The sequence below is a fragment of the Streptomyces sp. AK010 genome (assembly GCF_014207295.1).
Classification (GTDB): domain Bacteria; phylum Actinomycetota; class Actinomycetes; order Streptomycetales; family Streptomycetaceae; genus Streptomyces; species Streptomyces massasporeus.
On the sequence record NZ_JACHCX010000025.1, the window covers coordinates 1 to 57671 of the forward strand.

47 protein-coding genes and 7 pseudogenes (1 of these 54 running past the window's edge) are annotated in these 57671 nt (G+C 69.4%); 26 read left to right on the forward strand and 28 right to left on the reverse strand.

Going from position 1 to position 57671, the window contains the following annotated elements:
* Window positions 1-513 (forward strand): DUF1349 domain-containing protein (locus tag HDC93_RS33140; protein WP_185014528.1); only part of this gene is annotated, 513 nt, incomplete at its 5' end.
* 345 nt (window positions 514-858) lie between these two features.
* Here HDC93_RS33140 and HDC93_RS33145 read toward each other — a convergent pair.
* The 3 genes and pseudogenes from HDC93_RS33145 to HDC93_RS33155 form a co-directional block, all read right to left on the reverse strand.
* Complete coding sequence (locus HDC93_RS33145) at window positions 859-2196, reverse strand: MFS transporter (protein ID WP_185014529.1); 1338 nt, start codon at window positions 2194-2196, stop codon at window positions 859-861.
* A 112-nt stretch (window positions 2197-2308) separates the two neighbouring features.
* Window positions 2309-3414 (reverse strand): annotated as a pseudogene (locus HDC93_RS33150) (LLM class flavin-dependent oxidoreductase).
* A 98-nt stretch (window positions 3415-3512) separates the two neighbouring features.
* Window positions 3513-4280, reverse strand: a complete 768-nt coding sequence (locus HDC93_RS33155; RefSeq protein ID WP_185014530.1) for an MBL fold metallo-hydrolase — start codon at window positions 4278-4280, stop codon at window positions 3513-3515.
* Between the two features lie 78 nt (window positions 4281-4358).
* Between HDC93_RS33155 and HDC93_RS33160 the strand changes: the two genes are divergently transcribed.
* From HDC93_RS33160 to HDC93_RS33175, 4 genes are all read left to right on the forward strand, one after another.
* Window positions 4359-4985 (forward strand): CGNR zinc finger domain-containing protein, encoded by a 627-nt coding sequence (locus tag HDC93_RS33160; RefSeq protein ID WP_398987347.1) that lies wholly within the window; start codon window positions 4359-4361, stop codon window positions 4983-4985.
* Window positions 4986-5129: 144 nt separating this feature from the next.
* Window positions 5130-5735 carry an MBL fold metallo-hydrolase gene (locus HDC93_RS33165; RefSeq protein ID WP_185014532.1) on the forward strand — a complete coding sequence of 202 codons (606 nt, stop codon included), beginning with the start codon at window positions 5130-5132 and terminating at the stop codon, window positions 5733-5735.
* A gap of 149 nt (window positions 5736-5884) precedes the next feature.
* Window positions 5885-7261 (forward strand): IS1380 family transposase, encoded by a 1377-nt coding sequence (locus tag HDC93_RS33170; protein ID WP_185014533.1) that lies wholly within the window; start codon window positions 5885-5887, stop codon window positions 7259-7261.
* 1108 nt (window positions 7262-8369) lie between these two features.
* On the forward strand, window positions 8370-8759 hold the full coding sequence (locus tag HDC93_RS33175; RefSeq protein ID WP_185014534.1) for a helix-turn-helix domain-containing protein: 390 nt from the start codon (window positions 8370-8372) through the stop codon (window positions 8757-8759).
* A gap of 173 nt (window positions 8760-8932) precedes the next feature.
* Here the strand turns inward: HDC93_RS33175 and HDC93_RS33180 are convergent, their stop codons facing one another.
* Both HDC93_RS33180 and HDC93_RS33185 read right to left on the reverse strand, forming a co-directional pair.
* Window positions 8933-9328 (reverse strand): nuclear transport factor 2 family protein, encoded by a 396-nt coding sequence (locus tag HDC93_RS33180; protein ID WP_185014535.1) that lies wholly within the window; start codon window positions 9326-9328, stop codon window positions 8933-8935.
* A gap of 123 nt (window positions 9329-9451) precedes the next feature.
* Complete coding sequence (locus HDC93_RS33185; RefSeq protein ID WP_185014536.1) at window positions 9452-9853, reverse strand: nuclear transport factor 2 family protein; 402 nt, start codon at window positions 9851-9853, stop codon at window positions 9452-9454.
* 1292 nt (window positions 9854-11145) lie between these two features.
* On the opposite strand from HDC93_RS33185, the gene HDC93_RS33190 reads away from it, so the two are divergent.
* Complete coding sequence (locus tag HDC93_RS33190) at window positions 11146-12252, forward strand: IS5 family transposase (RefSeq protein WP_398987354.1); 1107 nt, start codon at window positions 11146-11148, stop codon at window positions 12250-12252.
* A gap of 370 nt (window positions 12253-12622) precedes the next feature.
* Here the strand turns inward: HDC93_RS33190 and HDC93_RS33195 are convergent, their stop codons facing one another.
* From HDC93_RS33195 to HDC93_RS39470, 3 genes are all read right to left on the reverse strand, one after another.
* The gene (locus tag HDC93_RS33195) at window positions 12623-13597 is read right to left on the reverse strand and encodes a TerC family protein (protein ID WP_185014537.1); all 975 of its coding nucleotides are present in this window, start codon (window positions 13595-13597) and stop codon (window positions 12623-12625) included.
* Between the two features lie 597 nt (window positions 13598-14194).
* The gene (locus HDC93_RS39465) at window positions 14195-14449 is read right to left on the reverse strand and encodes a zinc-binding dehydrogenase (protein WP_311774694.1); all 255 of its coding nucleotides are present in this window, start codon (window positions 14447-14449) and stop codon (window positions 14195-14197) included.
* A 141-nt stretch (window positions 14450-14590) separates the two neighbouring features.
* Entirely contained in the window at window positions 14591-14836 is a 246-nt protein-coding gene (locus HDC93_RS39470) for a hypothetical protein (RefSeq protein ID WP_311774695.1), read from the reverse strand.
* Window positions 14837-15250: 414 nt separating this feature from the next.
* Between HDC93_RS39470 and HDC93_RS33205 the strand changes: the two genes are divergently transcribed.
* A complete protein-coding gene (locus HDC93_RS33205) occupies window positions 15251-15571 on the forward strand; it encodes a helix-turn-helix domain-containing protein (protein WP_311774696.1) in 321 nt (106 codons plus the stop codon).
* Window positions 15572-15647: 76 nt separating this feature from the next.
* Here HDC93_RS33205 and HDC93_RS33210 read toward each other — a convergent pair.
* Window positions 15648-16158, reverse strand: a pseudogene (locus HDC93_RS33210) (ABATE domain-containing protein).
* Window positions 16159-16330: 172 nt separating this feature from the next.
* Between HDC93_RS33210 and HDC93_RS33215 the strand changes: the two are divergent.
* Window positions 16331-17127, forward strand: a pseudogene (locus tag HDC93_RS33215) (MBL fold metallo-hydrolase).
* Between the two features lie 209 nt (window positions 17128-17336).
* On the opposite strand, the gene HDC93_RS33220 reads toward HDC93_RS33215, so the two are convergent.
* From HDC93_RS33220 to HDC93_RS33230, 3 genes and pseudogenes are all read right to left on the reverse strand, one after another.
* A complete protein-coding gene (locus HDC93_RS33220) occupies window positions 17337-17630 on the reverse strand; it encodes a Tn3 family transposase (protein ID WP_221517453.1) in 294 nt (97 codons plus the stop codon).
* A 298-nt stretch (window positions 17631-17928) separates the two neighbouring features.
* Window positions 17929-18250, reverse strand: a pseudogene (locus HDC93_RS38975) (aromatic amino acid lyase); the annotation flags it as partial.
* 503 nt (window positions 18251-18753) lie between these two features.
* Window positions 18754-19266, reverse strand: coding sequence for an Lrp/AsnC family transcriptional regulator (locus tag HDC93_RS33230; protein ID WP_185014538.1), 513 nt, complete (start codon window positions 19264-19266; stop codon window positions 18754-18756).
* Window positions 19267-19654: 388 nt separating this feature from the next.
* On the opposite strand from HDC93_RS33230, the gene HDC93_RS33235 reads away from it, so the two are divergent.
* From HDC93_RS33235 to HDC93_RS33265, 7 genes are all read left to right on the forward strand, one after another.
* A complete protein-coding gene (locus tag HDC93_RS33235) occupies window positions 19655-21085 on the forward strand; it encodes an aldehyde dehydrogenase family protein (RefSeq protein ID WP_311774697.1) in 1431 nt (476 codons plus the stop codon).
* A gap of 682 nt (window positions 21086-21767) precedes the next feature.
* Window positions 21768-22907, forward strand: coding sequence for an N-methyl-L-tryptophan oxidase (gene solA, locus HDC93_RS33240; protein ID WP_185014540.1), 1140 nt, complete (start codon window positions 21768-21770; stop codon window positions 22905-22907).
* Between the two features lie 275 nt (window positions 22908-23182).
* On the forward strand, window positions 23183-24280 hold the full coding sequence (locus HDC93_RS33245; protein ID WP_185014541.1) for an ABC transporter substrate-binding protein: 1098 nt from the start codon (window positions 23183-23185) through the stop codon (window positions 24278-24280).
* Window positions 24273-25412 carry an ABC transporter ATP-binding protein gene (locus HDC93_RS33250; protein WP_398987363.1) on the forward strand — a complete coding sequence of 380 codons (1140 nt, stop codon included), beginning with the start codon at window positions 24273-24275 and terminating at the stop codon, window positions 25410-25412. The genes HDC93_RS33245 and HDC93_RS33250 overlap by 8 nt, the downstream gene beginning before the upstream one ends.
* Window positions 25413-25415: 3 nt before the next feature.
* Window positions 25416-26312, forward strand: a complete 897-nt coding sequence (locus HDC93_RS33255) for an ABC transporter permease (protein ID WP_185014542.1) — start codon at window positions 25416-25418, stop codon at window positions 26310-26312.
* Window positions 26309-27175 carry an ABC transporter permease gene (locus tag HDC93_RS33260; protein WP_185014543.1) on the forward strand — a complete coding sequence of 289 codons (867 nt, stop codon included), beginning with the start codon at window positions 26309-26311 and terminating at the stop codon, window positions 27173-27175. Before HDC93_RS33255 ends, HDC93_RS33260 begins: the two co-directional genes overlap by 4 nt.
* A gap of 109 nt (window positions 27176-27284) precedes the next feature.
* Window positions 27285-27635, forward strand: coding sequence for a cupin domain-containing protein (locus HDC93_RS33265; RefSeq protein WP_185014544.1), 351 nt, complete (start codon window positions 27285-27287; stop codon window positions 27633-27635).
* Between the two features lie 52 nt (window positions 27636-27687).
* Here HDC93_RS33265 and HDC93_RS33270 read toward each other — a convergent pair.
* The 5 genes and pseudogenes from HDC93_RS33270 to HDC93_RS33290 form a co-directional block, all read right to left on the reverse strand.
* Window positions 27688-27819: pseudogene (locus HDC93_RS33270) on the reverse strand (L-rhamnose mutarotase); the annotation flags it as partial.
* Complete coding sequence (locus tag HDC93_RS33275; protein ID WP_185014545.1) at window positions 27816-28844, reverse strand: aldo/keto reductase; 1029 nt, start codon at window positions 28842-28844, stop codon at window positions 27816-27818. The pseudogene HDC93_RS33270 and the gene HDC93_RS33275, both read right to left, overlap by 4 nt.
* Window positions 28841-29614, reverse strand: a complete 774-nt coding sequence (locus tag HDC93_RS33280) for an SDR family NAD(P)-dependent oxidoreductase (protein ID WP_185014546.1) — start codon at window positions 29612-29614, stop codon at window positions 28841-28843. The genes HDC93_RS33275 and HDC93_RS33280 overlap by 4 nt, the downstream gene beginning before the upstream one ends.
* Window positions 29611-30948: an enolase C-terminal domain-like protein gene (locus HDC93_RS33285; RefSeq protein ID WP_185014547.1), complete on the reverse strand. Its 1338-nt coding sequence runs from the start codon at window positions 30946-30948 to the stop codon at window positions 29611-29613. Before HDC93_RS33285 ends, HDC93_RS33280 begins: the two co-directional genes overlap by 4 nt.
* A gap of 14 nt (window positions 30949-30962) precedes the next feature.
* Window positions 30963-31814 carry a fumarylacetoacetate hydrolase family protein gene (locus tag HDC93_RS33290; RefSeq protein ID WP_185014548.1) on the reverse strand — a complete coding sequence of 284 codons (852 nt, stop codon included), beginning with the start codon at window positions 31812-31814 and terminating at the stop codon, window positions 30963-30965.
* A gap of 861 nt (window positions 31815-32675) precedes the next feature.
* Here HDC93_RS33290 and HDC93_RS33295 point away from each other — a divergent pair.
* The 7 genes and pseudogenes from HDC93_RS33295 to HDC93_RS33325 all read left to right on the forward strand — a co-directional run.
* Complete coding sequence (locus tag HDC93_RS33295) at window positions 32676-33722, forward strand: sugar ABC transporter substrate-binding protein (protein WP_185014549.1); 1047 nt, start codon at window positions 32676-32678, stop codon at window positions 33720-33722.
* Between the two features lie 145 nt (window positions 33723-33867).
* Entirely contained in the window at window positions 33868-35472 is a 1605-nt protein-coding gene (locus tag HDC93_RS33300) for a sugar ABC transporter ATP-binding protein (RefSeq protein WP_185014550.1), read from the forward strand.
* A 2-nt stretch (window positions 35473-35474) separates the two neighbouring features.
* On the forward strand, window positions 35475-36518 hold the full coding sequence (locus tag HDC93_RS33305) for an ABC transporter permease (RefSeq protein ID WP_185014551.1): 1044 nt from the start codon (window positions 35475-35477) through the stop codon (window positions 36516-36518).
* A gap of 89 nt (window positions 36519-36607) precedes the next feature.
* Window positions 36608-37345 carry an FCD domain-containing protein gene (locus tag HDC93_RS33310; protein WP_185014552.1) on the forward strand — a complete coding sequence of 246 codons (738 nt, stop codon included), beginning with the start codon at window positions 36608-36610 and terminating at the stop codon, window positions 37343-37345.
* 414 nt (window positions 37346-37759) lie between these two features.
* Window positions 37760-39712, forward strand: a complete 1953-nt coding sequence (locus tag HDC93_RS33315; protein WP_185014553.1) for an RICIN domain-containing protein — start codon at window positions 37760-37762, stop codon at window positions 39710-39712.
* A gap of 432 nt (window positions 39713-40144) precedes the next feature.
* Complete coding sequence (locus HDC93_RS33320; protein WP_185014554.1) at window positions 40145-40699, forward strand: hypothetical protein; 555 nt, start codon at window positions 40145-40147, stop codon at window positions 40697-40699.
* 347 nt (window positions 40700-41046) lie between these two features.
* Window positions 41047-41592, forward strand: a pseudogene (locus HDC93_RS33325) (polysaccharide deacetylase family protein); the annotation flags it as partial.
* Between the two features lie 421 nt (window positions 41593-42013).
* Here the strand turns inward: HDC93_RS33325 and HDC93_RS33330 are convergent.
* Window positions 42014-42856, reverse strand: a complete 843-nt coding sequence (locus tag HDC93_RS33330) for an NmrA family NAD(P)-binding protein (protein WP_185014555.1) — start codon at window positions 42854-42856, stop codon at window positions 42014-42016.
* 64 nt (window positions 42857-42920) lie between these two features.
* Here HDC93_RS33330 and HDC93_RS33335 point away from each other — a divergent pair, with 64 nt between their 5' ends.
* On the forward strand, window positions 42921-43256 hold the full coding sequence (locus tag HDC93_RS33335; protein ID WP_086798912.1) for a helix-turn-helix domain-containing protein: 336 nt from the start codon (window positions 42921-42923) through the stop codon (window positions 43254-43256).
* A gap of 118 nt (window positions 43257-43374) precedes the next feature.
* Here the strand turns inward: HDC93_RS33335 and HDC93_RS33340 are convergent, their stop codons facing one another.
* From HDC93_RS33340 to HDC93_RS39830, 7 genes and pseudogenes are all read right to left on the reverse strand, one after another.
* Window positions 43375-44049 carry an adenylate kinase gene (locus tag HDC93_RS33340; RefSeq protein ID WP_185014556.1) on the reverse strand — a complete coding sequence of 225 codons (675 nt, stop codon included), beginning with the start codon at window positions 44047-44049 and terminating at the stop codon, window positions 43375-43377.
* Window positions 44049-45017, reverse strand: coding sequence for an electron transfer flavoprotein subunit alpha/FixB family protein (locus HDC93_RS33345; protein WP_185014557.1), 969 nt, complete (start codon window positions 45015-45017; stop codon window positions 44049-44051). Before HDC93_RS33345 ends, HDC93_RS33340 begins: the two co-directional genes overlap by 1 nt.
* Window positions 45018-45038: 21 nt before the next feature.
* On the reverse strand, window positions 45039-45827 hold the full coding sequence (locus HDC93_RS33350) for an electron transfer flavoprotein subunit beta/FixA family protein (RefSeq protein WP_185014558.1): 789 nt from the start codon (window positions 45825-45827) through the stop codon (window positions 45039-45041).
* 22 nt (window positions 45828-45849) lie between these two features.
* Window positions 45850-46671, reverse strand: coding sequence for a 3-hydroxybutyryl-CoA dehydrogenase (locus HDC93_RS33355; protein WP_185014559.1), 822 nt, complete (start codon window positions 46669-46671; stop codon window positions 45850-45852).
* Window positions 46672-46803: 132 nt separating this feature from the next.
* Window positions 46804-48336, reverse strand: a complete 1533-nt coding sequence (locus HDC93_RS33360; RefSeq protein ID WP_185014560.1) for a class I adenylate-forming enzyme family protein — start codon at window positions 48334-48336, stop codon at window positions 46804-46806.
* A gap of 28 nt (window positions 48337-48364) precedes the next feature.
* A complete protein-coding gene (locus HDC93_RS39825; RefSeq protein WP_398987401.1) occupies window positions 48365-49183 on the reverse strand; it encodes an MFS transporter in 819 nt (272 codons plus the stop codon).
* Between the two features lie 6 nt (window positions 49184-49189).
* Window positions 49190-49894, reverse strand: a pseudogene (locus HDC93_RS39830) (MFS transporter); the annotation flags it as partial.
* Between the two features lie 143 nt (window positions 49895-50037).
* Here HDC93_RS39830 and HDC93_RS33370 point away from each other — a divergent pair.
* Window positions 50038-50682, forward strand: a complete 645-nt coding sequence (locus HDC93_RS33370; RefSeq protein WP_185014561.1) for a VOC family protein — start codon at window positions 50038-50040, stop codon at window positions 50680-50682.
* Window positions 50679-52253, forward strand: a complete 1575-nt coding sequence (gene paaZ, locus HDC93_RS33375) for a phenylacetic acid degradation bifunctional protein PaaZ (protein WP_185014562.1) — start codon at window positions 50679-50681, stop codon at window positions 52251-52253. Before HDC93_RS33370 ends, paaZ begins: the two co-directional genes overlap by 4 nt.
* 168 nt (window positions 52254-52421) lie before the next feature.
* Here the strand turns inward: paaZ and HDC93_RS33380 are convergent, their stop codons facing one another.
* Both HDC93_RS33380 and HDC93_RS33385 read right to left on the reverse strand, forming a co-directional pair.
* Window positions 52422-54335, reverse strand: a complete 1914-nt coding sequence (locus HDC93_RS33380; protein WP_260419905.1) for a SpoIIE family protein phosphatase — start codon at window positions 54333-54335, stop codon at window positions 52422-52424.
* Between the two features lie 480 nt (window positions 54336-54815).
* Entirely contained in the window at window positions 54816-56123 is a 1308-nt protein-coding gene (locus HDC93_RS33385) for a multidrug effflux MFS transporter (protein ID WP_185014564.1), read from the reverse strand.
* Window positions 56124-56172: 49 nt separating this feature from the next.
* Between HDC93_RS33385 and HDC93_RS33390 the strand changes: the two genes are divergently transcribed.
* On the forward strand, window positions 56173-56679 hold the full coding sequence (locus HDC93_RS33390) for a MarR family winged helix-turn-helix transcriptional regulator (RefSeq protein WP_179202399.1): 507 nt from the start codon (window positions 56173-56175) through the stop codon (window positions 56677-56679).
* 101 nt (window positions 56680-56780) lie between these two features.
* Here the strand turns inward: HDC93_RS33390 and HDC93_RS33395 are convergent, their stop codons facing one another.
* A protein-coding gene (locus HDC93_RS33395; protein ID WP_185014565.1) for an iron-siderophore ABC transporter substrate-binding protein crosses the window boundary here: on the reverse strand, window positions 56781-57671 show its 3' portion. Its footprint extends 156 nt past the window's final position; only the last 891 of its 1047 coding nucleotides appear in the window; its start codon lies beyond the right edge, outside the window; its stop codon occupies window positions 56781-56783.

A 57671-nucleotide genomic window follows, 5' to 3' on the forward strand; every position in this document is an offset into this window, starting at 1 on the left:
GGAGTGACCTCCCTGACCGGCGCGGGCATCGATGTATGGCGCTCCGGCACGGCATACGACGACGAGTATTCCGCCGCCTACCGGACAGGGGCCGCCGGCACGTCCTCGACCGTCACCGTCCGCGTCGCCCGTCAGGACAAGACCAACAACTGGGCCAAAGCCGGCCTGATGCTGCGGAACAACATCGCCTCCGCCGGCCCGTCCACCGGGTACCTCGTCCTCGCCACCACCCCGGGCAACGGGATCGCCCTGTCGTCGGACTCCAACGGTGACGGCTACCTCGACACCAACACCCACAAGACCGGAAGCGCCACCGTCGCCCCGGTCTGGCTCCGCCTGGTCAGGAGCGGCACGTCGGTCACCGGCTCCTACTCCGCCGACGGCACCACCTGGACCACTGTCGGCACCGCGACACTGACCGGGGCGAACAGCACCCTGGACGCGGGGATGTTCTCCACGGCCCACGCCGGAAGCATCGGCACAGCGAGCTTCGGTCAGTTCTCCGTCAGCTGACGCAGCTGTTCGGGTCACGATCTCCGAAACGAGCTCCGCGTGCCGATGGGACCTCCGCACCGGCACGCGGAGCGCCGCCATGTCCGGGCCGACCTGCGTGCGGCATGGCACCGCCCACGCGCCATCGACGGGGCCGTACCCATCCCTGCAACATCAGCCGGGGCGTGCAGACCCCGCCTTTCCGGTGCCGGGCCACGCTTGGCGGATCGAGTTCCCCGTACCACTCGCCCTCGCCGCACCCGTCCGGGCCCTGCCGCGCGGCGCCGGCGCGGGCTGCGGCCGCGCTGCCCCCTCGGCGGGCCCGAGCATCCGTGGAAGGGTGCGGGCTGTCTGTTCGGCGCCGGTTTACCGGCGTTCCGAGGAAGGTGTGCGGGGTGAGCTTTTCTGGGCGGTGACGATCACTGCCGGGAGGAGAGCAAGTGCGAAGGCAGCGCCGGTGAGGGCGAGCAGGGGGTAGCTGGCTGCAGCGACGACGATTCCGGAGGTCATGCCGCCGGTGGCTCCGGCGATGGCGATGGCGACGTCGACCATGCCTTGGGTCTTGGCTCGCGTGGCCAGGGGGACGGCGTTGGTGATGATGGTGGTGCCGCTGACGAGGCCGAGGTTCCAGCCGATGCCGAGCAGGATGAGAGCGAGGGTGAGCAGAAGGACGGAGTCGGCCGGCACGGTGGCCGCGAGGGTGCCGGCGGCCAGCAGGGTCAGGCCGGATGCGGCGGCCGTTGCGGTGGGGCCGTAGCGGTCGGTGAGCGCTCCGGTCAGGGGGGGGGAGGGCAGGTACATCGCGCCGACGTGCAGGGCTATGACGAGGCCGGAGGCGGCGGTGCTGTGGCCGTGGTCGTGCATGTGCACGGGGGTCATCGTCATGATCGCGACCATGACGAGCTGGCTGAGGACCATCACCAATACCCCTAGCGGCAGGCCGGGGCGGGGGTGTGCGGTGCGATGCGGGGGGCCGGGCGCCGCTCCTGCGTCGGCGCGCTCTGGTGCCTCTGCTGCCTCTGGTTCGGTGGGGAGGGTGCGGGCGAGCAGGAGGGGGTCGGGGCGCAGCCAGATCAGCAGGGTCAGTGCGGCCAGGGCGAAGGCGGAGCTGGAGACGAGGAACAGGCCGCTCAGCGGGGGCAATGCGAGGGCGGTGGCGAGGCGTCCGGCGGGGGCAGTGAGGTTGGGGCCCACGACGCCGCCCACGGTGGTGGCGACCAGGACGGTGGACAGGGCGCGGGCGCGGTGACGTGGGGCGGCCAGGTCGGCTCCGGCGTAGCGGGCCTGGAGATTGGCGGCGGTGCCGGCGCCGTAGAGGAAGAGGGAGATGAACAGCAGGGCGGGGTCGTCGAGGGCGGCAGCGACGACGACTCCGGCGCCGCCGAGCGCGCCTGCCAGGTAGCCGGCGGCCAGGCCGGGGCGGCGCCCGCGGGTCTGCGAGACGCGGCCGATGATGACGGCGGCGAGGGCGGAGCCTGCGGTGAGCAGGGCGCTGGGCAGCCCGGCCAGGGTGGTGGAGTGGAGCATGTCCTGAGCCAGCAGGGCAGCAACGGTCACGCCGGCCGCGAGCCCCACGCCGCTGAGGACCTGGGACGCCAGCAGGATGACCAGGATGCGCCTTTGCGTCTCAGGTATAGAAGGCGCAGCAGTGGCCGATGGGTCGCCCGTCGGCCCGCTGGGGGGCGTCGTCGCAGTGTTGTGCATGGTCTCTCCGTTACAAGCCCAGCGGTGGTGGGCGTGGTGTTGCGGCGCCTGATGTGGCTGCCTGTCCGACTGCTCGTTGGGGTTTGCGCCCCCTGCCGGCAGTGAGGCCGGTTTAGCGCGCGGACGCGAGGACCGGTGTGGAGGGCAGGGTGTAGGCGTCGGCGATGAGTTCGGTCGAGTGCAGGAGCGCTTGAGGGGTGTGGCCCACGCTGGCGATCATGATCTCGTCGGGGCGGGCTGCCTCGTGCAGGCGGTTGAGGTGCGCGGTGACCTGGTCGGGGGTGCCGTGCAGGACGGTGTTGGTCCAGCGGTCGAGAACGTGCTGTTCGGAGGCGGTGTAGCGGTAGGAAGCCGCCTCGTCGGGGGTGGGTACGAGGTAGGACTTGCCGTGGAGCATGCGCATCATGCTGTGGGCGTAGCTGCGTGTCTGGCGCAGGGCCTCGTGCTCGTCGTCGGCGGCCATGACGGCGACGCTGGCCAGTGCGTACGGCTCGGCCTGGACTGCTGAGGGGGTGAACCGGTCGCGGTAGAGCTGGAGGGCGGCGGCGACGTGGTCGGGAGAGAAGTGCGCGGCGAAGGCGAAGGGCAGGCCCAGGCGGGCGGCGAGCTGGGCGGAGTATCCGGAGGATCCCAGCAGCAGACCGAGGGGCGGCCGGTCGTCTGCGAAAGACCGTTCTCCTTGTCCTGTCCCGGTCCGGGCACAGCGTAGACACGCTCGCGGTAGGGGTGCTCTTCGGGGAAGTCGTCGCCGAGGAAGCGCAGCAGCTCGACGAGCTGTTGCGGGAAGTCGTCGTCGTCCGAGCGGCCTCGCCGCAGGGCGGCGGCGGTGGCCTGGTTGGTGCCCGGGGCGCGGCCCAGGCCGAGGTCGATCCGGTCCGGGGCGAGGGCCTGCAGCAGGCCGTACTGCTCGGCGACGATCAGTGGGGGGTGGTTGGGCAGCATCACGCCGCCCGCCCCGAGCCGCAGCCGCGTGGTGTGGGCGGTCAGCCGGGCCAGCAGGACGGCGGGGCTGGAGGAGGAGACGCCGGGCATGGAATGGTGTTCGGTCACCCAGTAGCGGGTGAAGCCGCGCCTCTCGGCGAGTTCGGCCAGGGCGATGCTGCCGGACAGGGCGTCAGCGGCGCTGATGCCGCGGCCGGCCAGGACGGTGTCGAGGACGGACAGCGGCGCGGGAGCGCAGCCGCGGGCCGTGCCCTTGATCGGGTCGTTCACAGGGATTCCTTCTGCGATGTGCCGGCCTGGCGCGAGTGGGCGGGGCCGGTAAAGGGGCCGCCGCGGTGCGCTCCTGACGCACCGCAGCGGCCGGGCGTTCGGTGTCAGGCCAGTTCGACGCGGTCGATCAGTCCGGCGGCGGTGAAGGCGTCCACGAGCTGCTCGCGGCCCTCGGTGAAGTGGGCCCAGCTGTCGAAGTGGACCGGCACGATCCGGCGGGCGCCCAGGATGCGGGCGGCCTCGGCGGCTTGAGCACTGTCGAGCGTGAGCAGCGCGCGGTCCAGGACGGGAGTGCGGACCGCGCCGGCGAACAGTACAGCGGTGTCCACCGGGCCGAAGCGGTCGGCGATCTCACGGACCAGGGAGAGCTGGGCGTTGTCGCCGCTGACGTAGACGGTGGGCAGGCCGTCACCACTCAGGACGAAGCCGACGACCTCTCCGACAACGGGCTCGAGGTCCGCGCGTGCCCCGGGACCGTGCAGGGCCGGAACGCCGGTGACGGTGATCGTGCCACCACCGGGGCGGTCGAGCTCGATAAACTCCCAGTCCTTCAGGGGGCGTGCGGTGCCGCCCAGCCGGCCCGCGCCACTGGGCGTGGTCAGTGTCAGGGGGACATCGGCGAGCAGGGCCCGGCCCGAGGCGTCGAGGTTGTCGTCGTGCTCGTCGTGCGACAGCAGCACCACATCGATACGGCCCAGATCAGCGGGCGCGGCGGAGGCGGGCGCGGTCTTGGCCAGCCCGGAGGGGTAGGTGCCGGGGGCGTCGAAGGTCGGGTCGGTCAGGAACCGCAGCCCGCCGTACTCGATGAGCGCGGTCGGACCGCCGAAGACACGGATGGGGACCTGCTCGCTGGACACGCCGGTTGCTGCCATGACGAGAACCACCTCACGGATAGATTGGCTTACATCCGTGACCATAGGAGTTTGTCACGGATGAAGGCAAGCTGTAGCGTGAGGTGCGTGAGTGAGACCGATGCCGCCACCACCGTTGACTCTGTCGACCCCGGGTTGCCGCCGGCACCGGGCGCTGAGCACTACCCCGCGCTCGACCTCTCCAACAGCGCCATCGCCCTGCCGGGCGGCCAGTTCCTCGATGCGTTGGGCACCCCCTCCGGCGCCAACCAGTGGCTGGTGGACCACAACCTGGCCCCTGCGGACGCCGGTATGCAGGAGATCTGCGCGGCACGTCTGCGCTCCCTGCGCGAACAGGTACGAGCCTTGCTCGCCGCCCAGGTCGGCGGCCACCCTGCCCCCGCCACCGCGCTGGCGGCCGTCAACGACGCCCTCACACGGGTCCCCACCGCCTCCCCGCTCGGCTGGGATGCTGTCCGCGGCATGCACCGCACCGCCCCGCACCCCATCGACCAGATCGTCGACCAGGCCCTCGGCATCCTCGCCGCCGACGCCGCCGACCTGCTCACCGGACCTGATGCCGAACGCCTGACGGCCTGCCCCTCCACCCCCTGCAACCGCTACCTGCTCCGCGCCGGGCGCCGCCACTGGTGCTCGGTCCGCTGCGGCGACCGAGCCCGCGCCGCCCGCGCCTACGCCCGCCGCACCCAGACCACCGCCGACTGAGTTCGGCCACCCCCGCCCCGCCGCCGGTTCACCGGACCCGCTCCGGGGCGTGGCTTCGCACACCCTCAAGCCCCCGGCAAGGACGGCACACCTCGCCCTCCATGCCGGCCATTCCCCACGATCAACGAAGGACCATCACCTCTCATGACGGCCACATTCACCCTGCTGACCACCGGCTACGACAGCCTCGACGCACGCAATGCGGACCGCGACGGCCGCCAGAAGCCGTGGCACGTCGCCTCGACCGTCGGCCTCCTGTGCGACGGCGACACAATCGTCGTCGTCGACCCCGGCATGGTCGAGGACCGCAAACTCATCCTCGACCCGCTCGCCGCCGCCGGAATCAGCCCCGAGCAGGTGACCGACGTGGTCTTCAGCCACCACCACCCCGACCACACCCTCAATGCCGCCCTCTTCCCCCACGCGCGCGCCCACGACGTCTGGGCCGCCTACCACAACGACCTCTGGTACGACCGGCCCGCCGACGGATACCAGCTCTCCCCCTCGATCCGCCTGATCGAAACGCCCGGCCACACGCCCCAGGACATCTCCACCGTCGCGGAAACCGCCGAAGGGACCGTCATCCTCACCCACGCCTGGTGGAGCGTCCACGGCCCCGCCGAAGATCCCACCTCCGATGACCGCGAAGGCCTGCGCGCCTCCCGCCGCAAGATCCTCGCCCTCAAGCCCTCCCTGATCGTCCCCGGCCATGGAGAGCCCTTCGTCCCCGACGAGAACACCCCCATCTGACCGCAGAGGCCCCCGAGACGGCTCTAGCCTCGCGCTTTCATGAAGCGGGCTGTCCGGCAGGCGGTCAGGGAAGCAGAAAGTGCCTCTGACCAGCGAGAATGAGGATTGCTGAGGTCCTTGTTCTCGCCCCTGTCGGAGGCACTTTCCAGGTGAAGCAGTCTACCGGGTCCTATCCCCATGTCCTTGTCCGGGATGACGGCCGGGCCGTGGTCTCGCAAGCCGGTTCGGTCCTGTTGGTCGAAACGGTCCGCAAGATCGGCCTTGACCAGGCGATATCCGCAGCCCTGACCCCGTGGCGGAGACCGCGAGCCGTCCACGACCCCGGCAAGCTGCTCATGGACCTCGCGCTGGCGGTAGCACTCGGCGGCGACTGCCTGGCCGACGTCGCGATGCTGCGGGCCGAGCCGGGTGTGTTCGGCCCGGTCGCCTCCGATCCGACGGTCTCCCGTTTGATCGGCACCCTCGCCGCCTCCGGCGAGAAGGCGCTGACCGCGATGCGCACCGCACGTTCCGAAGTCCGCAAAAGAGTATGGGAGTTGGCCGGCGAGCGGGCTCCGGATGCCGGCGGGCAGGTGACCGTGGACCTGGACGGGGTCCTGGTCGTCGCGCACTCGGACAAGCAGGACGCAGCCCCGACCTGGAAGAAGACATACGGACACCATCCGCTCATGGGCTTCGTCGACCACGGCCCGGGAGGAACCGGCGAACCTGTCGCAGCCCGCCTCCGGCCCGGCAACGCTGGCTCGAACACGGCCGCCGACCACATCACCGTCGCTCGCCTCGCCCTCGCTCAACTGCCCAAGAAATACCAGCGGGGACGGCGGACACTGATCCGCTGTGATTCCGCGGGCGGCACCCACGAGTTCGTGGCCTGGCTCGCCCGGCGCGGACGCTGGCTGTCCTACTCGGTCGGCATGGTGATCACCGAGGCCATCCACGAGCACGTCCTGAAGATCCCCGCATCGGCCTGGACGCCTGCGGTCGAATCGGACGGTGAGGTCCGTGACGGGGCCTGGGTCGCCGAACTCGACGGTGACCTGCTCGACGGCTGGCCGCAGGGCATGCGGTTGATCGTCCGCAAGGAACGGCCCCATCCCGGGGCCCAGTTGAGGATCACGGACGCGGACGGCATGCGGATCACCTGCTTCGCCACCAACACGCTCAACCAGCCGATCGCCCAACTCGAACTCCGCCACCGGTTGCGAGCCCGCGCCGAGGACCGCATCCGGGCCGCGCGAGCGACCGGACTGCGCAACCTGCCCCTGCACGACACCGCGCAGAACCAGCTCTGGCTGGAGATCGTTCAGATCGCTCTCGACCTGCTGGCCTGGATGCCCATGCTCGCCCTGACCGGCAGAGCCCGGCTCTGGGAACCCCGCCGCCTGCGACTCCGCCTGTTCTCCGTGGCCGGCCAGCTCGTCACCACCGGCCGACGCCGCATCCTCCGCCTCGCCCGCCACTGGCCCTGGACCCGCGAGATCACAGACGCTCTCGAACGGCTCGCGCTTCTACCGAACCCCGGCTGACCAGCAAATTCGCCTGTCCCTACGAGAAGAGGACCCAGCCCGGAGCAGTGGAACCCGGCGCCCACCCGACGCGACACTCGGGCCGCCAGCATGCCCGCCATCAACCACAGAAAGCGAAACGGTCCACCGACTCCGTCGGCGGACCGTCATGCAAGATCGAGGCTAGTACGCAGTCGTCGTCCGATGCCTGCTCGCGGTACGCCTGCTGGATCCGGCCCGGCAACTGACGATCACCCCAGGTCCGACGGCCCCGGGCGAGCTGCCAGGCCGACGCTGTGCGACGGAGCGGGCGACGCGGCCGGCACCTGGGTTTGCGCAGCCCGTTGCCGACTTCACGGCTCCTGAAGACGCGTTCGAGGATCGGGAGAAGCCATGCGGTCCGGTTGCGCGACGCGCCACCGGCACATGACGTATGGCACCCAGCCCGTACATGGGCTGGGTGCCATACAAGACGCAGCGCCCCAAAGCCAGGAACGAAGAGCGCACTCAGTCGCGCCGCGGACGGCGGACGCCGTCGCCACCTGGAAGACCTACGGCTATCACCCACCGACGGGGTACTGCGACCAGGCCCGCAGCGGGCCGGGGGTAATCAACGCCGGCCGACACAGGCAGAACCGTTCCAGGTCGTACCAGAGGGGCAGGAAACCGAGGGGCGTACGTCGATCGCCTTGGCCTCCTCCGCCGGGAAGGCAACGGCTGCGAAGGCACCGCACACGATGGCAGCCAACACGGCGATGCTGCGGGACTTGCTGAGGACAGCACTCACAAGAACTCCTAGTAGGTTGGACCAACTGATAACTGACATCCGTGGCGGCAGCAGTGATCGACTCGCAATCAACTCGCCGTCTACACGGATGCGTTGAGCGTCGAGCGCTGAATTGCGCCCGTCGGCCGGCAAGTCTCACCGGCCGAAATCGAAGCGTAAAGTCGGGGCTCGCAGCCCTCCCCGACCCTCCGCACTCCCTCCTCAGCGCAGGAAAGTCCTGTCGCCGCGATGGCAGCCGGAAAAGGCGTGGGCACCGGGCTGGCGCCAGACGACTCCCTCGGTAAAAATGCTGCCTGCCGGGTCTTATACTTACCGCCGGTAATAGTCGCCTCGATACAACCAATGAGGACGTGTGACGTGCCAGAGTTTCCGGCCTTCGATGTCATGACGGCGACCTGCCCGTCCCGTACCTCACTCGCCCGCATTGCCAACAAGTGGACGGCCATGGTGGTCATCGCGCTCAGCGCAGGCCCCATGCGCTTCCGTGACCTGCGCACCGGCGTCGACGGCATCAGCGCCAAGGTCCTCACCGAGACGCTCCGGGACCTGGAACGCGACGGAATCGTCACCCGGCACGTCTACGCCGAGGTCCCGCCCCGGGTCGAGTACGAGTTGACCGCACTGGGGCGCACCTTGTATGTCCCGCTTCAGGCACTGGGCCGCTGGGCCGAGGAACACTACAGCGAGGTACTCGCGGCACGTGAGAGCTACGACTCCCGCCAGCGACCGTGACCGGTTACAAGAGGTAATGCGTGGCGAACGTCGTGAAGGTGGTGCTCGTCGACCTGTTCAAACAGGGCGGATCCTGATCGTCGGCAGCGAATTCGTCGGCGCCGAGACGGCCGCCACGGCTCGCGCGCCCGGAGTTCGCCGGACGACTTTCGCCTGGCCAGGATGCGGGCGGCCTACTCCCCCCAGAAGGCGTCCTCGGCCGCCTGGTCGCCGGAGAACAGCCACATCTCGACGATCTTGCCGTCCTTGATGCGCAGAACATCCACGCCGTCCATGCTCATGGACGCGTCCTCGCGCCGACCAGCGAAGTGGATGGAGGCGGCCACCGTGTCGCCGTTGCCCATGAGAGCGTGGATCGTGTCGATGACGAAGGAGCCCTGACTGGCCTCCATCATCCCGCCGAGCATCGCGAAGACGGCGCCGCGCCCCTTGTGCTCACCGGAGAACCGGTTAGCGCCCGGCTGATGCCAGACGACTTCCTCGTCCAGAAGCTCGCCCACCTTGGCCAGGTCACCCTTCTGTACGGCCTGGAAGTACTCACGCGCGATGTCGATGTTCTTGCTGGTCATAGCCACTTGCTCCTTACGCCCCCACAGAGAGGCAGCACGACACACAGTTACAGCGGATGCGAGGCGCGACGCGCGCGACTCGGGTGGATCAAAGACGGTGGTCAGATTTCGGCGGATCCGCCCTCAGGTATGGCCCCAAAAGCCGTCCTCGCCCTGTTGGCCCGCCGATAAGAGCCAGACCTCCGCGACGCGCTCGCCCTCGATCCGCAGCAGGTCGACGCCGTTCATCTCCATCTCCACGCCGTCACGCTTGGCCGAGAAGTGGACAGGTGCCGCGACCAGCGAGCCGTTCACCATAGGCTCCATGGTCGGCTCCAACGCGAACGTTCCGTCGGTGACCGTCATCATGCCGCTGAACATCTCGCCGATGGCAGCCGCCCCGCGATGCGTACCCGAGAAGCGGTTGTTGCCCGGCTGGTGCCACACGATCTCGTCGGCGAACAAGCCCGTGACGGTGGCGAAGTCCTTGACGGAGACCGCGTCGGCGTACTGCCGGGCGATCCGCAGCGCGGCGGTGGACGCCATGGCCGGCCCCTCTCCTTGGGTCAGTTCGTCCTGCTGCACCTCCATACTCACCCATCGGTAACCGGTCACCTCAACGTAACCAATGGGATGACGTGACGCACGCCACAATCCCTCTAGGGTATTGCCTGGGAGTAGAGGGCCCGGATGGCACCAGGTCGCCCCTTGCGAGCGCCTGCTTCGGCCTGCCGTCAAGTGCAGGAACCGCCCCACGTACGCCTTCAGCTCGGCCTTCTCCGGGATGAGTTGCCCAAGACAGAGGCAGTGACCGATCTCAGGAGTGCGGAGGGCGGCGGCCATTCGACGGCCTCTCGTCTCGGTGCTCGGTGTGGTGGCTTGAGGCATGGGCGCAGCCCACCCGCAGTCGGGCCCGCCGGACGCCTCGTCCGCCACGTCTACTGCGGATTCATCCATGGAGCCACAACGACCGTCATCTTGCGGCCCCTGCCGCCGCCTCCTCACCGCAGAGCACCACGCCGGACACCGGCCCCGGGCCGCCCGGACTCCGGCCCGCCGAACGGGAGGGTCCGGCGGGCTCGCTGGACCGGCAGGTCATCGTGTGGGGGCCTGTGACCGGCCTGGCCACCTGCACCCTGCTCGTGAGTAAGTCCCCGCGCTGCGGCGGATCTTCGACCGCAGGCATCCGCCGATACGGGCCACCTGCCCAGCGGCCGGCGTCAAGGGCCGCCGGGGCGCTGCTGCCGCCCGGGCACTCGGGGGATCGGACTCCGGGCGGCAGTTCAGGGGGCGGCGCCCATAATCAAGGTCGGTAGTCAGCAACCTCAAGGTAACCAATGAGGCAGCCCCCACCTGGCAGGCGAACGTCTGGATCCCGGACCGCCATCGACAGGGCGCGGGAGGCGACGAAGGCACGGTTGGCCTCGCCTACCGTCTCCAACTGACGACGCAGCAACTCGCGGCGCACCGCCCATACGGCGAAGACGAAGCGCAGCGAGAACCCCCCTACGATCAAGATCCGCACCATTCCCGGGTCAGCCCGATGCACCGGTCTGCGCGGGGCAGCCAGCCGGCTGAACGACGTGGCACCGGCTGCCTGCCTCGTGCACCGGTTGATCACCGAGGCGAATGCGGTGATGAGCGATCGATCCGCTCCGATGCCTCGGTGCGCGTCAAACCGCCTGCCCGGCCTCAGAAGCCATCCGCTTACCGCTCGGCAGGCTTGATCAGTCGAACACGGTTCCTGTTCGGGTGACCTCTCGGCGGTCGGGGCATAACGGCAGGGCCTCCTGGTAGCTCGGGGTTGCGATCCCAACCGAGCAGCACCAGGAGGCCCTGTGGCGCAGTCTTTCGTGCTCGCGTCTTTGGAGTCCAACGCGCCGTCTCCGGCGTGTGACTGTCTCGCGCACAGGTTCGGCAACGCGGCGGACGGGCCGGAGCGCGTGCGGTGTTACGGCTCCGACCTCACGGAGGCGGAGTGGCAGGTCATCCGACCGCTGCTGCCGGTCCCCGCGTGGCTTCAGGGGCGGGGCGGGCGGCCGGAGGGCTATTGCCACCGCGTGATGCTGGACGCAGTCCGCTACGTCGTCGACAACGGGGTGAAGTGGGTCAACCTGCCCTGTGACTTCCCTCCGTACCGGCGGGTGCACGCCTTCGCTCGCCGCTGGCAGGTGACGGGCTTGCTCGCCGAGCTCCACGACCGGTTGCGCGACAAGGTGCGCCAGAAGGAAGACCGTGAGGTGGACCCGACGGCCGCCATCGTGGACTCGCAGTCACTGCGGGCAGCGGCGAACATTCCGCGCTCGACGTCCGGGTGGGACGGTGGAAAGAAGGTGGGCGGCCGCAAGCGGCACCTGGTGGTGGACTGCCTCGGCCTGGTCCTGGCCGTCGTGGTGAGTGCGGCGAGCGTGCAGGACCGCGACGCCGCACTGCCCTTGCTGGAGCGGCTGCGCACCATGTACTTCTCCATCCGCCTCGTCTGGGCGGACGGCGGCTATGCGGGCCGGCTCGTCGACTCGGCGGCCGAGAAGCTCCAGCTCACCCTTGAGATCGTCAAACGCACCGACGACACCAGCGGGTTCGTGGTGCTGCCGCGCAGGTGGGTGGTGGAGAGAACACTGAGCTGGCTGATGCGCTCGCGCCGCCTGGTGCGCGACTACGAGACGCTGCCCGCCATGCACGAGGCCATGGTGCTGTGGTCCATGACCATGCTCATGAGCAGCCGCCTGGCCGGACGCCGCCCCGGCGCCTTCAGCCGGCCCGCGCCCCGAATGGGGAGAACACCCCCGGCCGCACCTGGAGCGCCCACCCCCGCTCGACCAGGCGTTTCGCCTTCGACCGCAGCCCCTCGACCTTCGCCGGAACCGCCTGGAGACCCAGGGCTGCGGCCAGCTGCTGGCACCGCATGCCCTCCCGGGCCGCATCCGACTCCAGCACGGACATGATCCGCTGGTAGTCCGCAGGCAGGACCGTCGCTGTCATGCCCTCGGCCCGTCTGGGAACCACCGACCCCGCCACCGCACTCACCACCGGCTCCGCGACCGCGACAGGCGGCTCCGCCAGCACCTCGGCCACCGTCACACGGGCATCCGCCAGACGCTGAAGTTCCCGCTCCGCCTCACCGAGCGCGGCCTGCACCCGCTCGGCCTCCTCCCGCAACCGTGCCACCACTTCCCGGACCCTCTTCTCCCGGGCCTCCAGCAGACCGAGCACCGACGGCACCAGCCACCTCCACAAGCGAGACGAACGGACGAACCACGCCCATCTCTCCCGCCGCCAACCGGAGTTCATGCCCACCCAGCCCGAACTAAACGATCACGTTCGGAAAGCGGATGGCGTCTCAGCCGCCGCCTGCTTCTTCGAGGCGCGCAGGCTGGTGATCGTGGTGACGGTCAGAACGAGCACGATGAAGCTCAGCGAGAAGGGGATGCTGATCTCGGGGACGTGCACGCCCGACTCGTGCAGGGCGTGCAGAACCAGCTTCACGCCGATGAAGCCCAGGATGATCGACAGGCCGTAGGAGAGGTGGACCAGCTTCTTCAGCAGGCCACCGATGAGGAAGTACAGCTGACGCAGGCCCATCAGCGCGAACGCGTTGGCCGTGAACACGATGTACGGGTCCTGCGTCAGACCGTAGATCGCGGGGATGGAGTCGAGGGCGAACAGCACATCGGTGGAGCCGATCGCGAGCATCACGACCAGCATCGGGGTCATGATCCGCTTGCCGTTCTCGGTGATGAACAGCTTCGTGCCGTGGTAGCGGTCGGCCACGCCGAAGCGCTCCTCCGCCATCTTCAGCAGCTTGTTCTCCTGGTACTCCTCCTCGTGCTGGTCCTTTCGCGCGTCCTGGACCAGCTTCCAGGCCGTCCAGATCAGGAAGGCGCCGAAGATGTAGAACACCCAGGAGAAGGCGGAGATGATCGCCGCGCCCGCCGCGATGAAGATCGCGCGCAGCACCAGGGCCATGATCACGCCGACCATCAGCACCCGCTGCTGGTACTGCGAGGGCACCGCGAACTTCGCCATGATCAGCACGAAGACGAAGAGGTTGTCGACACTCAGCGACTTCTCGGTGATGTACCCGGCGAAGAACTCACCCGTCGGCCCGCTCCCACCGAAGTACCAGAGCCCCAGCCCGAACAGCACGGCCAGGACGATCCACACCACCGTCCACGTTCCGGCTTCCCTGACCGACACGTCGTGCGGCTTGCGGCCGACGAAGAAGTCGACGGCGACGAGCACACACAGGGCTACGACTGTCAGCAGCCACACGCTAAGAGAGACGTTCACTGGTACTCCTGGTACAGGCGGGGATGGGACATTCGCTTTCCCTGTGGCTGCTATCCGCAATGGCACACCGGCGAGAAGCAGCGGGGGCGCGACGGTCAGGGCGAACGCTTGGAATGCGCGGCACGAGTAAGGGAATCAGCGGGGTTCGGCATGGTGGCTCCATCCTCGTGCGGCATGGAGAATGGTGACGGAAAGCGGTCAGGCACCTCAACGTAACTACTGCACAAGCGTGGCTCACATCACAACAAGACGTCGGTCCGCCTCTGTTGGAGAGCGCCGAACCGCCGTTGGCGGCACATCACCTCGTACGCGGAATCGCCCCACTCCTCCAGGACCCGTGGCTCGTCGGGGCGGAGATGGCCACGCCGCCGTCACCTGCTGGTGACGGCGGTACTGGTCCACCGGCGGGCGGCGGCGAGTTCCTTCGCCCGTTCGCGTACCTCCTCAACTGAGGCGGTCACGTTCGGGCCGGCCGCGTCTAGCAGCGCGTTGAGCCGGGAGGCGACGGGCGTGGGGCCGTCAAGCGCCTGGTGGGTTGCGGCGGCGCCCCGCTCCACCGTGCCCTTCCCGCCGCAGTGCCTGGACTGTTGGCCGGCTTCAGGGGATGAGCACGATGCGTCCGGGCAGGCCGCCCTCGGCCAGGCGCGTGTGGGCCTCGGCCGCGGCGTCGAGCGGGTAGGTCTCGGCGACGCGCGCGAACACCACGCCCAGGTCGGCCAGTCGGGACACCTCGGTGAGCAGAGCTGCGTCGGACTGCACGCTGACGGCCTCGACGCGGACGCCACGCTCGGCGGCCGGCTCGCTGCCGGGCCACAGGCCGGCGTAGGCGCCCCCCATCACGGACGGCGTCAAGGGCGGGCTTCCCCAGGTTCGCGGCATCCAGCACGCCGTCGAAGGCGGCCAGCTCCAGGGTCTCGCCGCGCGCCAGGAAGTTCTCGGCGCCGCGGGCGCGTGCGAAGTCCTCGACGACGGAGTTGTCTGCCCCGGTGACCTTCAGGCCCTGGCGGTGGGCCAGCTCCACCGCGTGCGCCCCGACGCACCGCCCGCGCCGACGACGAGCAGGCTCTGGCCCGGGGCCAGATCGAGCAGGCCGAGCAGCTGGGAAGCGGTCGTGGTGTTCAGCGGCAGCGTGTCGGCATGGGCGTCGTCGAGGGAGACGGGGGCCGGGGCGAGGATGTCGGCGTCCACGACGATGAACTCGGCGTGGGTGCCCAGCGGCTTGTGATGTCCGGTGACCACGGCCTTCACCTTGATCCGAACCTGCCCTTGGCCGGCTCGGGCACCGGGTGCTCGGTGATCTCGACGGCCTCGGGGCCGCCGAAACGGGACACGGTCACAGCGCGCATGGTCATGGTTCTTTCCTTCAGGTAAGGGCTTGGAGGCGGCCGGCACAGGAGGCGTGCGGGTCCGCGGGATGCAGGGCAGGGAACTGCCCGCTCACACGCCCAGGACGTTGTTTCTTACGTTTGGTGCGTAACCCCATCGTGCGTCACCATGGAGAGCGATACAAAAGGCACATGCATGTGCGGACGGGAAAGGCAGGTGCGTGGTGCAGGCTGACACCGAGGGCGGGCGGGGCGGGCCGATCGTCGTACCCGGCGGGGGCCGTGTGCCCGCTGGCCGGCCGAGCAGGGCGAGACGATCCGGCAGATTGTGGACCGGGTCGGCGACAAATGGACCGTCCTGATCATCGGAACCCTGAAGCACGGCCCCCTGCGCTACACCGACCTGCAAAACGCCGTCACCGGCATCTCCCAGCGCATGCTCACCCACACCCTGCGCCAGCTTCAGCGCGACGGCCTGGTCACCAGGACCGCCTACCCGGAAGTGCCTCCGCGCGTCGAGTACGCGCTGACCGGCCTGGGCGCCACCCTGCTCGACGCCGTCACCGCACTGATCGACTGGGCCGGCACCCATCACGACGAGATACAACACCATCGTGCCCGCTACGACGCGGCGACCGCCCAGGGCTGACGCAGGGCCGCAGCGGCCGACACGGCCGCCCGCGGGATGAGGGGCCTGATCGCAGGCGGGGACTCGCGTAGGTGCGTCAGTCCGTACCGGACCGGGCGCGGCGGGCATACGCGCGGGCGGCGCGGGCGCGGTCGCCGCAGCGGGTGGAGCACCAGTGGCGGCGACCGTGGTGCAGCAGATAGCGGTTACAGGGCGGGGAGCCGCAGGCGGTGAGGCGGTCGGCGTCGGGGCCGGTGAACAGATCGGCGGCGTCGGCAACCAGGCGGCCAGGGCATGGTCCACGGCGGCAGCGGTGGGGTGGGCGGTAACGCGGTAGTGGCCCTGTCGTCGTCCCATTGCAGCAGCGGGGCGGTGGGCACGCAGGTCATCGCGTCGTTGACGGCTGCGACGGCGGCAGGCCAGGCCGGCAGGCCCTCGGTGCGGGAGGCGAACAGCGACCTGAGCTGTTCACGCAGCGCACCCAACTGCGCCGCGCACATCTCGCGCATTCCGACGTCGACAGGGGCGAGGCCGCGTTGCGAGAGCCAGTGATTGGCCTGCGCAAGGGCGCCCAGAAGATCGGCCGTGCGCCCGCCGGGCAGCGCGATCGCACTGTTGGCGAGGGCGAGGGCGGGATGGTCTTCCTCGCCCGGGGCCGGGCGACAGGGCGGCTTCTTCGATCACAGACTCTCCACTTCTCATGGTACGACTTGCACTCATCCGTGAGAAGGGGCTACTTTGCTCTCACGTTTCACATTAATCCATCCGTGAGAGATCCTCTTGTCCCCCGTGTCCGCACCCGCTGGCCACTTCCCCGTCCGTACGTTCGGCGGCCCGACCGCCCTCCTCGAATACGGCGGCCTGCGCTTTCTGACCGATCCGACCCTCGACGGTCCCGGCGACCACCCCGCACCCCCCGGCGCTCCCGTCCTGACCAAGACCCCCCCCCGCCACCGGCGCCCCCGCCGACCTCGGCCCCGTCGACGTGGTCCTGCTCTCCCACGACGAGCACTTCGACAACCTCGACATATCCGGCAGGGCCCTGCTCGCCGGTATCCCGCTCACCCTCACCACCCCCGACGGCAGCAAGCGCCTCGGCCAGAAGGCCACGGGCCTGGCCGACTGGGAGTCGGTCGAACTGGAGCGCCCCGGCGGTGGCACGGTCACCGTCACCGGTGTCCCCGCCATCCACGGCCCCGGCCCGCGCGAAGAGGTCGAGTCGCTGTCCGGCCAGGTCGTCGGCTTCGTCCTTGACGGAGAGGGACTGCCCACGGTCTACGTGAGCGGCGACAACGCCTCCCTCGAGGTGGTCGGGCAGATCGCCGAACGTTTCGCCCCGGTAGACACCGCCCTGCTCTTTCGCCGGCGCCCCGCGCTTCTCGATGCTCTTCGGCGGAGAGCTCGCCGTCCTGGACAGCGCCCAGGCCGCCGAAGCGGCCCGAACCCTCGACGCCCGCCGCGTCGTCCCCGTCCACTACGACAGCTGGGCCCACTTCACTGAGGGCCGCGACGACCTGGAGGCCGCGTTCAAGGGCGCCGGTCTTGCAGACTGCCTGGACTGGGGACACCACGCCTGACGCATCGCTGTCGCGCCACGGAAGGCCTCAAGCGCGACGGGTTCGGGCAAGGCGGCGGGTCTTGCTGGTGATGAGCCAGGCGAGCTTCAGATCATCAGCGCAGCCGGACCCTGCCCAGGTCTTGATGGGGCCCGTACGCTCCAGGCGCTCGGGCGAGGAGAGCGATGTTCCCCGCCCAAGCGCCTGGCACGTCCCGGCCGACGGGCAGCTCAGGCGGCCTGGCCGAGGCCTTCGGCGGTCACGTTCTCGTCGCGGAGCTGGGTGAAGTCGACGTCCAGTTTCGTCTCGTACGCCTCGGGCTGGATGCCGAGTTCATGGGTGCTGTACTCGCCGAACCAGTTGATGTGCTCGGTCAGGTACGGCGAGATGCGGGCCAGGTCCTCCGGCTCGATCGTCCAGCCCTCGTCCAGCAGCTGCCGCACGATCTCGCGGGGCGCCCCGGGCTCGTGCAGGCCGCGACGCTCGCCCGTGATCTGGGCATCCCGCGATCGTCGCCTGACCACATCCTTCACCGTTCTGGCTGACCGCGGCTCCGTCACCTACGTTCCGGCGGAGCAGGCGTACGGGCTGGGGGGGCGCCTCCTTCGAGGTGGGTTCCGCCTGTCTGCGCCACGAGCCCCTGGAGCGGCTCGCCCGTCCCATCCTGCGCACCCTCGCAAGCCGCCTGGGCCAGACGGTGCACCTGGGCATCCTGCACGGTTCGGAGACGGTATATCTGTTCAAAGACAGGCCGCCCGCGGGCCGGGCCGGTGACATCAACATCGCCCTCGTCACCGACATCGGCGTAGAGCTCCACCGCGAGCACGCAGCCGAGTCCGTCGATGGCGCGGCACAGTTTGCGGGCGGCGAACCAGTCCATGGAGACGTGGTCCTCCTGCATGGCACTGGAGGGGATCGAGTCGGTGGAGGCCGGTACGGCGAGCCGCTTGAGCTCGGATACGATCGCGGCCTGCGTGTACTGCGCGATCATGTGACCGGAGTCCACACCGAGATCGTCGGCCAGGCAGGCGTTGAGGCCGCGGTTGCGGGCGGGGTCGAGGAGCCGGTCCGTGCGGCGCTCGGAGATCGAGGCGACATCGGCAACCGAGATGGCCAGGAAGTCGAGCACGGCGGCGACCGGGGCGAGAGCTGACCCGCAGGGTCTGAGGCGTCCCCACAGCGCGGCGCTGACAGGCCCCAGGCAGGGGCGCCATGTACGTGCGCCTTACCGGTGCCTGAGCCCCCGCCCGTCCACGCCGCAAGGTGTGCGTGTCGGGGCGCTGACGTCCCCATTACGGCCGCTTCGCCCAGCCCCTGGCTGGTGGCGAGGGAGGAGGGGTGGGATGGGCGGCGCGGACGCAGTCGGAAATCGGGGCGCCCCGTCCGAAAGCGCGTCGGCTGGGCCGTCGGACCAGTGGCGGGCTCGGTGGGTGGTGCTGCGGTGAAAGCCGGAGGCGCTGAGGTGGCGTTCGCCACGAGGCTGCACTGCCAGGGCATCGAGCAGTCGCTCTTGCCCGTACCGCTCGCCTTCACTTCCGAGCTGACGTTGCACGATGCCGTGGAGATGAAGGGGCACCGTCGCGGTCACTTCGACAGGCCAGGAAGGCTGTGGGAACGGCGATGGAGTGCACTCTCTCGCGCTGAAGGTCAGCCGAGGCCGGACGACCGGTGCGGGACGCCGGATGCCTGGGTCGGCAGGACCAACGATCGTTGGTGTACCTCGTGGAGTACCAGCAGTGTCCGGGTGGCGGCGACTCCTGGAATGCGGCGGATGTCGACGTCGATGAAGGACCGCAGGTGTTCGGTGTCGCGCAGCCGGGCCAGGATCAACAGGTCGAACTCGCCGGCGATGTCGGCGGCGTACTCGACTTCGGGGATGGCACTGATCTGCGCGCTGAACGAGGTCCATGCAGGTTTCAAGGGGTCGGGTGACGTCTTGAGCAGCAGGACCGCGGAGATGGTGAGCCCGACTTTCTGCGGGTCGACGCAGACGGTCAGGCTGTGGATCACGCCTGTCTCCCGCATCTGCGCGAGACGTGAGTACGCCGTGGCGCGGGAGACCCCTGCGGCCTGACTCAGTGTGCTGATGGGCGCCCTGGCGTCAGCCTGGAGCGTGCGCAGCAGGGTCAGATCGATGTCATCGACCGGACGATTCACCATGTTGGAACCCCTTCACCATCTCATCGTGCATCACCGTCGGCTGACGGGCCCGTTCTGTCCAGCCTTGTCGGCAAACTCTGGACCGCCCTCCCGGGGTGTTTTAGCTTAACGGCCACCCGCAGCTGGAGGTCGATCCCGCGAAGTCGGGGCCACGAGGGAAACTCCCTCCCCCCATGTCCCTGACATTCGATGCGCGCTGCGCTGGTGGCACGAAGGAGCAGCATGTCCAGTTCGAGGCTTCAACCACGGCCTGCCCGGATGGGTGCCGGCGCGGTGGACGGACGCGGAGACCTTTACGCCCTGGTGTCCGACATCGCCAGCATCCAGCAGCAGCTCGGCACCGATGGACCCATCGTTCCCGCATGCCCAGCATTCGAGGAGGTCGCTCGTGACTGACATCTTGCTCTCTCCGCACATCCAGGTCGACGATGACCAGGGCTGCGTCCCTGTGCACAACCCGTACAGCGGTGAGGCCATCGGGTCAGTGTGCGCGACCGGGGCGGACGCCATCGGGGACGTCGTGCAGCGGGCACGACGCGGGCGCACCACCGCGCAGACCATGTCGCGGGCTGCCCGTGCTGCGGTACTGGACGGCGCGGCTCGTCTCATCGAACAGCGCCACGAGGACTTCTCCCAACTGATCGTCGGCGAAGCGGGCAAGACCATCATCCAGGCGCGCAAGGAGGTCAGCCGTGCGGTGAACACCCTCGCGCTGTCCGCCGCCGAGGCGCGGCGCAACGCCGGTGAGGTCCTGCCGTTCGACGCCTACGAAGGGTCGCAGATGCGACAGGGGTGGTTCACCCGGGAGCCGCTCGGCATCATCGCGGCGATCACCCCCTACAACGACCCGCTCAACCTGGTGGCGCACAAGCTCGGCCCAGCCATCGCCGGCGGCAACGCGGTGATCCTCAAACCGTCCGCCTACACGCCGCTGTCCGCGCTCCGTCTGGTCGACACCCTCATCGAGGCGGGTCTGCCCGAGGACGTCGTCACGGTCGTCAACGGCGGTGCCGACATCGGCTCGGCGATCGTCAGCGCCTCCGACGTACGCATGGTGTCGTTCACCGGCGGATTCGCCACCGGCGAGGCCATCTCCCGCACAGCCGGGCTCAAGAAGCTGGCCATGGATCTCGGCGGCAACGCCCCGGTCATCGTCATGGACGACGCGGACTTGGACACGGCGGTGGAGTCGTGCGTCTCCGGCTCTTTCTGGGCCGCGGGCCAGAACTGCATCGGCACGCAGCGGATCCTGGTGGCCCGCGAGGTGTACGAACGCTTCCGCGACGCCTTCGTGGCCCGGACGCTACGGCTGAGGATCGGGGATCCTGCCGACGAGCGCACCGATGTCGGCCCGATGATCACTCGGCAGGCGGCGCTCAAGGCCCAGGCGATGGTGGACGCCACACTCGCGCGTGGGGCAAAGCTGCTGTGCGGCAGCGAGCTCCAAGGGAGCCTCTACACCCCGACGGTGCTGGAGAACGTCGCCGCGGACTGCGACATCTGGCAGGAGGAGGCGTTCGCTCCCGTCGTGGTGCTCCGTCCCGTCGACTCCTTCGAGGAAGCCGTGGCACTCGCCAATGAGACCGATTTCAGTCTGCACGCGGGCATTTTCACCTCCAGTCTTGATCAGGCCATGGCAGCGGCCCGGCTACTGGAGGCCGGCGGAGTGATGATCAATGATTCCTCCGACTACCGCTTCGACGCCATGCCGTTCGGCGGTTTCAAGTACGGCAGTATGGGCCGCGAAGGTGTGCGCTTCGCGTATGAGGAGATGACCCAGCCGAAGGTCGTCTGCATCAATCAAGCGGGCCAGCCATGACCTCGCGCGCCGGGAGATCACCACCGACCCGTAGGACTGCGCACCGAGCTTGGCCGCGGCGGGAATTGCGGATACGTCGAGCCAACCGGTACCGACCTGTGCCTGCGCTGTCACGGCCCCGTCCTGGACGGCTACGGCTTACCGCTGGCCACTGTGGTCGTCTCCATGCCCGATGTGCGCTTCGAGCCCGACCTGATGCCCGAACCGGGGCGGCTGGTCGCCGCGACGGCGGCGGAGACCACCGTCCGCCACCTGGGCTGACAACGGTCCCGCGGGCCGCGAGCCTGCGCCCCGGTCGTCTGCTGCGCCTGCCCGCTCGACGGAAGGGGACCGCAGTGCGCTGCTCGGCCGCCTCTTGAAGACGGAAGATCTTCGTCGCCTTCCTCTACGGCCAGACTAAATTTCATCCGGTTTTGCCCTGTTGATCCTCGGATTCTCGGTCGAACCCCACTTGACGCCTTTCACAGTCGCCTGTCATGTTTTTCGCCAGAATCTGGCACAGGATTCGACATTGCGGCACCCCCTCACGGGAGATCCCGAGGAAGCGAGCCGGAACTCCGAGACACGGGCGGTTACAGACTCTGGGCCGTCGAAGCGCCCGGCCCTCGCCCACACCATCTCGAATCGAACAGCCTCACGTCGGGGCCCAGCATGCGTCCCGACGCTGCGAAAGGAAACCCCTGTGTCAGCTGCCAAGAAGCGCGTCGCCGTCGTCGGCACCGGCACCATAGGCAGTCAGGCCGCCTGGCGGCTGGCGGCCCGCGGCGCCGACGTCGTCGCCTACGACCGTTTCGCGCCCGGTCATGACCGCAGTGCCGCCGGCGGTGAGACTCGCGTCTTCCGCAGCTTGCACACCGACAACGGCCGGTACGTACCGCTCGTACGCCACGCCGACACGCTCTGGAAGCAGTTGCAGGCGGAGACGGGTCGGGAGCTGCGCCGGCTCACCGGGTGCCTGTACATGGGGCCGGCTGACGACCCCGGCATGCGCAAAGCCCTGGAGGTCATCGCCGAGTACGGTCTCGACCATGAGGTGCTCGACGCCGAGGCGGTCGCCAAGCGATTCCCGCTGCACCGCGTCGACGAGGGCGACCTGGTCATCCTGGACCGGTACGCGGGGTTCATCCGGCCCGAGCTGACGGTCCAGACAGCGGCCCGCCGCGCCGAGGAGCTGGGCGCCCAGATCCGCCGCTACACGCCGGTGAGGGAGGTCAAGCCAGTGGCCGGGGGAGGCGTAGAAATCCGTACGGAGACCGGCACGGAGCGCTTCGACGCCGCGGTGGTCACCCCGGGTCCCTGGGTGGGGGACCTGCTGCCGGACCTTCCGTGGCAGGTGAACGTCTACCGTCCGGTCAGCGCCTGGTTCCTGCTGACCGAAGACCACCGGGGCGGCGCGGAGGCACCCAACTTCTGCCGGATCGGGCCCAATTCCTTCTACGGGCTCCCGTCCCCGGACGGCGTCTCCGTCAAGCTCGGCCTGTTCCAGGCCCACCACCAGCCCGTGGACGACCCGAACCGGCTGAACCGGACCGTCGCGCCGGAGGAGCTGGAAGCCTTCACGGCGGTGGTCCGCCGCTACCTGCCCGGTCTGAACCCCGACCCGATTCGCTTCTCCGCCTACATGGAGGGCTACACCGACAGCACCCGCCCGCTCGTGGGCCCGCTGCCAGGCTGCGACGACATCATCCTGCTGGCCGGTTTCTCCGGCCAGGGCTTCAAGGTCTCACCCGCCATGGGCGACATCGCCGCGGACCTCGCCCTGGAGGGACGCACCGCCCACTCGATCGACTTCATCACGACTCTCGGCCGCACTGCGGCCTGAACGGGTACGAGATGCCACTGACCATCGGCCCGCCGCAGGCCGAGCGGAGGAGCGAAAATCAGGGCTCCCACCACCGCGGACCTCTGCCCTTACGCCCGCGGACGTTCCTCTGATCTCTAGGGAATAAACGGGCTCACCGTCGTCCCAGGAGCCGAGCTCGCCGCCATCGCGGTGCCCCACGAGTGGCAGGCGCGCCCCGCCGCGCACACATGGCACCACCCCTCCCCACCCCCGAACAGCTGGTCCCCCACACTCACATTGCAAGGAGATTTGTCATGAGTGATCCCATGATCGGTCGCAGAGCGCTCCTGCGTGGAGCAGGCGGCCTGGCAGCCTTCGCCGCACTGCCCTCCCTCGCTGCCTGCGGCACCGGCACCAGCCGTGTCTCGTCCGGCGGCAGCGGCGGAAAGACGGTGATCGTCCGTAACAGCGGCGGTTCCTACGGCGACGCCGTCCAGAAGGGTGTCTACGGGCCGTTCACCCGGGAGACCGGCATCGCCGTGAAGGTCACCAACCTCCAGGCATCCCAGATGCAGGCGCAGTTCAAGCAGGGCCGTCCCCAGTTCGACCTCATCGACATCGGGATGATGGATCTCGCCAAGTTCACGGCCCAGGACGCCCTGGAACAGCTGGACCTCGACCGGGTCAAGAGCCTGAAGAGCGCAAAGATTCCCGAGAACCAGATCACCGACCATTCCATCGCCTACAGCCTCTACGCCAACTGCATGGCGTACCGTACCGACGCCTTCGGCGGCAAGAAACCGGAGTCGTGGGCGGACTTCTGGGACACCAAGGCGTTCAAGGGCAGCCGTTCCATGGGCACCCCGGACGCCGACCTGCCGGAGCTGGAGTTCGCGCTGCTGGCCGACGGCGTCCCGATGGACAAGCTGTACCCACTCGACGTGGACCGCGCCTTCAAGGTGCTGAGCCGGCTGAGGCCCGACATCAAGAAGTTCTGGGACAGCGGCCCGCTTCCCGGTGTGCTTCTCAGCCGCGAAGAGGTGACGATGTCCACCGTCTGGGACGGCCGGATCGCCGACCTGCAGAAGCAGGGCATCCCGGTCGAGCGCCAGCTCAACGGCGCCCGCCGCCAGTTCCAGGGCTACGGCATCGCCAAGGGCGCGGTGAACGTGGATGCCGCCTACCAGCTGATGGACTACGCGCTGCGTCCCGAGGTCGCGGCCCGCCTGGTCAAGCTCTTCCCGGCGAGCCCCTCGTCTCCGGTGGCCTACCAGAAGCTCACCGAGGAGGTGCGCGACTCACTTGTCGGTTCGCCCAAGTACTACAACAAGGGCTTCGACGTGGACATCGACTGGTGGATCAAGAACGAAGCGGCCGTCAGCAAGCGTTGGCTGGAGTGGGCTCGTGGCTGAATTCGGTGTGGTCACAACGCCCGTGAAGATGGCCGGCGCCAGGTCGGCCACCGCGACCGGCAAAGCGCTGTCGGTCGTGGCCCTGCGCAAGACGTACGGGGACGTCGTCGCTGTCGACGAGGCGTCCATGGAGATCGCGGCCGGGGAGTTCGTCACCTTCCTCGGCGCCTCGGGGTCGGGCAAGACCACGACCCTGATGATGATCGCCGGATTCTGCGAGCCGGACTCCGGCACCATCACCGTCGGGGGCCGCGACGTGACGCGGCTCGCCCCGCAGAAGCGGGGGCTGGGTTTCGTCTTCCAGCAGTACCTCCTCTTCCCGCACATGACGGTCAGCGAGAACGTCGCCTTCCCACTCACTCTCCGCGGAGTGCCCAAGGGCGAGATCCGCAGGCGGGTCGGGGAAACCCTGGAGATCGCGGGCCTGTCCGGGTTCGGCGGCCGCAAGCCACGTGAGCTGTCCGGCGGTCAGCAGCAGCGCGTCGCCCTGTGCCGGGCGCTGGTCTACCGACCTCCGGTCATCCTCATGGACGAGCCGCTCGGCGCGCTGGACAAGAAGCTGCGCGACCAGCTCCAGCTCGAGATCAAGACCATCCAGCAGGAACTCGGCCTGACCGTCATCTATGTGACGCACGATCAGGAAGAGGCGCTGGTCATGTCCGACCGCATCGCGGTGATGCGCAACGGCCTGATCGAGCAGTTCGACACCCCTCGGGAGCTGTTCGAGCGGCCGAGGACCCCCTTCGTCGCGGACTTCCTCGGCGCGGCCAACTTCCTTGCGGGCCGCGTGGTGCAGAACACCAACGAGCACACCGTGGTCCGCCTCGACCAGTCCGGTGGCCTGCTCAAGGCGCGACGCCACGAACTGGCCTCCGGCACCCCGGTCACGGTCGCCGTCCAGCCTGGTCGGCTGCGGGCCGTCGCCCCGGACGACGGCTTCGCTACCGGCACGGTGGAGACCGCCACATACGTCGGCACCCTGGTCCGCGCCGGCGTGCGGATCGGCGGCCTTGACGGGTCGCTGCTGCGCCTGGAGGTACCGGCCGGCCGAGGACCTGTCGGCGGCGAGCGGGTCGGGGTCACCGTCGACTCCGAGGACGTCAACCTCTATCCCGTAGAACAGGGCGGGTGAGCCATGGCCGCCACCCTGACCGCCAACGCCCCCGCCCGGCCGCGCAAGCTGCTGGCCTCCCGCAGAACGCGGGCCGGGATCCTGTACGCCCTGCCCGTCGTCGTCTACCTGCTGGTGCTGTTCGTCTACCCGATCTTCAGCACGCTCTTCCTCAGCCTGAAGAACCCCGACGGCTCCCTCACCCTGCACTGGTACGTCGACGCGCTGACGGGCGTGAACCTCTCCGTGCTGTTCACCACGGTACGGATCTCCGCGGAGACGGCGCTGCTCAGCCTCCTCTTCGGGTTCGTCCTGGCGAACGCCATCTCCCGGCTCAAGCCCCTGTGGGCCGGCGTGGCCATGCTGATAGTGGTGGTCCCGCACTTCATCAGCGCCCTCGTCCGCACCTACGGCTGGATCATCCTGCTCGGCGACAAGGGCCTGGCGAACGAGGCCATGGCCAAGCTGTGGGTCCCTGGGGCGCCGTTCCAGCTGCTCTACAACGAGATCGGCGTGGTCATCGGCACCACCTCCGTGATGCTCCCCTACACCGTGCTGCTGCTGTACGGCGTGATGCGCGGCGTCGATCGCAGGCTGCTCGCCGCCGCGGCCAGCATGGGCGCCGGACGTGTGACGATCTTCCGCCGCATCTACCTGCCACTGGTCGCCCCGGGCCTGGCCAGTGCCGGACTGCTCAGCTTCATCCTCTCGCTGGGCTACTACATCACTCCCGCCCTGATGGGCAGCCCCGACCAGACGATGATCGCCTCCCTGATCAACCAGCAGGTGATGAAGCAGAACCAGTGGAACGGAGCGGCCGCCGAAGGCGTCGTGCTGCTGCTGATGACCTTCGCCGGACTGCTCCTGGTCAAGCTCGTGACCTCCGTCGGCGCCAGCGCCAAGAAGAGGAGCACCTCATGATGGAGCTGCGCAGCACCCTAACCGGACGCATCACGCTGACCGCGACCGCCACCGTGATCCTGCTGTTCCTGGCACTGCCGATCGTCGTCATCCTCGTCACCTCCTTCAGCAGCAACGCCTTCGCGGATTTCCCGCCGGAAGTGTGGACGCTCAACTGGTACAAGGCGCTCTTCGCCGACGGCAGCAAGTGGCCGGCCGCGCTGTCGATCAGCGCGCTCGTCGCCGCCCTCAGTACCGTGTTCTCGCTGATCATAGGCGTGAGCGCGGCGACCGCCCTGACCCGCAGCGAACTCCCGCTGCGCTCCGCGGTCTACGCCCTGGTCCTCGGACCGCTGCTCATCCCGCAGATCGTCACCGCCCTGGGCCTGTTCCTGCTCTTCGAGCCCGCCTCCATGCTGGGCAGCCCGCTCGCGATCGCCCTCGGCCACACCGTGCTGGCCTCACCGATCGCGGTGCTCATCCTGGTCGCGACCCTGCGCGGCATCGACGAACGCCTGGAGGACGCCGCGGCGAGCATGGGCGCGAACCGGCTGACGATCGCCCGCAGGATCACTTTTCCCCTCGCCGCACCCGGAATGATCGCCGCGGCGATCTTCTCCTTCATCACCAGCTTCGACGAGTTCTACATCTCCCAGTTCCTGTCCTCCGTCGACACCGTCACCCTGCCGGTGCAGATCTACAACTCCCTGACCTTCGACATCGACCCCAGCGTGACCGCGATCAGCGCCATCCTCATCGCCTTCGCGATCCTCGCCCTCGTGCTGGTGGCCGTAGTGCGCTGGCTCGGCTCCGGACGACAGGACTCCCTGCTCTCCGTCGAGACCGCGACAGGGATCGCCGCCCCCGGAGGGGAGACAGTATGACACCACCGCCAACGGATCATTCGTCCCACCCGGCAGGAAACTGTTCGTCGCCAGCCACGGCGTTGCTCCTCGACATTCACCGTAATCCCATTCACTCAGGAGTCCACTGATGCCCACATTCATCCACATCCCTGCCTCGAGAATCACCGGAGATCTCGAGCCGATCGGCCAGCGCCCGGGGGCAGACTCCGGCGACCCTCAGCTGGGTGTCCTCCGCTTCGACACCAAGGAGACGTGCCTGGCCGGTGTATGGGAGTCCCAGCCGGGCGGGTGGCCGGTCGAGAATCGCGAGGACACCGAGACCTGCTACATCCTGAGCGGCCGCGCAGTCGTCACTGACGCCGCCACGGGGGAGAGCTTCGAGATTTCCGCCGGTGACGTCATCGTGCAGCCCAAGGATTGGTCAGGCCGCTGGGACGTCAAGGAGACAATTCGCAAGGTATACAGCGTCGGCATCTGACGCCCGCCGGCGAGACCACACTCTCGGCTCCGCTCGCGCGGGGGAACCCTCACCGCCAGATGGTCCATTCCCTCGCCCCCGCGGCGCGGATGGCGGCGGTCAGTTCCTCGGGCACCTCCCGGTGCGCGGCCTCGTACTCCTCGATGCGGTCGGCGCGGACCTTGGTGTGCAGGGCGACCTTCATGAAGGCTCCTTCGACGGCATGGCCTCCCCGATCGGCGCGGCCGCGGGGACAGGGGTGTCCGGATCCAGCAGGCCCTCGGCGCGCAGCTCCTCCCACAGGGTGTCCGGAATCGGGCGCCGCAGCTGCTCCACCGTGTCGCGTACCTCCTGGGGGGAGCGCGCCCCGGTCAGGACGCTCGCGACCGCGGAATGGCCGAACGGGAAGCGCAGCGCGGCGGCACGCAGCGGCACGCCGTGGCGTTCGCAGACCGCGAGGAGCCGTAGCGCCCGGTCGAGGACCGGCTGCGGAGCGGGTGCGTAGTCGTACGTGGCACCGGGGCGGGGGGCCGTCAGCAGCCCGGAGTTGAACACCCCGCCGATGACGACGCTCCGGCCCCGAGCGGCCGCCTCCGGGAGCAGTTCGGCGAGCGAGTCCTGTTCCAGGAGGGTGTAGCGGCCGGCCAGCAGCACCACGTCGATGTCGGTCTCCCGCAGGAACTTGGCGGGCAGGGCGGACTGGTTCATGCCGACGCCGATCGCTCCGATCACGCCTTCGGCGCGCAGCCGCTCCAGCGCCGGGTACGCCTCGCGCAGCGCCTGGTCGGCGTGGTCGTCGGGGTCGTGCAGCAGGGCCACGTCGACGCGGTCGAGGCCGAGACGTTCCAGGCTGGCTTCCAGGGAGCGCAGCACGCCGTCGGCGCTGAAGTCCCAGACCCTGCGGTGGTCGGCGGGGACGGCGAAGCCGTGGGCGAGGTCGTCGCCGGCGCCGCCCTCCGGGTCCGGGACGAGAAGCCGGCCCACCTTGGTGGAGAGGGTGTAGGTGTCACGGGGGCGGTCGCGCAGGGTGGCGCCGAGCCGCCGTTCCGACAGGCCGAGACCGTAGTGGGGCGCGGTGTCGAAGGTGCGGACACCGGCGTCCCAGGCCGCCGCCACGATGGCGTGGGCGGCCTCGTCGGTGACCGGGTGGAAGAGGTTGCCGAGGGCGGCACAACCCAGCGCCAGTTCCGAGACCGGTACCGCGCTGCCGCCGAGCGTGGTGGTCCTCACGACCGGTCCACCGGGCGCAGCCGCAGTCCCTGCATGCCGCCGTCCACCGCGAGCGCGGTGCCGGTGACGGACGCCGCGGCCGGGCTGGCCAGGTAGACGATGGCGGTGGCGACCTCGTCGGCGGTGACCAGGCGTCCCAGGGGCTGGCGGGCGTTGAGGGCCGCGCGTTCCGTCTCGGGATCGTCGGCCGCGTCCAGCAGCCGGGAGACCCATGGTGTGTCGGCGGTGCCGGGGTTGACGCAGTTGACGCGGATGCCCTCGCGGACGTGGTCGGCGGCCATGGCGAGGGTCAGCGAGAGGACGGCGCCCTTGCTGGCGGAGTACAGGGCGCGCTGCGGCAGCCCGGCGGTGGCGGCGATGGAGCACGTGTTGACCACGGCCGCAGTGCCCGGACGGGCAGTGGCAGCGCGGCGCAGGTGCGGCAGGGCGGCGCGCGTGGTGCGCACCATGCCGAGGACGTTGACGTCCAGGACCCGGTGCCACTGTTCGTCCGGGTTGTCCTCGACGGTGCCCACCGCGCCGATGCCGGCGTTGTTCACGAGGATGTCCAGGCCGCCGAGCCGCTCGGCGGCCAGTTCCACGGCGGCGCGTACGGACATGTCGTCGCTGACGTCGGCCTGGAGGCCGAGCAGCGGTTCGCTGACGCCGCCCGGATCGAGGTCGAGCACGGCGACCGCCGCGCCCTGTGCCGCCAGTGCTCGGGCCACGGCGAGTCCGATGCCGGACGCGCCCCCGGTGACAACGGCCCTGAGCCCTGTCAGGCCGGTCATGCCGCCTCCTCCCGTCCGGCGAGGTCGGCCGCCCAGAAGGTGCCGTCCGGGTAACGGTATTCGGCGATTGACCCGGGGTGCATGGTGGCGGAGAAGCCCGGGGTCAGCGGCGCGGTGTAGTAACCGTCGCGCATCACCACGGGCGCGGTGAAGTGCTCGTGGAGGTGGTCGACGAACTCGATGACGCGGTTCTCGGTCGTACCGGACAGCGCCAGGTAGTCGAACATCGACAGATGTTGCACCAGTTCGCACAGGCCCACTCCGCCGGCGTGCGGGCACACCGGCACCTTGAACTTCGCGGCGAGCAGGAGGATCGCGAGGTTCTCGTTGACGCCGCCGACCCGGGCCGCGTCGATCTGGAGGACGTCGATGGCGCCGACCTGGAGGAGCTGCTTGAAGACGATGCGGTTCTGGACGTGTTCGCCGGTGGCGACCTTCACCGGGGCGACGCCCCGGCGGACGGCGGCGTGGCCGAGGACGTCGTCGGGGCTGGTGGGTTCCTCGATCCAGTAAGGGTCGAACTCGGCGAGCGCGTTGGTCCACTCGACCGCCTCGTCGACGTTCCAGCGCTGGTTGGCGTCGATGGCGATGCGGATCTTCTCACCGACGGCGGCGCGGGCGGCGCGCATGCGGCGGACGTCGTCGTCGAGGTCGGCGCCGACCTTGAGCTTGATCTGGGTGAAGCCGTCGGCAACGGCCTGCTTGGCGAGCCGGGTGAGTTTCTCGTCGGAGTAGCCGAGCCAGCCCGGTGAGGTGGTGTAGCCGGGGTAGCCGCGCTCCAGCAGGTCGGCCTCGCGCTCCCCGAGCCCGGTGCGGCCCTCGCACAACAGCCGGAGGGCGTCCTCGGGGGTGAGGGCGTCGGCGATGTAGCGGAAGTCGACCTGGGAGACCAGCCACTCCGGGTCGGCGTGCGCGAGCAGCCGCCACAGGGGCTGCCCGGCGCGCTTGGCGGCCAGGTCCCACACGGCGTTGACGACGGCGCCGATGGCCATGTGCATCACGCCCTTCTCGGGGCCGAGCCAGCGCAGCTGGCTGTCCCCGATCAGGCCGCGGCTGACCGATCCCGGGTCGGCGCACAGCTCCTCCACCGAGCGGCCCACGAGGTGCGGCCGCAGGGCTCCGATGGCGGCGACCTGGACGTCGTTGCCGCGGCCGATGGTGAAGGTGAAGCCGTGGCCCTCGTGTCCGTCGCCGGCGTCGGTGCGCAGCACGACATAGGCGGCGGAGTAGTCGGGATCCGGGTTCATGGCGTCCGACCCGTCCAGTTCCCGCGATGTGGGGAACCGAATGTCGTAGGTGTCGACCGCTGTGATCCGGGCGGGGGTCGTAGTCAAGGTGGTGCTGCCTTTCACGCTTGGGCGAAGGTCTGGCGCTGGCTACCGAGGCCGTCGACAGAGAGTTCGACGGTGTTGCCGGGGCGGAGGTACGGGGTGCCGGGCAGGCCCAGGGCGACGCCCGCGGGTGTACCGGTGTTGATCACGTCACCGGGCTCGAGGACCATGTGTCGGCTGAGGTACGACACGATGTGATCGACCGGGAAGATCATGTTGCCGGTGTGGCCGTCCTGCCGCTTCACGCCGTCGACGCTCAGGTGCAGGCCGAGGTTCTGTGGGTCACCGATCTCGTCGGCGGTGACCAGCCAGGGGCCGAGCGGGTTGAAGGTCTCGCAGGACTTGCCCAGGTCCCACTGGGAGGAGTACTCCAGCTGGAATTCACGCTCGGAGACGTCATGGCTGACCGCATAGCCCGCGATCACGGCCCGCGCGGCGTCGGGGCCGTCGAGGTAGCGGGCCCGCCGTCCGATGACGACCGCCAGCTCGACCTCCCAGTCCGTCTTGACCGAGTCCCGCGGGATCAGCACCTCGTCGTAGGGGCCCACGACCGTGCCCGGGTCCTTCATGAAGACCACCGGGCGGGGCGGGATCGCGGCACCGGTCTCGGCGGCGTGGTCGCGGTAGTTCAGCCCGACACAGATGATCTTGCCGGGACGGGCGACAGGGGCACCGATCCGCAGGCCGCCGGCGTCGAGCTCTGGCAGTCCGCCCCCCGTGACGGCCGCGCGGGCCCGCTCCACTCCCCCGGAGACGAGGAAGTCGCCGTCGATCTCCAAGGCCACCGAGGACAGGTCCAGCAGCCGGCCGTCGTCGGTGCGGACCGCGGGTCGCTCCTCGCCGGGGGCACCGACTCGTAGCAGTTTCACTGGGGATCTCCCTTGCCATGCGCGTGTCGTCTGAGTGGTGGTCGGCCCCGGGGCTGGGCCGCCTGCGGTGCGCCGGGCCAAGACCTGCCGCCGGCTTCACTCAGCCGCCCCTCCAGTCATCGGATGAATGACGGCACAGTGAGACTAGATGCGGGGATCGCGCGTGGCAACGGATTCCTCGGATGTATTGCCCATCACCCTTACCAGCCAAGGGCCCACAGATGGAGCTCCACCCTGGTCAGGTGTGACTATGAGGTCGACACGGGACCTTCCATCCGATGAATCGCAGGAGGAACCACAAGGTCATCTCCACTGGTGAGAGCGTCCGCAACAGACGTACCACCGGCCCACTCACAGCGCGATACAGCACGTCCGAGCGCCTGCCCGACCCCTTCGCCGCCGACCCAGGTGGCTCCGTTGTCGAATTGTGAGCTACCGCAGCGCGTCGCCGGTCACTGATGAAATCCAGGACTCTGCAGCTCGCGGGGAATCAGCACGGAGTCCCGCGGTCGGGCCGACGTGTCGGCGCCCTGCGGCGCGATGTCCCGCAAAGTCTCTGGCCGCCGGACTCTTGTCAACGTCGGCAACGCCGTCGTAACGTCCTCGACGTCCGGGATACATCGGATGAATGACTGCATCATCCAGTGCGCCCGTTCGTTCGGTCGCATCCGGGTGGTCGCTCCGCCTCCGCCGCCTCGGGCCCCGGCTGACCCTCACATCCCGCCCTCAGGGCACGATCCGCGCGTTTTCCGCGCCGGATCGGCAGGTGCCCATCCGGCGACCTCGCCCCTCCGCAGGCGGGTACGCCCTCCCACCGTCGCCCTGCGGCCCCGCGCCCCTGGCTTAGGAGAGAACACGGCCATGAAGCTCGCTCGAACCCGCTCCACCGCCGCAGCCACCGCCGTCCTCGCGGTACTGGCCCTCGCCACCGCGTGCAACCGCGAAGGCACCGACTCGGTCGCCTCGGGCGGTGACAAGCCCGCCATCGGGATCGACCTGCCGCGCTCCGACTCCGACTTCTGGAACTCCTACGCCGAGTACATGAAGAAGGGCGTCAAGTCCGAAGGCGTCAACGCGCTGCCGATCAGCAACTCGCAGAACGACGTCACCAAGCTGGTCGCCAACGTGCAGGTCTTCCAGAACACGGGCGCCAAGGCCGTGGTCATGGCCCCGCAGGACACCGGGGCCATCGCCTCCACGCTCGACTCCCTCGCGTCGAAGAAGATCCCCGTGATCAGCGTCGACACCCGGCCTGACAAGGGCGACGTCTACATGGTCGTACGCGCCGACAACCGGGCCTACGGCACCAAGGCTTGCGAATTCCTCGGCAAGCAACTGGGCGGCAAGGGCAAGGTCGCCGAGTTCCAGGGAGCACTGGACTCGATCAACGGACGGGACCGCTCCGAGGCGTTCGCCTCCTGCATGAAGAAGCAGTTCCCGAAGATCAAGGTCTTCGAGCTGCCCACCGACTGGAAGGGCGATGTCGCCTCCGCCAAGCTGCAGAGTCTGCTCGCCCAGCACCCCGACCTGAACGGCATCTACATGCAGGCCGGCGGTGTCTTCCTCCAGCCGACCCTCGCCCTCCTCGAGCAGAAGGGCCTGCTCAAGCCCGCCGGGGAGAAGGGGCACATCTCGATCGTCTCCAACGACGGCATCCCGCAGGAGTTCGACGCCATCCGCAAGGGCCAGATCGACGCCACCATTTCGCAACCCGCCGACCTCTACGCCAAGTACGCGCTCTACTACGCCAAGGCCGCGGCCGAGGGCAAGACCTTCAAGCCGGGCAAGACCGACCACGACTCCACCGTCGTCAAGCTCGACAACGGCCTGGAGGACCAGCTGCCCGCCCCGCTGGTCACCAAGGACAACGTCGACGACAAGACCCTGTGGGGCAACAACGTCGGCTGATGTCCGGCACGTCCGATCAACGGCACTTCCGCCCGCCGCGTCGGGGGACGCGCAGCCCTCGTCCCCCGGGCGCACACCCCGCCTGCGCGGACATCCTCCCGCGCCCCTCGGCTCCAGCCTCCGTACACGAAGGACGGTATCCACCATGGCGGACACCGCGACCGGCCCGGCGACCGGCCCCGGCACTCCGGCCCCTGTCGCCGACGCGACCGGCATCAGCAAACGATTCGGCGCGACGGTCGCGCTGCGCGACGCCCGTATCACCGTAGCCCCCGGCGAGGCGCACGCCCTGGTCGGACGCAACGGTGCCGGCAAGTCGACGCTCGTGTCCGTCCTCACCGGCCTCCAGCAGCCCGACTCCGGCACCCTGCGCTTCTCCGGCGCGCCGGCGCCCGCCCTCGGCGACATCGACGCCTGGCGTTCGCGTGTGGCCTGCGTCTATCAGCACTCCACCGTCATCGGTGACCTGACCGTCGCCGAGAACCTCTTCCTGAACCGCCAGAGCGCCAGGGTGGTGAGGCCCATCCGCTGGAAGCAACTGCGCCGACGTGCCGAGGAGTTGCTCGGCGAGTACGGCGTGGCCGTCGACCCGGCCGCGCGGGCCAGGGAGCTCACCGTCGAGCAGCGGCAGTTCGTCGAGATCGCACGGGCGCTGTCGTTCGGCGCCCGTTTCATCATCCTCGACGAGCCGACCGCGAAGCTCGACGCCCGCGGCATCAACCGCCTCTTCGACAAGCTCCGCGATCTTCAGCGGCAGGGCGTCGCCTTCCTCTTCATCTCCCACCATCTGCAAGAGGTGTACGACCTGTGCACCACAGTTACCGTCTACCGCGACGCGGCCCACATCCTGACCGCGCCCGTCGCCGAACTCGGCCACCAGGCACTGGTGGAGGCGATGACCGGCGAGTCGGCCTCCACCGTCACCGCCCCCGTCGGCGGGCCCATGGCGTCGCGGTCCGGCTCCGCGGAACTGCTGGCGATCAGTGGTCTGACACTGACCGGCGTCTGCGAGGACATCTCCCTCTCGGTCCGCTCCGGCGAGGTCGTCGGGCTCGCCGGAGCCACCGCCAGCGGCAATGTGCAGGTGGGTGAGGCGATCGCCGGTCTGCACCGCGCGGACGAGGGCCGGATCACGGTCGGCGGCAGGTCCGTGCGCACCGGCAGTGTGCCGTCCGCGCTCGCCGCCGGAGTCGGTCTGGTCCCCGAGGACCGCCACCTCCAGGGGCTGGTGACCAACCGCAGTGTGGCGGAGAACGCGACGCTCACCGTCACCGACCAGCTCGGTCCGTTCGGCACGGTGCTGCCCGCCTGCACCAAGGCGTTCGCCGGACGCATGATCCGGGATCTCGACATCAAGACCCCGGGAGCCGCCACCCCGGTCTCCGCCCTCTCGGGCGGCAACCAGCAGAAGGTCGTCGTCGCTCGTGCCCTGGCCACCGATCCGCACGTCCTGGTGGCCATCCGCCCCACCAACGGGGTGGACGTCAAGTCCAAGGAATTTCTCCTGGGCCGCATCCGGCAGGTCGCGGACGGCGGCAAGGCCGCGCTGATCGTCTCCGACGAGCTGGACGACCTGAAGGTCTGTGACCGGGTCGTCGTCATGTTCCACGGGCGCCTGATCGCCGAGTTCGACCGTGGCTGGAAGGACGACGCCGTCGTCGCCGCCATCGAGGGCGTCACCGGCGACACGGTCCCGGCCCCCGCGTCCCCCGCATCCGCCTCAACCGGCGCAGACGAGCACGGAAGGTAGTCATGTCCGCCACCACAGATCTCACCGAGCCCACAGTGAGCACGGCTGAGCCGGCCGCCGCGGACGCCAAGCTCCGTCGGGTCGACCTCGGGCGCTTCCGGGACCTGTCCCTGGTCCCGGCGATCCTCGTCCTGGGCCTGATCGGCTTCATCGTCTCGCCGGCCTTCCTGACCGCCGACAACCTCATCGGAGTGGCCCAGCAGTCCACCGAGCTCAGCCTGCTGGTCCTGGCCACCGCACTGATCCTGATCTGCGGCCGGATGGACCTGTCCCTGGAGTCCACCATCGGCGTGGCACCCGTCATCGCCGTCTGGCTGGTCCTGCCGACCAGCGGAACCAGGTTCACGGGCCTGGGGCTGCTGCCCGAGTGGACGGCGGTACCGCTCTGTCTGCTGGTGGGTGTGGTGATCGGGGCCGTCAACGGCTTCCTGATCCTCAAGCTGCGCCTCAACGGCTTCATCGTCACCCTCGGCATGCTCACCATGCTGCGCGGACTTCAGGTCGCCCTCTCCGAGGGCCAGTCCATCGTGGAACTGCCGTCCTCCTTCACCTACCTGGGCAAGTCGTCGTGGCTGGGAGTCCCGGCCGCGATCTGGATCTGCGTGGCGCTGTTCGCCCTCGGTGGCAGCGCGCTGGCCTGGCTGCGGCACGGGCGGGCGCTGTACGCGATCGGCGGCAACCCGGAGGCGGCCCGCACCGCGGGCATCCGCGTCGACCGCATCGTGTGGATCGTCCTCATCCTCGGCAGTGTCCTCGCCTCGTTCGCCGGCATCCTCTACAGCGGCCACTACGGGTCCATCTCCGCCACCCAGGGCAGCGGCTGGATCTTCCAGGTCTTCGCCGCGACCGTCATCGGCGGAGTCAGCCTCAACGGCGGCAAAGGCTCGATCTTCGGCGCGCTCACCGGTGTCCTGACGCTCCAACTCGTCGTGAACGTCATGACGCTGGCAGGTGTACCACCGCTGTGGAACCAGTTCCTCAACGGCGCGATCATCATCGTCGCCCTGATCATCTCCCGCTTCGCCTCCGGCGAGAAGCAGGAATAGACACGACCCGCAAGCGGCCCCGCCGGCCGGGAGCCGGGCCCGGCGGAGCTCCATGGGCCGGCGCATCCCCAACTCAGAGAGGCACCCTCGTGGCACTGACGGACGAGGCCATCGACAAGATCAAAGCGATGATCGTCGCCGGTGAACTCGAGCCCGGCTCCCGGCTGCCCAAGGAGGAAGTCCTCGCCGGACAGCTCGGCCTGTCCCGGAACTCCCTGCGTGAGGCCGTCCGGGCACTGACCGCCATGCGGATCCTGATCACCCGGCAGGGCGACGGCACGTACGTCTCCAGCCTTGAGCCCCATCTCCTGCTGGAAAGCCTCTCCTTCGCCGCCGACGTCTCCCAGGGGCACACCGCTCTGCAGTTGCTCCAGGTACGACGACTGCTCGAACCGCAGGCGACCGGACTGGCCACCGCCCTGCTGAAGCAGGAGGACCTCCAGGAACTGCGCAACACCCTCGACCGGTCCCGGACCGTCACCACCGCGGAGGAGTTCGTCGCCCACGACATCGCCTTCCACCTCAGGATCGTCGAAGCCGTCGGCAACCCCGTGCTGTCGATGCTGCTGCGGGTGCTCTCCACCCGCACACAGCGAGTCCGCATCGTCCGCGGCAGCCAGACCAGTCAGGCCGTGGACAACGCCCACCAGGACCACGAGGAGATCCTCAGCGCACTTCAGTCACGCGACGCCCTACTCGCCACCTCCGCTGCGACCGTCCACATCGCGGCCGTGGAGCAGTGGCTGGCCACCAGTCTGACCGATGACCCGATACGCCGATCGACGACCGACAGCGAGGATTGGCCATGGCACCACTCAGGAGTATGACTCTGCGACCGACTGACGCTCCGGCTGTCCTTTCGGACATTGCCGGCCTGCGGAGCGGTGCCGCCGGAAGAGCCGGTGCGACACCGCGCGAGCCACGCCGCGTCGCTGCAGTGGCGGGGCGGTCGAGTCGCGCACCACGCGCCGGGATCTCGGCCCGCGCGTCGCCTGGAACGTCCTGGCCCTGCCCTGCTCATTCACCGCTCAGTGCGGAGCCGATTGCACCTCCCACGACAGCCCGGCCACCAACCTTGGGCGGTCACCTTCCGCTTGGCACCCGCTCGGCCGGCAGGTTCCGGCGGAGCACCGTTTCGCAGCCACTTTGACCATCCGTGCGTGCCCCCGGCGCCCAGGCCCTCGACTGCCATCCGGGACGTCGTCACTGCAATCAACGCCATCGATCCACAGGAGTAAGCCATGTCCTCGTCAAGAATGTCTCGCCGGACGTTTCTCGGCGCGGCGGGGGCGGCAACCGCCGCGACCGCCCTGCCGATCGTCCCCGGCTTCTCCGGCCTTCTGTCGCAGGCGGCCGCCGCGGACGCACAGAGCAATCTGAGCAAGATGGTCGACATGCGGTTCGGCATGTTCAACCACTTCAGCCTGGGCACGTTCACGAACCAGGAGTGGGCCGAACCCAACCAGAGCCCCACCCTCTTCGCTCCCCCGAGCGTCAACTGCGCACAGTGGGCCGACGCGGCGGCTGCCGCGAAGATGAGTTACGGCATCCTGACCACCAAGCACCATGACGGCTTCGCCCTGTGGCCGAGCGCCTTTGGCACTCAGAACGTCGCGAACAGCTCCTACAAGCAGGACGTGGTACGGGCGTACTGCGACGCGTTCCGGGCGAGGGGACTGAAGGTCGGGTTCTACTACTCGATCTGGGACCGCACCTTCGGCGTCGAGGCATGGGAGAGCCGGCACAAGGTGAGCGGGCTGGAAATCACCGATGCCATCCAGCCCGGCGACATGACCTTCATCCTCGGTCAGATTCGCGAGTTGCTCACCAACTACGGCACCATCGACATGTTCATGACCGATGGCTACGCATGGCAGATGGGGCAGCAGGCCGTCTCCTACCAGCGGATCCGTTCACTGGTGAAGGAACTGCAGCCGGACTGCGTCATGATCGACATCGGTGGGCTGGTGGAGCCCTTCCTCAGCGACGCGATCTTCTTCGAGGAGCCGCTGGGCATCACGGCGCCGGCGGGCAACACCTACGCCGGCATGCAGGGACAGACCATCAGCAACGGCTGGTTCTGGCACCCTTCCACCCCGACCGAGGGCCTCATGAGCAGGGACGCGATCCTCTCGCACCTGGCCGACCTGGAGCCGAAGTACACCTCCTTCATCCTCAACTGCCCGCCCAACCGCAACGGCCTGCTGGACACCAACATCGTCAACCGGCTCGCCGACGTGGGTGCCGCCTGGAGCCCGAACACCTCCCGGCCACCGCTGCCCACCCAGCCCCTGCGCGCCGAGCACCCCGTCACACCGGTCAACGCGTACGCCACCGCCTTCCGCACCGGCGAGGGACCGCTCCACGCCATCGACGGACTCAGCGACGTCCGTTACGAAACCTGCTGGTCGACCTGGGGCCTGTCCCCGGCCCTGCCTCACTCGATCACGATCGACCTGGGCGGGGTGTGGAGCAACGTCTCCACCCTGGAGTACCTGCCCAAGCAGTGGAACCGCACCAACTCCACCGACGGCGACATCACCTCCTACACCATTCTGACCAGCACCGACGGCGTCACCTTCACCCAGGTCGCCACCGGCACCTGGGCCGGCAACGGCAGGTACAAGCTGGTGGAGTGGCCCAACCGGAACGTGGGCTTCGTACGGATCCAGGTCAACGCGGCCACCGGCGGCTACGCCAACATCAGCGGCGTCAGGATCGGCGGCCGGTCGGTCGAGCCTGCCCTTGTCTCGAGGGTCCTGCCGGGCGACGGCACCGTGTACCGGCTGGTCAACCGCAACAGCGGCAAGGTCGCCGACGTGAGCGGGAACGGAACCGCCAACGGCACCAACATCCTCCAGTGGCCCTGGCTGAACCGGAACAACCAGAAGTGGACCTTCGCGTCCACCGGCGACGGCTACTACGAGATCAAGGGTGTCAGCAGCGGCAAGCTCATGGAAGTGGCCGGGCTCTCCCGCGACGACGGCGGCAATGCGGCCATCTATGCGGACTCCAATGCCCCCCAGCAGCACTGGGCCGTCACGCCCACCGGTGACGGCTACTACTTCCTCATCAATCGCTACAGCGGGCTTGCCCTCGGCGTCGACGAGGGCAGCACCGCCGACGGAGCCAACGTCGAGCAGCAGCCGTACGCGTCACTGACGCGGCAGCAATGGCAGATCATTCCGTCCTGACCTGCCCTCCGCCCCTCCTCCTCCGCTGCCGGCTGCCGAGGAGGAGGGCCAGGGTCGTCTGCGGCTGGACAGCCCAGGAAACGTGGGCAGTGGCCTGGCGGCTGACGTGGCGGCCGACCACCACACATCCACCGGAGCGCTGATCGTCCAGTCCGCCGGAATGGCGAACGAGCCCGCACGCTCGAGCCGCCCTTGTACGACACGGTGCAGCGGCACCCCCCCCAGAGCGGCCGGAGAGAAAGTGGTCACATTCGGGACGGCGGCGGGCGACGAAGATTGCGGAGGACCGGCCGAAAAACATACTTTGACCCGGCGAAAGAAAGCCCTTGCCCTTCGCAAGGCGTCGCAGCGGGACGCCGCAGCGCCATGACAGCTCGCGCACCGCACACCCACCCCCGCCCTCCCCGGCACCTCACGCACCCAGGTTCCCGCATGCCCAGACACACCGTCGCCCCTGTCCTCCTCGTACTCGGCTCGCTCGCCCTGACAATCGCCTGCTCCACCGGCTCGCCACCGGCGGACTCCGCGCCCTCCCCGGACGGCCCGTCCCGGAAGGTAGGCAACGACACCGGCACCCAGGTCGATCTGACCAAGCTCAAGGGCGTGAACATCGTCAGCGACAGCAGCACCGACCGCTCCTGCCCGTGGGCCACGAGCTACCCGGACGTGCCCGGCGCCGACGCGATGACGGCCGCGATGAAGAAACAGGTGGAGGGACGTCTCGCGGTCTTTCTCGGCGAGGACATCGGCGGCCCGCCGAGCTGCGGTGGCGCGGACGCGTCGGAGAGGCCCGAGCTGAACATCAGCTTCTCGTTCGTCGTGGCCTCCGGCGACGTGCTGGGCGTCCGGCTGACAACGGTGGACCGCACGTCGAACGCGGACGGTGTGGACACCAGGGCGTACTGGTACGACGGTGCCGCCAAGACATACCGCTCCTCCCCGGCCTCATCGCGAACAACTCTCGGGACGCCTTCGTCTCGGCCCTGAAGAAGCGCCTGGAGAAGCGGGAAGGCGTCACCCCCGACACCGTCGAGGCGGCACTCGGCGACCAGGAAGGCCGCGATGCCTACCTGGACGACATGGCATTCACCCCCGCCGGCGATCTGAAAGTGGACTTCGACTGAGGCACGGTCGGCCTCCCCCCGGCCGGCCGCTTCTCCGTCACCCTCCCCAAAGCGACGGTCACCCCCTGGCTGTCCGACTTCGGCGATCGGGCCCGGTAGCAGACCACCGACCCGGACGACAGGTTCGACCTCGGTGCCCCACAGACGTCCGCCCCGTCCGTCTCCGCGCAACCGGACCCGGGCGCGGACGGCACGGACTGCTCCAAGGCCAAGTGCATCGCCCTGACCTTCGACGACGGTCCCGCCGTCCCCGAGACGGGAACGCTGCTCAAGTACCTCGCCCAGTACAAGGCGCGGGCCACCTTCTTCGTCGTGGGCCAAAACGTCGCCACCCACCCTGAGGTCGTCCGCGCCGAGATGCGGTCAGGCCACGAGATCGCCAACCACTCCTGGAACCACCCGGTCCTCACCCCCGCGCAGATCCGCTCCCAGATGGAGCGCACCAACGCGGCGATCAAGGCAGCCACGGGCGAGGAGCCGAGGCTCTTCCGCCCGCCGTACGGCGCGATCGACGACAGGGTCCGGGCAGCCACCAGCCTCTCCCCCGTCCTGTGGGACATGGACACCCTGGACTGGAAATCGCACGACCCGGCCAAGGTCGCCCAGACCGTCGTCTCCCAGGCCGAACCCAACGACGTCGTCCTGATCCACGACATCCACCCCACCTCGGTCGCCGCCGTCCCCGAGATTCTGCGCACCCTCACCGCCCAGGGCTACCACTTCGTCACGGTCAGCCACCTGCGCGCAACCCTCTGAGCTCCGGCGGGCACGACGTAATCATTCCGGTGAGTACCGGGGCGAGCCCGGCCGCGGTGGCGGCCCGCACCGGCATGGCGACGCCGGCGTTCTCGTCGGCGTCGCCACACGAGGCGGCCGGCCGTCGCGGGATGGACGCGTTCGGGCGGGCCGCCGCATCGGTCGGCAGACGCTTGACGGCCCTCACCCGCTCCGGCCTGGCGGGGGCCGCGAACCCCTCACACGGTGGCACGCACGCATACAGCGCCACGCAGGTGCGCCTCACCGGCGGTCCGGGGACGCGGCTCGGCACCGCAGGTCCGCGCCATCGGGACGTGGCTGCCGGAGGCGGGACGGCGCAGACGCCGAGCACGTCACGGGGTGCCCAGCGCCTGCCCTCGAGGCGACGTTCCACCTACCGCGTGCGAGAGTGGCTGGGCGATCACAGCCCGATGTCGGTCAGCCACTGGCCCGTGGTCCGCGGGGTGACGCCCAGCAGCTTCTGGGCGGAGGTCTCAGGCTCGATCGAGCGGCCCGGCATGGCACTCATCGCCTGGTAGCCCGCCGCGACGTCGGCAGCCGGGCCCGCCCCGATGAGAGGTGCGACCGCCGTACGGAATTCCTCAGGGGTGATCGGCTCGAAGCCCACGTCCCGGCCCAACCGGGCACCGAACGCCTCGGCCAGATCCGGCCCCGTGATCGCCGGGAACTGCCCGACGGAGACCACACCAGTGACGTCCGCGCGCTCGAACAGGGCGACGGCGGCATCGGCGATGTCCAGGTGGGACGCCCAGGAGACGGGGAAGTCGGCCCGGATCGGGTAGGGCAGAACACCGCGCTCGCGGACAGAGTCGATGACGTACGGCATGAGCAGGTTCTCCAGGTACAGCTCGGGCGCGATCACCGCATGGGACACGCCACTCTCGGCCAGGCCGGCGGCCAGCGCCGCGGCGGCCCCGCCGATGGCGGGATCCGTCGGGAAGCCGCTGGTGGAGAACACGACGCGGCCCGGCCTGGCCTCGCGAACAGCGGTGAGGATGTTGCCCGCAAAAAACTGACGCTCCTCTTCCGCGGTCACCGGCAGATGGACGAACACTCCCGCGGCACCACGGTAGGCGTCGGCCAGGTCGGCCACGGAGGAGTAGGCGGCGGCCAAGACACGGGCGCCCTCCACCACGGCGTGCTCGTCGCGGGTGACAGCGGTGACGGACTTGCCCGCGGCGGCGAGAGCGGAGACGACTGGGGCACCTTGGGCGCCGGTGGCGCCATGGATCACGTAGGTCATGGAGTTATTAGTGCATACGGTGCACCGGTTATATCAACTGCACTAATGGGCTACCCTCAAGAAAGTGACCACTCCCTGCCTTCCCGAGTGCGGTGTCGCCCGCTTCCTCACCCTCCTCAACGGCCCCTGGGCCACCCTCATCGTGCGCGAACTCCTGCATGGTCCGCACCGGTTCACCGAACTGCGCGCTGCCCTGCCCGGTATCAGCCCCCACACCCTCACCAGCCGCCTGCGTCAGTTCGAGACCCACGGCATCGTCACCCGCACCGCCTACGCGGAGATCCCTCCGCGTGTGGAGTACCGCCTCACCTCTCTGGGTGAGGGGCTACGCGACGTCCTTGAGGCCATGGCCACCTGGGCCGAGGCGGTCCCCGACCCCGAGCCTCCCGTAACGGTGTGATCGACGGGCCATGCACCGGCCTGCGCCGACACCGTCGGGGGGCACTCGCTCGGTCACGGAGTGGCTCGCTGAAGGGCGATTGTCGCGGAGAGCCGTGGTCGGCAGCGCCGAGATCGTTTCACGAGACCGCCCGGTCGCCTGCGCTGTGCCTACGCAAGGCAGCCATCGAACGCTGCGTGATCTCTGGCACGGGCCCCAGCCCGGAGATCCTGACAAGCAGATTCCGCGCCCGGTAGTAGGCAATGAGCGGCTCGGTAGCCCGGTGATAGACGTCGAGCCGTCTGCGAACCGTGTGCTCGGTGTCGTCCTGTCGCTGGTACAGCTCGCCGCCGCACAGGTCGCAGAGCCCAGGTGTGCGGGGCGCGTTGTGTGTCATGTGGAAGACATGGCTGTCGTCAGTACGGCAGAGCCGTCGGCCGGCGACTCGCCTGACAGCCTCCTCCTGCGGTACCTGCAGATCGAGCACCGCGTCGAGCGAGACTCCGTTGTCCTGCAGCAGTCGGTCGAGCGCCTCGGCCTGGTGCTCGTTGCGCGGAAAGCCGTCAAGCAGGAAACCGTCGGCGGTGTCCGACCGGTCGATGCGGGACTTGGCCATGCCGATCGTGATCTCGTCGGGGACCAGCTGTCCGGCCTGCATGTAGTCCTGCGCCCGCCGTCCCAGCTCCGTGCCCTGACTGATGTTCATCCGGAACATGTCGCCCGTGGAGATGTGCGGAACGGACAGGTTTTTGGCGAGGCACGCGGCCTGCGTGCCCTTACCGGCACCGGGCAGCCCGACCATCACGATGCGCATCAGCGGGGACCCCTTCCGGCCTTGATCTCCTCGGTGAGCTGCGGGACGACGTCGAAGAGGTCGCCGACGACGCCGTAGTCGACGAGGTCGAAGATCGGGGCCTCGGCGTCCTTGTTGACGGCCACGATGGTCTTCGAGGTCTGCATGCCGGCCCGGTGCTGGATCGCGCCGGAGATGCCGTTGGCGATGTAGAGTTGCGGGGAGACCGAATTGCCGGTCTGGCCGACCTGGTTGTTGTGCGGGTACCAGCCCGCGTCCACCGCGGCGCGGGAGGCGCCGACGGCCGCGCCGAGGGAGTTGGCGAGGGCCTCGATGATCGCGAAGTTCTCGGTGCCGTTGACGCCACGGCCGCCGGAGACCACGATCGCGGCCTCGGTCAGCTCCGGACGCCCGGTCGACTCACGCGGGGTGCGGCCGGTGACCTTGGTACCGGTGGCCAGCGCACCGAAGGTGACCTCCAGCGCCTCGACCGCACCGGCGGCCGGGGCGGCCTCCACGGCGGCGGAGTTGGGCTTGACGGTGATGACCGGGGTGCCCTTGGAGACACGGGACTTGGTGGTGAAGGAGGCAGCGAACACCGACTGGGTTGCGACCGGGCCCTCGTCGGAGGCCTCCAGGTCGACGGCGTCGGTGATGATGCCGGAGCCGATGCGCAGCGCCAGACGGGCGGCGATCTCCTTGCACTCCGCAGAGGACGGCACCAGCACAGCGGCCGGGGAGACCACGGCGACGGCGGCCTGGAGGGTGTCGACCTTCGGTACGACGAGGTAGTCGGCGTACTCGGACGCCTCGTGCGTGAGGACCTTGACCGTGCCGTGCTCGGCGAGCACGGCGGCCGTATCGGCGGCGCCGTTGCCCAGCGCGACGGCGACCGGCTCGCCGATGCGGCGGGCCAGGGTCAGCAGCTCCAGGGTGGGCTTGCGGACGGCACCGTCCACGTGGTCGACGTAGACGAGAACTTCAGCCATGGGACAGCAACTCCTGTTGAATCAGATGAACTTCTGGCCTGCGAGGAACTCAGCGAGCTGCTTGCCGCCCTCGCCCTCGTCCTTGACGATCGTGCCGGCGGTACGCGCCGGGCGCTCGGCCGCGGAGTCCACAGCCGTCCAGGCACCCTCCAGACCGACTTCCTCGGCCTCGATGTCCAGGTCGGACAGGTCCCAGGACTCAACCGGCTTCTTCTTCGCCGCCATGATGCCCTTGAACGACGGGTAACGCGCTTCGCCCGACTGGTCGGTGACCGAGACCACGGCCGGCAGGGAGGCCTGCAGCTGCTCGGAGGCGGCGTCGCCGTCGCGGCGCCCCTTGACCGTGCCGTCCTCGACAGCGACCTCCGAGAGCAGGGTCACCTGCGGCACACCCAGGCGCTCCGCGAGCAGCGCGGGGACGACGCCCATCGTGCCGTCCGTGGACGCCATTCCGGAGATGACCAGGTCGTAGCCGGCCTTCTCAATCGCCTTCGCCAGCACCAGCGAGGTGCCGAGGGCGTCGGTGCCGTGCAGATCGTCGTCCTCGACGTGGATCGCCTTGTCCACACCCATCGACAGCGCCTTGCGTAGCGCGTCCTTGGCATCCTCGGGTCCGACGGTCAGGACGGTGACCTCGATGTCGTCGGCCGAGTTCTCCGAGATCTGCAACGCCTGCTCCACCGCGTACTCGTCCAGCTCGGAGAGCAGACCGTCCACGTCGTCACGGTCGACGGTCAGGTCATCGGCGAAGTGCCGGTCGCCAGTGGCGTCGGGCACGTACTTCACAGTGACAACGATCCTCAAACTCATCTGACTTTCCTTTCAGCCCTTTTCAACCGGAGTAGTCGTGGAAGCCCCGGCCTGTCTTCCTGCCGAGGAGACCGGCGTCCACCATGCGCAGCAGGAGGGGCGGCGCGGCGTGCAGCGGTTCCTTGTACTCCTCGTACATGGAGTCCGCGATCGCTTTGAGGGTGTCCAGGCCGATCAGGTCGGCCAGCCGCAGGGGGCCCATGGGGTGGGCGCTGCCCAGCACCATGCCGTCGTCGATGTCGTCTGCGGACGCAGTGCCCGACTCGAGCATGCGGATGGCCGACAGCAGGTAGGGCACCAGAAGTGAGTTGACGACGAAGCCGGCCCGGTCCTTCGCGTGGATGACCTGCTTGCCCAGGGCCCGGCTGACGAACTCGGCCGCACGGTCGCGGGTCTGGTCGCTGGTCAGCAGGGAGGGGACCAGTTCGACGAGGTCCAGCACCGGCACGGGGTTGAAGAAGTGCACGCCGATCACCTGCTGGGCACGTCCGGTGGCTGTGCCCAGTTTCATGACGGGGATGGAGGAGGTGTTGGAAGCGAGGATCGCATCCCGTCTGGCGACCACCTTGTCGAGCGTCGCGAAGATCTCGGCCTTCACCTGCTCGTCCTCGGCCGCCGCTTCGATCACGATGTCGCGGTCGGCGAGGTCGGCCAGGTCGGTGGTGAAGCCGATCCGGCGGAGGGACGTGGCGCTGTCCGGCGGCGCGACTCTGCCGCTGCGTACCGCGCGCGCCAGGGACTTGGCAATTCTGTCGCGCCCCGCCTCGACCGCATCGGGGCCAGTTTCGGCGACGAGTACGTCGAGGCCGGCGCGGGCGCAGACTTCGGCTATACCGCTGCCCATGAGGCCCGCTCCGACGACGCCCACGCGGTGGAGGGGCTGGGGGAGACGTGTCCTTCGGGCGGGCTCCCGAGGGGGTGCCGGACGGCTGTGTGGGCATGAGGTACCTCTCCATGGTGTCTGGTACGGCCCGGTTCAGCCCCGCAGCAGGTTGCGCTGCAGCTTGCCGGTGGCGGTGCGGGGCAGGTGGTCCCGGAGTTCGAGGCGGCGGGGGATCTTGTACCGGGTGAGGGAGGCGGACAGGAACGTCTGGATGTCCTCCAGGGAGCACTCCGCGTCGACGGCCGGCACGACGATGGCCGTGACGACCTCTCCCCAGACGGGATCGGGCGTTCCGACGACCGCGACCTCGTACACGCAGGGACATGCCTCCAGCGCCTCTTCCACCTCGGTGGGGTCGACGTTCTCCCCGCCGGTGATGATGGTGTCCTTCATCCTGCCGGCCACCACCAGGCGGCCCTCGGGGTCGAGATAGCCCCGGTCGCCCCCGTGGAACCAGCCCTCGGCGTCGCGGGCCGCCGCCGTCTCCTCCGGCAGGCCCAGGTATCCGGAGGTCACGCTGGGCCCGCGGACGACGATCTCTCCCGTCGCCCCGCGCGGCACGGGGCGGTTCTCGACGTCGACGATCCGGAGCTCGGTCAGCGGTGCGGCGAGTCCTGCCTCGCCGGAGCAGCCCGGGCCGTCGCGGGGGTCGCGGTAGGTGACGCCTGCGGCGGTCTCGGTCAGACCGTACGAGCTGAGGACCGGGATACCGCGGCGGTGGAACACCTCGGCGACGGATGCCGGTGCCGCCGCTCCCCCGCTGAGGATCCAGCGCAGCGAGGACATGTCCGCGGCGGCGAAGCCCGGGTGCTGTGCGATCAGGGCGAGCATCGCCGGAACGGCGAAGGTCACGGTGACCCGGTGCTGCCGTACGGTCTTCAGGAAGCCGTCGACGGTGAAGGCAGGCTCCAGGATGACGGTCCCGCCCTTGGCCCAGGTGTAGGAGCCGACCCCGCTCAGTACCGCGATGTGGAAGACGGGTGTGGTGATCAGCGTGACGTCGTCGCGGGCGAGGTCGAGGCCGAGGAGTCCGTTGACGCAGCTCCAGAAGATGTTGCCGTGGGTGAGGAGCACGCCCTTCGGCCGGCCGGACGTGCCGGAGGTGTAGGCGATGAGGGCGAGATCGTCCTCCGCCACGGGTGCCGGGGTGTCGTCGCCGAAAGGGGCGTCCGACGTCCGGTTCAGTGGGGCGTATCCGTCGGGTGGCTCCTCGTCCAGACACACGCGGGCGATGCCCGCCGGTACGGTGCCGTCGCCGGTCAGTCTGGCGGCGCAGGCGGCGTCCGTGATCAGCACGTCCGCTCCCGAGTCCGCCAGCAGGTAGGCGATCTCGGGAGGCGTGGCCGCCCCGTTGACCGGGACGAACACGCCTCCGAGGCGGGCCGTGGCGTACATCAGGACGAAGACTTCGGGGCGCGAGGCACCCGCGTAGGCGACGACACTGTCGGATCCGACCCCGTGCAGGCGCAGCTGCCTCGCCGTGGTCACGATCCAGTCCCGCAGTTGCCCGTAGGTCCACGCGCGGTCCCCGAAGACCAGTGCCGTGCGGTCGGGGTGCGACTCGGCGCGGCGTTCCAGCAGACGGCCCAGGCGGAACATGGGTCGTGGGCGGGTGGGGCCGGTCATGTGAGCGCTCCTTTCTTCCTGCGGTCCGTCAGGCGTCGGTCGTCATCGGAGTGGCCGGCGCGTCCGGCGTATCTGACAGGTCCGCTCGGCGTCCGCTGATCAGGACCACTGTGACCACCGCCGCCGCGACCGCGCACAGCCCGACGATCAGGTAGCCGAGCGAGTAAGCGCTGCCCAGGGCCTGGAAGGCGGTGTCCTTGAGCGGGTTGAACGGCACGGTGGATCCGTCGGGCAGGGTGACGGTCGACGGGACGGCGTTGGCGCCGAGCGGGCCGGAGTTGACGGCCGCAACCGCTCCCTCCACGGCTTCCTGTTGTCCCTCGGGCGCGGTCGCCGGCGAGGCGTTGAAGGTGTCCAGTGCTTGGCTGAGCTCCGGGTCGGAGGCGACCTCGTCGCTGATCTCGCGCGCAGCCCGGCTGAGGGCGATGGCGCCCACGACGGCGGGGCCGAGGGTGAACCCGAAGTCGCGCAGCAGGCTGGTCCAGCCGGCGGCCATGCCGGACAGGTTGTGGGGCACGGTGTTGATGACCACGGCGGTGACTGCGGACAGGACGAACGCCACGCCCGCGCCGGCCACGACGAGCGGGGCGATGAGAGGCGTGACGGACTGGTGGCCGATGGGTATCGAGGCCATCCAGAAGTCGCCCGCCCCGATGAGCAGGAGGCCGCCGCCGAGGATCCACTTCGGGTCGTAGCGCTCGATGAGGCGGGAGGCGATGGGCACCTGGATCAGGGCCGAGACGCCGTTGAAGACGATGAATGCCAGGGACGCCTTGAGGGGGGTGAAGCCCTGGATGGCGGTGAGGCGGATGCTGGTCACGTAGCCGGTGCCGAGGTAGCAGAACATGCCGACGACCGTCACGATGGCGGCGACGGTGAAGTTGCGGTTGGCGAACAGGCCGAGGTCCAGGAGCGGAGACGCCGAGCGGTGTTCGGCGAGGACGAAGGCGACCAGGAAGAGGGCGGCGACGGTGAACCCGCCGATGACCTCGATGCTGCCCCAGCCGCTCGTGGGCCCCTGGATGACGGCGAAGAGCAGGGCGACGGCGGCGACGGCGATCGTGATCTGCCCCGGCCAGTCGAGGGAACGTCCCTCGGGCGACTTCGAGTCCTCGGCCAGGACGTAGGCGAGTACGGCCGACACCGCGGCGAGTGCGACCACGAGGAGGAACGCCCACCGCCACCCGGAGTGTGGCCACGAGTTGTACTGCGACTGCGCGAGCAGGCCACAGGCCAACGGGGACAGCACACTGCCCATCGACAGCGCGGCCGCCCAGACGGAGATGGAACGGGCCCGTGCGCGTGGTGTGTGCGTGCCCGCGGCGATCATGGCCAGGGTCGTCGGGATCACGGCGGCCGCACCGATGCCGGCGAGGATCTGGCCGGTCCACAGCACGATCAGCCGGGTCATGTGGTCGGTCTCGGGGCCCGGCGTAGCCACGCAGACCACGAACCCGACCGCCACCAGCACCGAACCGCCGACGAGCAGCCGCCGTCGTCCGAACAGGTCGCCGAGCAGTCCGAAGGTCAGCTCTAGGACGGTGACGGGGACCAGGAAGGCCGCGGCTGCTGCGGCTGGACGAGCATCCCTACCGGTTCCGTATCGAGAGCGCCGAGTCCGGGGGTGTCACCCATATCGGCTGGGAGGTCGGCGATCCGCGCGCCCTGGAGCAGCTGGCTCTGCGCCTGCGCGCCCACGGAGTGGAGGTCCACGAGGGCTCGTCCGAGGAGTGCGCCGACCGTCAGGTCGACCGCATGGTGTGGTTCGACGGACCGTGCGCGGTACGCACCGAACTGTTCACCGGCCGGCACCTGCCGACCGCCCCCTTCGTCTCACCGCTCGGCGTGACGTTCGTGACCGGCGACCAGGGGATGGGGCACGTCGTCCTGAAGTCGCCCCGCGCGCTGGAGGCGGTCGACTTCTACCGGGACGTCATGGGCTTCCGGCTCAGCGATGTGACCCTCCTGCCCCTGGGCGGAACCTTCTACTTCATGGGCTGCAACCCGCGCCACCACAGCATCGCCTTCGTCGAGTCCCGCAAGCGCGAAGGCACGCACCACATCCTGTGCGAGGTGTCGGACATGGACGCCGTGGGCCGCGCCCACGACCGGGCCCGCACCCACAAGGTCCCGCTCATGGCGACGCTCGGCCGGCACTCCAACGACCTGATGTTCTCCTTCTACATGCGCTCCCCCGCCGGCTTCGGCATCGAAGTCGGCGCCGAGGGACGGCGGGTGGACGACGAGACCTGGGTGAGCCGCGTCTACCACTCGGACATCTGGGGCCACCACCCCGTCAACGACGGCGACGACGCGTACGCCGGAACGGAAAGGACGGCCCGATGAACCTGCTGCCGAGCTATGTACAGGACCGGTGGTACACCCCGACCGGGGACGGAACGCCGGTGTACGACGCGGTCACCGGCGAGGAGATCGCCCGGGCCTCCTCCGCGGACGTCGACATGGCGTCCACGCTGCACCACGCCCGCACCGTAGGCGGACCGGCGCTGCGCGCGCTCTCCTTCCACCAGCGCGTGGGGCTGCTGGCGGACCTCGCCGCCCACCTGCGTGGACACCGCGAGGAGTTGTACGCGCTCTCCGCCCGGACGGGTGCGACGCTGTACGACTCGAAGTTCGACATCGACGGCGGCATCAATGTGCTGCGTCACTACGCCGACCTGGGATTGCGCGAACTGCCCGGCGGTGACGAGGGGTTGGTCTACTCAGAGGGAGCGCAGCAGTCGCTGAGCCGGGACGGCAGCTTCCTCGGCGGCCACATCCTCACCCCGCTGCGGGGTGCGGCGGTGCAGATCAACGCGTACAACTTCCCCGTCTGGGCACCGCTGGAGAAGCTGGCCCCGGCCGTGCTGGCCGGCGTACCCAGCCTGGTCAAGCCCGCCACCCCGACCTGTGTGCTGACCAGCCGCCTGATCGAACTGATCGTGGAATCCCGTCTGCTGCCCCCCGGCAGCCTGCAGTACGTCTGCGGCGGCGCCGGCGACCTGCTCGACCACCTCACCGAACAGGACCTGGTGTCCTTCACCGGCTCGGCGGCCACGGCGGAACGGCTGCGGACTCATCCGGCGGTCGTACGCCAGGCCGTACGGTTCAACGCCGAGGCGGACTCCGTCAACTGCTCGGTGCTCGGCCCGGACGCCACCCCCGGGACTCCCGAATTCGACCTGTTCGTCGACCAGTTGGTCACCGAGATGACCGTGAAGGCGGGACAGAAGTGCACGGCCATCCGCCGTGCCTTCGTTCCCGTGGACCTGATGGACGCGGTCGGTGAGGCCGTGGCCGCCCGGCTGGCGGAGGTCGTCGTGGGCAACCCGGCCGACCCGACCGTGCGCATGGGAGCCCTGGCCGGGCTCGCGCAGCGCGAGGAGGTACGCCGCTGTGTGAAGACGCTCCTCGACTCCGCGCGCCTCGTCTTCGGGCACCCCGACCGGGTGGACGTGAGGGGTGCCGACGCCGAACGGGGCGCGTTCCTCTCCCCGTTGCTGCTGCGCTGCGACGACCCGGGCGCCGCCGCGCCGCACGAGGTGGAGGCGTTCGGCCCGGTCAGCACGCTCATCCCCTACACGTCGGCGGAGCACGTGTCCTTCCTGGCCTCTCTGGGTCGGGGCAGTCTCGCGGGATCCGTCGTCACCGGCGACGCGGCCTTCGCGCGAGAAGTGGTGCTGGGGGCCGCCCCCTGGCACGGCAGGCTTCTGGTCCTCGACACCGAGTCCGCCAAGGCGTCCACGGGCCACGGCTCCCCGCTGCCCGCCCTGATCCACGGTGGCCCCGGACGGGCCGGCGGCGGCGAGGAGATGGGCGGCATCCGCGGCGTCCTGCACCACATGCAGCGCACCGCGGTTCAGGGCAGTCCGCGCATGCTGGCGGCACTCACCGGACGCACGGCCGAGGAGCTGTGAAGCGCGGGAGAGCCCGCCTCTGAAACCCCGTGGGACGGCCCTACCCCTGCCTCCCACGGACAGGCGGCCGGGCCGGCGCCACGACGGGATGTCCCTCGCCGCACACCTGGAGACATCCTGGCCGGCCCGGCCGCCGGGCAGCCCGCTACGAGCCGCAGCAGGAACTTTTCAGAGCTGACGGGGCTCGGTGAGCGCCAACTCCTGCTCGGCCCACAGGCATTTGCCCTCCTCCAGATAACGGGCGCCCCACCGGCTGCAGAGCGCGGCCACCAGAAACAGCCCTCTGCCTCCCTCGTCCATGTACGTGACACGCTGGATACGCGGGGTCGCGAGGCTGCCGTCGTACACCTCGCAGATAAGCGACCGGCTGCGGAGCAGGCGGAGGCGCAAGGGGCCCTTGGCATGCCGGACCGCGTTGCCGACCAGCTCGCTCACGACGATCTCGGTGGTGGCTTCGAGGTCGCCCAGATGCCATACGGCCAGCTGCCGACGCACGTGTGCGCGGGCCTCGGCCGCAGCTCGGGCATCTTCGGGCAGGGGCCACGACACGACGTCCTCGGCTGAGGTCCGATGCGTGTGGGCGATCAGCAGCGCCGCGTCGTCGTCCGTTCCAGCTCCATCGTGCAGCAGCCCTTGGGTGATCAGACCGCAGAGAGTGTCGATCCGTTCGTGTCCGCTGCCATGTCCTTCCGCAACGAAGACAGGAGTCTCGGCAACGGCGGAAACGGCCGTCTCCATGAGCCGCGCGATCTCGTCGTCGATGTCCTGACCGACCGGCCGGATGAGTCCGTCGGTGTAGAACAGCAGCAGGCTCTCCTCGGGCATGCGCAGCTTCCCGGTTTCGAAAGGAGGTTCCGCCACGCCCAGCGGCGGATTGGCCGGGATATCAGGCCACCGCGGCGTTCCGTCGGAAGTCAGCGCGAGGGGAGGGGGGTGGCCGGCCCGGCAGAAGGTGCAGACCCGGCTGACGGGATCGTACACCGCGTACAGGCATGTGGCGAATTGGTCGTCGCCGAGGTCGGCGACGAGGTCGTTGAGTTTCCCGAGGATCTCCTCCGGTGCGAGTTCGAGGCCGGCCAGGGTGTGGACCGCCGTCCGGAGCCGCCCCATGGTGACGGCTTCGGTGATGCCGTGACCCATGACGTCGCCGATGACCATGGCGACCCGGTCCGCGGACAGAGGGATCACGTCGTACCAGTCACCACCCACCGCCGCGCCCCGACCGGCGGGCAGATAGCGGGCGGCAGCGGTGACCGCAGGCAGCGACGGCAGCGACCTGGGCAGGAGTCCGCGCTGAAGTGACTGGGCGCGGCCGTGCTCCGCGTCGTACAGGCGGGCTCTCCCCAGGGCCTGAGCGACCAGACCGCTGAGTGCCGTCAGCAGCGTCCGTTCCGCCTCCCCGAAACCTCGTGGCTCGGAGAAGGCGATGACACAGGTGCCGATCGGATGTCCCGCCGCGATGAGGGGCAGGAACGCCCACGCCTGCTTGCCCGAAAGCGGAGTCATGTGGCCCAATTCAGGATAGATCCGGAGGAACTCGGCCTCGGACTCCACGAACACGGGGGTGCGCCGACGCAGGACGTCCGCGACCGTGGTGTTTGACTCCAGCGAGATGCCGTCGAGAAAGCGGTCCAAGAAGTCGGATGCGTAGCCGACGGATCCGACAACGTGCAGTCGACGGCCCTCGATCGCCTCAATGACGAGCCCGTCCGCCCCCAGCGGCGGCAGCACATGCTCGGCGGCCGCCTGGACGACGTCCTTGGCCGTGAGTGCTTCGGCCAAGGCGGAGGTCAGGTCACCCATCCGGGCGGTGCGCTCGACCGCTGCGCGGTCCGCGGCGGGGACCACGGGTGCTTGCGGTGGACCGCCTCCGCCCTCGGCGGGGTCCGCTGCCCTGTTGTTCACAGGTTCGCCTCCCGCCGGAGCCCGGAACACGGGAAACCGCCGTAGCCGCTGGGCAGCCCACGCCGCCACTGCTTCCAGGAAAGAGCGTCGAGCGGCGTCCGGTTCACCCCTCTCCACCAGGAACAGGGAAATCGCGCCCAGCGGCCCCTCGGGACCGGGCAGCGGAACGGCGATCATGCCAGCGGCCCCGAGATCCTCGCGGGCCCTCTCCGCCCAGTGGGTCGCGGCGTCCCGCATAGCACGCGCCGGAGCCGAGTCACCACTGTCCGGAAGCCGCAGCCACACCTGTGTGACGCTGCCGGGCAGCCCGGCAGCGGCGACAAGCCGCGGCTCGTCGTCCCCCTCACGGCGAAGGTGAACCAGCCCCCAAGCGCCCCAAGCGCGGCCGTCGCCTGTTGCAGCGCGAGCCTCATCACCTCGGGTTCGGGCAGAGCGTCGCCCTGCGCCTCCAGCAGCCGCAGTCGCACCGCTCCCGGAGTCACAGACGCACCGCCGTCCACCTGCTCTGCCATCGCACCGCCTGCCCATGACCAAGGCCGCATTTCATGTCAGCGCAAGACAAGTCATCTGATCCGACGATAGCCCAGAGGGGAATGATGCGACAGAAACACATAAGTCGGACGTCATCGCGCAAAGCAGCCACGATCGGCAGAGCGATCACCGCGACAAGCGCCACGCGCGCAGGACGATCAGAGTCCTCGCGCGCAGCCCGTCAGCGACTCCGCCCTCATATTCGCCACGGCCGCACAGGAAGACCAGGCACAGCGCGGCGCAGATCAACGAACCGAGCATGATGGCCGCCATCGGCATGGCGCCGACAGTGCCGAACGCGCCGACGAGCGGTGACGCGAGAGCGCCGAACAGGAACTGGATCCCACCGAGCAGCGCGGACGCGGCTCCGGACGCCTCCCGTCCGAGGGACTGGCCCAGGCTCATGCTGGCCGGGAAGATGCCGCCGATACCGAAGGCGGCGAAAAAGAGGGTGACCCAGGTGCCGGCCAGGCTGCCGCCGACCGTGGCCAGCAGGAGCACCTGGACCAGTACGGCGACCAGCGCGACCGCCACCGACGCGCTCAGCAGCGTCCCCATCGTCAGTCGCCGCGAGAGCACGCCGAACACCGCACCGGCGAGCAGCATGCCGCACGCGTTCACCGCGAAGATCAGGCTGTAGAGCCCGGCGGAGGTGCCGTACACCTCCTGGAAGACGAAGCTGGAGCCGGCGATGCAGGCGAAGAGTGCGGCTGCGGCGAAGGCCAGGGTGAGCGTGCTGCCGAGGAAGGCGCGGTGGCCGAGCAGCCGCCCCATGGCGTGGAAGGTACTGGCCATTCCGCCCGTGTGGCGCCGCTCCGGCGGGAGGGGTTCGGGGACTCCGGGCAGGACCGCCAGGAAGAGCAGGGCGCCGAAGATCGCGAGCGCCACGAAGGTGGCCCGCCAGCCTCCGACGGACAGCAGGCCGCCGCCGATCACTGGTGCCGCGACCGGCGCCACACTCAGCACCATGGTCAACAGCGAGAAGTAGCGCGGCAGTTCGGGACCGTGGAAGCGGTCGGTGAGGACCGCGCGGGCCAGCACCATGCCCGCGGCACCCGCGACGCCCTCAAGGAAGCGCGCAGCGACCAGCATCTCGATGGTCGGGGCGAAGGCGCACACCAGCGACAGCACGGCGAACAGCGCCGTGCCGGAGACCAGCAGCCGTCGGCGGCCGAGGCCGTCACTGAGCGGGCCGATGAGCAGCTGACCGATGACCAGCCCGGCCAGGAAGGACGTCATGGACAGCTGCACGGCGGAGTCGCTCGTGTGCAGCGTGCGGCCCATCTCCGGGAAGCCGGGGACGTACATGTCGGTGGCGAGCGGCGCGATCGCGGTCAGTGCACCGAGCAGCACGATCAGCACACCAACCCGTGCGGGCGGGGCGGTGATTGCGGGTGTCCGGGTCACCGGTTCGGAAGTCGTGGTGGGTACCATGAACTGCACGGTAAACCATTTGTCTACTGGTTAACAATTGGGATCAACAATGACTTCGCCGCCGACCCCCGAGGACTTCCGCGCCATGTGGACAGCAGCACGCCCCGATCTCGACACGTCCCCCATGGACGTCGTGCGCCCGATCAAGCGCATCGAGGCACTGCTGACCACCGCCGTGGAGCCGCTGTACGAGGGTGCCCCCCTGACCGCACCGGAGCTCGACGCCCTGGTGCAACTGCGGCACGCGGAAGGCCCGGTGATCGCCCGTCGGCTCGCCGAGACCCTCGGCTGCTCCCGCGCGGCCGTCAGCAAGACACTGGCCAAGCTGGAGAAGCGCGGCTTCGTCGAGCGCCGCCCGAGCCCCGCGGACCGCCGCGCCGCCCTCGTCACCGTCACGCCGGCGGGGTGCGACGCGATCGACGAGATGTTCCCTCGCCAGCTGGCGGCGGAGGTCGAGTTGCTCGAGGGCCTCGGCGACGACCGCGACCGGGTGGTCGATGCCCTGAACCTGCTGGAACTGGTCCTGCAGCAGAAGGTGAAGCGGCCGCGCGCCTGACCCCCTGCGAGCCGGGCATCGGTGACCAACTCCCGCCCCCGGACGGCTTCCGCCGGCCCACCACACGTTTCGGCGGCCTGAGAGCAGGCCGCTTGAAACGGTCAAGCGGTGGTGCGGAGCCGCTCGACGTCGTCGAGGACCTTGCCTGCGGCGAGAGGGCCGGCAGCGCTGCTCCACACGTCTCCGTCGACCACGTCGACGTTCCCAGCCTTCACCGCCCTCAGGCGGGCGAAGGCCGGTTGCGCCTCGGCCGCGGCCAGGGCCTTCTCGCCGTCGGCGGTGAGGGTGGTGAGGTAGATGCGGTCGGCGTCGATCTTGCCGAGGTTCTCGAGGCTCAGCGGGTCGGTGTGCGGCTTGCCGGTGAACTCCGCGGCGGGAGAGGGCCGGTCGCCGGTCGACTTCAGCAGGCGGCCCGGCATCAGCGCGGAGGACAGGATCACCGGACCGCTGGGCATCCAGCGGATGACGACCGCCGTTTCGCCGCCGTCGGCAGAGCGGCGGCCGGCGATGCCCCCGGCGCGCCGCTCGATGCCGGCGAGGAGCCGCTCGCCCTCGGCCTCCTTGCCGAGCGCGGCGGCGACGGTACGGGTCTCGCTCTCCCAGTCGCCGAAGCGGGCGGGTTCGGGCACGACCGTCGGCGCGATCGCCTTGAGCGCGTCGTACTGCTCCCGGGGCGTGCCGGACGCGGCGAGGATGAGGTCTGGCCGCGCCGCGGCGACGGCTTCGAGGTTAATCTCCGCGACCGTGCCGACCAGGGAGATGTCCGAAACCTCAGCGGCCAGGTAGGCAGACACGGAGTCACCGCCCCGGCTGGACAGCGTGCCGACCGGCTGGACGCCCAGGGCGAGGGCGCTGTCCAGCGCGGTGTCTCCCAGCGCGACGACCTTTCCCGGAGCGGTCGGCACCTCGACGGTCCCGTATGCGGTGCGTACGGAGGCCGACGACGCGCCCTCACGGTCCGCCGAGGCCGGAGCCGGGTGGCGGCCGGGGAC

Excerpts from the sequence above, each read along its gene's own strand:
- HDC93_RS33330 (WP_185014555.1), bottom strand. The coding sequence starts at position 42,856 with ATGACCTACGTGATCCATGGCGCCACCGGCGCCCAAGGTGCCCCAGTC.
- HDC93_RS39825 (WP_398987401.1), bottom strand. The coding sequence starts at position 49,183 with ATGTTCTGCTACCTCGGCACCGGCTACGTGACCAGCATCCGCCTCACC.
- HDC93_RS33300 (WP_185014550.1), top strand. The coding sequence starts at position 33,868 with ATGGCGGACACCGCGACCGGCCCGGCGACCGGCCCCGGCACTCCGGCC.
- HDC93_RS33145 (WP_185014529.1), bottom strand. The coding sequence starts at position 2,196 with ATGCACAACACTGCGACGACGCCCCCCAGCGGGCCGACGGGCGACCCA.
- HDC93_RS33180 (WP_185014535.1), bottom strand. The coding sequence starts at position 9,328 with ATGACCAGCAAGAACATCGACATCGCGCGTGAGTACTTCCAGGCCGTA.
- HDC93_RS33320 (WP_185014554.1), top strand. The coding sequence starts at position 40,145 with ATGCCCAGACACACCGTCGCCCCTGTCCTCCTCGTACTCGGCTCGCTC.
- HDC93_RS33355 (WP_185014559.1), bottom strand. The coding sequence starts at position 46,671 with ATGGGCAGCGGTATAGCCGAAGTCTGCGCCCGCGCCGGCCTCGACGTA.
- HDC93_RS33380 (WP_260419905.1), bottom strand. The coding sequence starts at position 54,335 with ATGATCGCCGTTCCGCTGCCCGGTCCCGAGGGGCCGCTGGGCGCGATT.
- HDC93_RS33305 (WP_185014551.1), top strand. The coding sequence starts at position 35,475 with ATGTCCGCCACCACAGATCTCACCGAGCCCACAGTGAGCACGGCTGAG.
- HDC93_RS33230 (WP_185014538.1), bottom strand. The coding sequence starts at position 19,266 with ATGGTGAATCGTCCGGTCGATGACATCGATCTGACCCTGCTGCGCACG.
- HDC93_RS33185 (WP_185014536.1), bottom strand. The coding sequence starts at position 9,853 with ATGGCGTCCACCGCCGCGCTGCGGATCGCCCGGCAGTACGCCGACGCG.
- HDC93_RS33260 (WP_185014543.1), top strand. The coding sequence starts at position 26,309 with ATGATGGAGCTGCGCAGCACCCTAACCGGACGCATCACGCTGACCGCG.
- HDC93_RS33175 (WP_185014534.1), top strand. The coding sequence starts at position 8,370 with ATGAGGACGTGTGACGTGCCAGAGTTTCCGGCCTTCGATGTCATGACG.
- HDC93_RS33280 (WP_185014546.1), bottom strand. The coding sequence starts at position 29,614 with ATGACCGGCCTGACAGGGCTCAGGGCCGTTGTCACCGGGGGCGCGTCC.
- HDC93_RS33155 (WP_185014530.1), bottom strand. The coding sequence starts at position 4,280 with ATGGCAGCAACCGGCGTGTCCAGCGAGCAGGTCCCCATCCGTGTCTTC.
- HDC93_RS33295 (WP_185014549.1), top strand. The coding sequence starts at position 32,676 with ATGAAGCTCGCTCGAACCCGCTCCACCGCCGCAGCCACCGCCGTCCTC.
- HDC93_RS33245 (WP_185014541.1), top strand. The coding sequence starts at position 23,183 with ATGAGTGATCCCATGATCGGTCGCAGAGCGCTCCTGCGTGGAGCAGGC.
- HDC93_RS33385 (WP_185014564.1), bottom strand. The coding sequence starts at position 56,123 with ATGGTACCCACCACGACTTCCGAACCGGTGACCCGGACACCCGCAATC.
- HDC93_RS33165 (WP_185014532.1), top strand. The coding sequence starts at position 5,130 with ATGACGGCCACATTCACCCTGCTGACCACCGGCTACGACAGCCTCGAC.
- HDC93_RS33350 (WP_185014558.1), bottom strand. The coding sequence starts at position 45,827 with ATGAGTTTGAGGATCGTTGTCACTGTGAAGTACGTGCCCGACGCCACT.
- HDC93_RS33360 (WP_185014560.1), bottom strand. The coding sequence starts at position 48,336 with ATGACCGGCCCCACCCGCCCACGACCCATGTTCCGCCTGGGCCGTCTG.
- HDC93_RS33390 (WP_179202399.1), top strand. The coding sequence starts at position 56,173 with ATGACTTCGCCGCCGACCCCCGAGGACTTCCGCGCCATGTGGACAGCA.
- HDC93_RS33265 (WP_185014544.1), top strand. The coding sequence starts at position 27,285 with ATGCCCACATTCATCCACATCCCTGCCTCGAGAATCACCGGAGATCTC.
- HDC93_RS33345 (WP_185014557.1), bottom strand. The coding sequence starts at position 45,017 with ATGGCTGAAGTTCTCGTCTACGTCGACCACGTGGACGGTGCCGTCCGC.
- HDC93_RS33340 (WP_185014556.1), bottom strand. The coding sequence starts at position 44,049 with ATGCGCATCGTGATGGTCGGGCTGCCCGGTGCCGGTAAGGGCACGCAG.
- HDC93_RS33255 (WP_185014542.1), top strand. The coding sequence starts at position 25,416 with ATGGCCGCCACCCTGACCGCCAACGCCCCCGCCCGGCCGCGCAAGCTG.
- paaZ (WP_185014562.1), top strand. The coding sequence starts at position 50,679 with ATGAACCTGCTGCCGAGCTATGTACAGGACCGGTGGTACACCCCGACC.
- HDC93_RS33315 (WP_185014553.1), top strand. The coding sequence starts at position 37,760 with ATGTCCTCGTCAAGAATGTCTCGCCGGACGTTTCTCGGCGCGGCGGGG.